This window comes from Photobacterium sp. SKA34 (genome assembly GCF_000153325.1).
In the GTDB taxonomy this organism is placed as follows: domain Bacteria; phylum Pseudomonadota; class Gammaproteobacteria; order Enterobacterales; family Vibrionaceae; genus Photobacterium.
The window spans coordinates 377,138-434,808 of the sequence record NZ_CH724144.1 but is presented as its reverse complement, the minus strand read 5'-3'; the positions used below and the strand labels follow the sequence as shown (position 1 = coordinate 434,808).

Here is a 57,671-nt window from a genome sequence, read left to right as displayed (position 1 = left end):
GATATTCGCTGGGCACAAGCAAAGTATTTATTAGAGCAGCATAAGAACTTCGATAAAAAAATATTAAATGATTATAGAGAGTTTTCAAACATAGATAGAGAGTTTCATAAACTTATTTTATCTGCTAGTGATAATGTTTTTATGGATGAGTATTTTGAGACTATATCTATGATATTTCATTTGCAGTATCAATGGGATGACCACGACTTAAGAAATAGAAATCAAATAGCCATTTCGGAACATATATCGATATTGTGTAAAATGTTATCTGGTAATTACTTAGAAGCAAAAGATGAATTAGATCTTCATTTAAAGACAGCTAAAAAATCTTTTGAAAATAGTCTAATTGAAAAATAAAAAAGCAGCACCGTTCGGTGCTGCTCGTTATTTAAAGTGTTACACCTGATTTAAATATAGCAATTTCACGCATATTGTTTTTTTCATTACACGTCAACTCACCATTAGCAACAGCGACAATACTATCAACAAATTCTTCTAATAAATCTTCCATAGAAGTACCTGTCAAAAGCTTGCCAGCATTAAAATCAATCCAATTTTTTTTCTTTTCGGCTAATGTATTATTCGATGACACTTTTATTGTAGGTACAACCCCACCATAAGGGGTCCCTCTACCTGTTGTGAATAACACAATATGACATCCACTCGCACATAAAGCTGTTGTTGCTATAGGATCATTGCCTGGCGCATTTAATAACAATAAGCCGTTTTGCTTTATTTTTTCTCCATACTTTAAAACATCAATAACACTAGACGAACCTGATTTTTGAGTACAGCCCAGTGATTTATCTTCTAATGTTGAGATCCCACCCTTTTTATTACCAGGAGATGGATTTTCATAGATTGGCTGATTATGATCAATAAAGTACTGTTTAAAATCATTCACCATATTCACCGCTTTATCAAACGTCTTTTTATCATTACATCGTTCAAATAAAAGATGCTCAGCGCCAAACATTTCAGGTACTTCAGTTAACACAGATGTACCACCATAATTAATGATGTAATCAGAAAACTTACCGAGTAATGGATTCGCCGTCAAACCAGAAAAACCATCCGAACCACCACACTCTAAACCAATTTTTAACTTACCGATTGGCATTTTCTGTCTTTTATCAGTTCGAACTGATTGATAAATAACTTCTAATTTTTTAACGCCGTTTTCTATCTCATCTTCAACATCTTGAGAGTTTAAAAACATCACTCTGCTTTCATCATAATCATTCAAACTTTCTTTGAATGCAGAAATTTGATTATTTTCACAGCCTAACCCAACAACTAAACACCCACCAGCATTTGGATGTTTAACGAGATCGCCTAAAATCAATTTAGTATTTTCATGATCACCACCAAGTTGAGAGCAACCAAATTGATGCTTGAAAACAAAAACACCATCAATATCATCTAGTGTATTTCTTTTTTTAAATTCATTAACAATCTGCTCTGAAATACCATTTACACAACCAACCGTTGGTATTACCCATATTTCATTTCTTATTGCGACATCACCATTAATTCTTTGATAAACATTAATTTCTCTTTCAGAAAGAGAAACATGTTCTTTCATAATTTTAGGTGTATAAGTATAATCAATCGTATCAGATAGATTCGTTTTTATATTATGGGTGTGAACTAAAAAACCTTGCTTTATATCTTCAGTAGCATGACCAATTGAAAAGCCATATTTTGTAATTAATTCACTATTTTTAATATCAGTTAAGGCAATTTTATTACCTTTATCAATAGGCTCTTTTATTTCAATACTATCATTTCCAATAGTAAATAATTCACCACATTTAAAGTTCTTTAATGCAATAACAACATTGTCTTTATCACTAATTTTGTAAACTGTATTCACTGTAATGGCCTCTTATTAAAGCCCCCACCTGACAATCACATCTTATTAATGCTTATTATATAGATCAATACTTATTGTAATTATCCTCGATATTACTTCAATACTCTCATTAAATACCGATAAAAATCCGAAAAAAATGAATACTAACACATTAAATAACCATACAGATAAAAAGGTGTTTTTTCATAGGTATATTCATCACATAGTTTACCTCGCCTGACAGCTAATAATAATTTTAAATATAAGAGTAAATTTATGATATTAAATAATGCATCATACCCACGAAAGAACTACCCAACAAAAGCAATACAATTTGGTGAAGGTAATTTTTTAAGAGCATTTATTGACTGGCAATTTGATTTACTTAATGAGCATACCGACTTTAATACCGGCATTACAATAATAAGACCAATTAATAGCTTGCATCCAAAACTAGACAATCAAGATGGATTATATACAACTCTAATTAGAGGACTTAATGAAAAAGGAGAAAAGGAGTCAACAACAAGAGTAATACAATCTGTTAATAAAGAAGTATTCGCTTATCAAGAGTTTGACGAGTATCTACTAGAAGCAGAAAACCCAGATTTAGAATGGGTTATTTCAAATACAACCGAAGCTGGTATCAAATTTAATGATACTGATAAACTTCATGACCAACCAGCTTCAACTTTTCCAGGTAAACTTACACAATTTCTTTTGCATCGTTTTACTACATTTAGTGGTGATATCAATAAAGGGCTTATATTTCTTCCTTGCGAACTCATTGACTATAACGGAGAAGAGTTAAAAAAATGCATTGAACAATATATCTACCTTTGGGATCTAGGGCATCAATTCCAAAAATGGATCAATGAAGCAAATACATTTTGCTCTACCCTTGTTGATAGAATTGTAACAGGCTACCCTAAAGATGAAATACAACAAATAGAATCATCTTTAGGATATCAAGATAATTTTCTCGTTACAGCAGAGCATTTTTATTTATTTGTTATTCAAGGGCCTGATTGGCTTAAAGATAAATTAAAGCTAGATCAATATCCACTGAACATTAAAGTTGTTGACGATATAAAAAGCTACAAAGAGCGAAAAGTTGCTATTTTAAATGGCGCACATACCTCAATGGTTCCTGTCGCGTACTTATCAGGATTTGATACTGTTAGAGAATCTATTGAAGATGAATGTATTCAATCATTTGTTGATAATCTTATTCGCCATGAAGTCATACCAATGATTAAAATGCCGCAAGAAGAATTACTTGATTTCTATAACTCAGTGATTAGCCGCTTCAAAAATCCATACATTCAACATAACTTATTGAGTATTTCTTTGAACTCATTTGCCAAATTTAAGGCTCGAGTTCTACCACAGTTGATCTCATATAGTAAAACTTATCATCAAGCCCCTGCATGCATTTCCTTTTCATTAGCTGCACTTATTTGTTTCTATCAAGGAACTCGTGAAAATGAAACCTATGAACTAAATGATGATTTAAAAATACTTAATAATTTCAAAGAGTGGCAACCTCTATATGAATCTAATATTCAACAATTAACAATGAATGTTCTTGGTATGACTGAACATTGGGGAAAAGATTTAAATAGCATACCAAAGCTAACTGAAACCGTTTCATCCCATATAAGCAATATTAAGCAATATGGTATTAAAAAAGCTATGAACCAATTAATCGCATAATTTAAGGATATATGATGGAAACAAAAAAATTGGGCAAAACAAATTTAGATTTAACTAAAATTGGTTTTGGAGCTAGTGGTTTTGGTAATTTATATCGTGAAATATCAACTCGCCAATCGTGTGCTGCATTAGATAAAATTTGGGATGTCGGCTGTCGTTATTTCGATGTTGCTCCTCACTACGGAGCAGGCCTTGCAGAGCGTCGTCTCGGGTTAAGCCTTCACAAATATAATCGTGACGATTATATTCTATCAACAAAAGTTGGCCGTATTTTACACCCTCGCCATGAGCAAGGTGTGCAGATGCCAAATGATTTTCCTAATGAAGCTCCATTTAACCGTCATTATGATTACTCCTACAGTGGTGTGATGCGCTCATTTGAAGATAGTTGCCAACGATTAGGTACTAACCGAATTGATATTTTATTAATGCACGATATCGGTAGTTATACGCATGGTGATCAGCATAATAAACAATTCAAGATTGCTATGGATGGCGGTTATAAGGCTATGGATGAGTTACGTAGCCAAGGATTAGTAACAGCAATTGGTATTGGCTGTAATGAACATGACGTTCTAAAAGAAGCAATGCCACATACTGATTTTGATTGTTTCATGCTCGCAGGTCGCTACACATTATTGAACCAAACCGCAGATGATGGTTTTCTCGATGAATGTGTAAAAAAGAATATTTCAATTATTCTTGCCGGCGTATTTAACTCAGGCATTTTAGCTTCAGGTCCTAAGCCTGGAGCTAACTATGATTACGCACCTGCATCTGACGAAATCATTGCAAAAGTACAACGGATCTATCAAGTATGTGAAAAACATAATGTCGACCCAATTGCCGCTGCTATTCAATTTCCGTTTAGACATAAAGCAATTACAAGTGTGATGCTTAACGCCATGAAAGAGCATCATTTAGAGTCAAACTTAAAAGGTATTACTGCCTCTATTCCTCAGGAATTTTGGAACGAAATTGATACCTTAACTCACTTGTAATAAGGAAATTATCCATGAAAATAATTGATGCTCACCAACATTATTGGCACTACAACCAAAGTGAGTTTGATTGGATTGATGATTCCATGAAAGTATTGCAACAAGATTTTCTTCCTAGTCAGTATAAAGAAGAAATGAAAGACAATAATATTCATGGCAGTGTTGTTGTTCAAGCTCGACAATCGGATCAGGAAACAAAATGGTTATTAGATTTAGCAGATCATAATGAACATATTTTAGGTATTGTTGGCTGGATTGACTTAAAATCCAAGAGTCTTGAGCATCAATTAAAAGAATATAAAACATCGACTAAATTAAAAGGGTTTCGTCATGTTATACATGATGAACCAGACATAAACTTTATGCTCGATCCACAATTTATTAATGGCTTACGTTTATTAGATAAATATAATTAAACTTATGACTTATTAATAAAAAGTGAACACTTAGAAAACACTATAAAATTAATAGAACAATTACCTAAAATGAAATTGGTTATTGATCACATTGCCAAACCAAATATAAAGAAAAAAGAATGGGATGCATGGGCTTTTCATTTAAAAAAAATTGCAAATAATTACCCGCATGTCTACTGTAAAATTTCAGGCATTGTAACTGAAGCCGATTGGTATAACTGGAAAGAAGAAGAACTCATAGAATATATAAAGTATGTAATTGAAATATTTGGCCCAAGTCGCGTTATGTTCGGCACAGACTGGCCCGTATGCCAAGCTGCAGCCAATACGAATAAAATCATAGACTTATGCAAAGACTCTGTTAACAGCGATAATCATAACATCCAATACAAATTATTTAATGAAAGTGCTTCATTATTCTATAGTTTATAATTAACAAAAATAAAGGTTATTTAATTAACCTTTATTTTTACACTTTTAAAATAAAAAACCGAATAAATACAGAATATAAAGACCATGATAACAATAAAAAAACCACAAATTAATTAAGCGGTTTTTTTAGGTAATATTTCATCAACCCTACTTAATGATGATTTTTTACAATAATGGAATGAGGCATAATTAAATGCATGTAAATATAAAAGAGTCGAATGTTAATAACATTTCAACCACTAAGAAATATACTCTCGCGTTTGCCACCCTTTGTGTTATGTTTTTTGCTTGGGGTATCCCTAATGCACTTCAGAATGTAATTCTTCCTCAGTTTCAGATTGGTTTCCAATTAAGCAACCTCCAAACAGGATTTATTGATAGTGCTTTCTATTTTGGCTATTTTTTCGTTCCAATTATTGCGGGTATAGTCAGTAATAAATTTGGTTTTAAAGTGTCAATTCTTATTGGTGTTGTATGCATGGCTGCAGGCACTTTTCTATGCTCGACATCTGCATCAATCTTTAGTTTTGGTTACTTCTTAGTTGGTCTGTTTATCATCGCTGGCGGTTGTGGTTTTTTAGAATCATCCGCAAACCCACTTGCAACAATGTTAGGCTCCAAAGATGAAGCTGCTTTTAGAATCAATTTCGCACAAATCTTTAATGTGGCAGCAAGCTTTTTAACGGCAATTATTGGCTCCCACTATATATTAAAAGGCGTTACGTATAAAAGTGATACTCAGTTAGCTACAATGTCCCAAGAACAAGTAGAAGCTTATCATCACAGTTTAGTACACACAGCGACAGCACCTTATTTCGTGATTGCAATAGGGTTATGTCTTATCGTTGCTTTAGTCATTTTCACACCATTTCCTAAAGCAAGTGATGTAGGCAGTGCCGGTGAATCTTCTGACGGCTATTTCAAAACATTTAAGCGTGTAATGAAAAAGCCTCATTTTAAATGGGCGCTCATTGCGATGTTTTTAATGAACGGCTGTCAAAACGGTATTTATGCCTTCGCAATTCGATACAGTGCAATGAAACTAGAGCTAACACCAGATCAAGCGTCAAGCTATTTAATCTATGTACTTGTTGGTGCTCTTGTTGGACGTATTCTTGGTACACAGCTAATTAAACGCTTTTCTCCTCATTTAGTATTAGGATATTTAGCCATCTTATCTTGCATTGCCGCATTATCAGCATCATTTGCACCTGGATATATTGGAGTGTACTCGTTAGTAGCAGCAGCAATGTTCATGGCTATTATGTACCCTACTATTTTCTCTCTAGGTATTTCAGATTTAGGAAGAGACACAAAAATCGCTTCTTCTTTTATGGTAATGATGATTGTAGGCTCTGTCGCTATGGTGCCACTTATGGGTTTCATTGCTGACAATGTTTCTGACTTCTCGATGGCTGAATTAGCCCCAGCCTTTGGCTACTGTGTGATCAGCTTCTTTGCCTTTAAAAAAGCGATGGTGCGATAAATGAAAATTTTTACCAAAGTACTTAAGATTAATGAACACTTTAATGCCAGCGAATATATAAAAGCACACCAGCCCGAAAATATGTGGCCAGAAACGGTGACAGCCTTAGCTGAGATTGAAGTATTAGATATGGAATTATATTTACATGACGACACTATCATTATGACAATGATAACCAACGACGACTTTAATCATGATATCGCAATGGCGAAGTTAGCAACTCTCCCTCGCCAAGCCGAATGGGAAGCTTACGTAGCACAATTTCAAGGTGCCGATAAAAATCAATCAGCTAAAGATAAATGGCAGCCATTAGACAAAATTTATCACTTTAAAACATGCCAAGAGTTTCTAAACTAACATCAAAGCCCTAGTTTTCTAGGGCTTTTCTTTTTTACAAAAAATGACGTCATTAATCACATTCGTCAAATATAAAAAAATACGCCTAGTTAGTGCATTTGTTATTAGTTACTATTGCTCAATAAAATAACGAAGATAGATAGCCACACCTTACTGCTATCATTTCTGTACTTTATTAGGGAGAACAATAATGTGGTACGTCATTTTTTCTCAAGACGTTGAAAATAGCTTAGAGCGACGTATGAGCGTTCGTGAAAAACACCTTGCACGTTTGAAGGATTTACAAGAACAAGGTCGCCTATTAGTTGCAGGACCTATGCCCGCCATTGATAGTGAGAACCCAGGTGATGCAGGATTTACAGGCTCGACTGTTATTGCAGAATTTGCTTCTTTAGAACAAGCACAACAATGGGCTGACGCTGACCCTTATATTGATGCAGGCGTATACGCTAATGTGATTGTGAAGCCATTTAAAAAAGTACTTCCATAATTTATTTAAGGTCGAAATTGTGAAATTAACTATAAGCAAAGCGCTAATCACTGCATCATTAGGTTTATTACTGCTTAGTGGCTGTGCTTCTCATGAAAAACAACAAATTGCAGAAGCATTAGCAAAAAGCCGCGCGGCTGCAATTGATAGTAAAGCACCTTATCCAAAAATCGATGCTTATCAAATAACACAAGCTTACGCGTCAGGAAATACCGTTAAAATAAATGTTATTTATGGTGGGAAAAGTCGTATTTCACCATCAAATGCTGCAAAAGTGGCTGCGAGAAACTACTGTAATGACAAAGAAATAAAACCATTGTTTGATAGTGGTGTAAATTACCTAATTACGATCAAAGATATCAGTGGTCGTACAATGGCCGAGCAAGCGGTATCTAAAAAATCTTGTGAAGCATTGAATTAATATTTATTTTCATAATAATAAAAAGCCCGTACCAATGATCATTTGGTACGGGCTTTTTCAATATTGATCGGTATGGTTAAATTTGCTCGTCTATCGTTATTTCTGAAGCCGCAATGGCCTCGTTAATTTGTATTTCAAATGCTTTCAAACGTTTATAAATCGACATCAATTCAACAATAGTCTTCCAAGAATGTACCAAATATTGGAATGATTCTTCTACCTTGCCGAATGAATTATTAATTTGTTGAAAGAGCCCGAAAGTGATTGCGCCTGAAACAATGGCTGGCGCCATCGCGATAAAAGGTAAAATCACTGTATATTGAATATAGGAAAACCTAGCAACATCAAAATATAAATAATGCTTGAACAGTGTGAAGTAATTTTTCCTAACGTTTGAATAGAGCTCTTTAAGTGTTTCTGGCTGCGCTCGCTCCTGATGGTCCTCACCATGTACAAGCTCTTTACGATACGCCGCTTCAACTTTTTGATTATTAAATTCAAGTCCCGGAAGTTTAAATCCTACAGCAGCAAGAAGCACTGTTCCAAAAATAGAAATAATGATGGCTAAATAAACCAGTGAATGATCAACGGGTCCTATCCAAGGTAATTCTTTGATATTCTCACTTAACGTCCACAAAAGAGGTAAAAAAGCAATAAGAATCATTACTGAGCGCAAAAAACTAACCCCAAGTGATTCAAGTATCGCTGCTAACCTCATTGTGTCTTCTTGTACACGCTGTGATGCCCCTTCTATATGACGGATCTTATCCCAATGAGAGGTATAATAGTCATTCATTGCCGTTCGCCATCTAAATACATAGTGCTTAGTAAAAAACTCTAAGAAAACAACAACAAAGACATATACAGACACTATATTTAAAAATTCAAAGCAGCCTGCAAGTATTTCTTCAAGCGACACTGAATTTGGTGTTGTCATTGCCTTTTGAAGTAAATCGAAGAAAGAACCATACCACCCATTGACTTCAACAGTTACTTGTACAAGATACCAAGTACCATAAAGTATTAATGCGCTTCCCAAAATCGACCATAAAAACCAGCGTCGATCGAGAAAAAAAGACTTAAACATAATGACTCATCCTTAATCGATGTTTTGTTATGTAACTACACGAAATGAAATAACAATCCTGCGTTTTTATTTTTATATGCTGTCTTCTCAGTATTTGTCAGCAGCTAAAAAATTGCAACATTACCTTAATTATGAACAAGTTAGTAAGGTTAAATATATGGTTATGTGACACTTTACCCATTTTTATCACTAGTAACACAGTAATTAGATATAAAAAATCCCTTATATTTAAAACATAAGGGATAAGATAGTGGTTGTCGCTATTTTCTATTTTTCAATTAGTTGCGTTTGAATACTAAGGCCTTTAAACCACCTTCTGGTTCAATATCTTTAAACTCTGATGGATTATCAAGACGTTTTTCAAACACTAGCTCTGGTGCTTCTGCTGCCATACCTTCAATCAAGAAAGCTGAAGTAATGCTAGGATCATTCACACACGCTAACACTGTGCCGTTTGGGGTTAACAATTCAGGTAAACGGCGTAAGATCTTTTGATAATCTTTCGTTAGTGCAAAGCTACCTTTCTGAAATGATGGTGGGTCAATAATAATGAGATCGTATGGACCATATTTTCGGACCTTACCCCATGATTTAAATAGTTCATGGCCTAAGAAACTGACTTTCTTTAAATCATGTTTATTTAAATGGTGATTATCACGACCACGGCTTAATGCCGCTTTTGCCATATCAAGGTTCACAACATGCTCAGCACCACCAGCAATCGCAGCAACCGAGAAACCACAGGTGTAAGCGAATAAATTCAGTACGCGTTTACCTGCTGCTTGCTCGCGAACCCAGTCACGGCCTAAACGCATATCAAGGAATAAGCCATTATTCTGCTTACGACCCAGATCTAGCTTGTAAACTAAACCACTTTCAATCACATCTTGATATTCTGACGTTTCTCCCCACATCACGTCCATCGGAGATCCTTCGCGATCACGATGCTGAAGCAATAGCGATATCGCCCCACTCGCTTGCCATTGTGGTGTTGTCGTAAGGCTATTTAATAGCGTTATTAATGCGCTAAGAAATTCTGGTGATGGCTCTTTAAACAAGGAAACAAGTACTTGACCTTGTAGCCAATCAACCGTTATTTGCTCTAACCCTTGCCAGCAACGTCCACGGCCATGAAAAAGTCGACGAACTTCATTAGGCGGTGAAGACAAGGCTGTTAGTAGATGAGCTTCTAAAGTGGGTAATGCACTTATTTCCATAATTTCAAACTATATAGTGAATTAAGGGCGCTATTTTATACACTGACCACAAGAATACCAGTATCCTCGTCTTATATTACTCAAGCCGCTAATAATAGGGTCGTTGGCGACACTGAAGCAGTGATTTCTCTAGGCAAACAAAGCGGTATAAATGCTGGATAATTACGGTAAATTAATTGCGACGATAATTGAAAAATACCATCGTTAGTCTGCTTCAATACAGGAAGGTAAGGGGAATAAAACATAGAATACTTAAATTGAAAGAACTGCTGGGCCCGATGACGACAATGACGAAGTTGACGTTGATTACGTTGATTACGAATTTGATTTCTATGAGCTCGTGAGCGGGCAATACGCATGATTTTTCTCTTGCTAGGTGATCCTAGACAGCCATTATACGTTAAGCTTATTGATAGTTATAGCACCAAGAATATGTGCTGATGCTAATTGCTGAGGATTTCTACAGTTCTAAATAAACTGCAGAAAAACACAGCAATGACTTCAAGACTTTATAAACTCGCCTTTTTATAAGCCAGTGTTGGCCACTCTAATTGCCATGGCTGACTCCAATCGCTTAACGCCTGTTGCGTCTCAGCTACTTGCCACAATTTACCGTCTGTTGGTGGACAAATAAAACGCTGTGTTTTGCCCTTATAAGGAAAAGACAGAGCATAAGCATGTAAGTAACCACGATCTGACGCTTCAGTGCCATAAATATCATCGCCTGTGATACCAGAACCGACACTACGTAATGCAACACGGATCTGATGCGTTTTCCCTGTATGCGGCTTACAGAGAAATAAACGTCGTCCCTCCCCTGCTGCTGTTGAGAAAAACTGGGTGATGGCAGGGTTTTCCTTCGTACTTTCTAATTTCCAGCTACTACGACGTGAACGAGTCATATCACCAATCACCACAACTTGTTTTTTCTTTGGCTTTTTGGTGCCTATCGCAACATAAAACTTTTCGACCACACGCTCGGCAAAATTAGAAGACAGGATCGATGCTGCTTCTTTATTTCGTCCAAGCAGAAGTAAACCTGATGTCATTTTGTCGAGACGATGGATCAAATACAGTTTTTCGTCACCGGTTTGTTCAGCAACAGCAGCGAGTAACGGCTGATCATTGTCATCTTTATGAACACTGATACCTGGATGCTTATTAATGACTAAAAAATCAGGGTGTTGGTATACAAGAGTAAACATAGGGCAGCCTTACATCAAAAGAGCGAGCGAGTATAACAGCACAATATCAAAGGAAAAGTCACGGGCGAAATTAACACAGAAAAAAGGGGTATATCCCAATCCAATAGATACTTCTTCTTAATAAATTTCAGTCATTAATATTAGGTGCAATTTATGCATTTAATTAAACAGTTAAAAACTGATTTCTCACCCAATTTTTGTTAATAAACACCCTAAATATTAGGTTTTTTTCATTTTTCAATGCACTATATATCTATAACGTATTATTGAATCAATGAAGTCATTTGATGGAACAATTTTATCAAGTCTTAACGTGGATTGGCGTTTTCGCCTACTGGTTACTCATCGCATCGGTTACAGTTCGCGTCGTATTTAAACGTCGCGTTGTTGGAGTATCGCTAGCGTGGATGATGATCATTTACATCGTACCCATCGGTGGGGTAATTGCATATCTATTATTTGGTGAATTAAATCTTGGTAAAAAGCGAGCTGAGCGTGCACGAGAAATGTTTTTGCCTTTTGGTAATTGGTTTAAACAACTCAATGATTGTCCGGGGCATCAACCTCAGCAAATGAGCCTTGTTGCTAAGCCGATCAGTGAGTTATGTGAAAATCGATTAGGCATCCCCGGACTCATTGGTAATGACCTATCCTTGCAATCATCACCACAAGAAATTTTACGTTCACTGGTTAACGACATAAACCATGCACAATATTCAATCCACCTTGAATTTTATATCTGGAACCCTGGTGGACTTGCAGATGAAGTAGGCGTTGCTTTAATTCAAGCCGCTAAACGTGATGTTAAAGTCCGCTTATTACTTGATTCTGCAGGTAGTATGCGTTTTTTCCAATCGCATTGGCCTAAGTTAATGCGCGGTGCTGGCATCGAATTAGTTGAAGCCTTAGCGGTATCACCGTTTAGGATGTTCTTCCGTCGCCTTGATTTACGTCTACACCGTAAAATTGTTGTCGTTGATGATCATATCGCTTACACAGGCTCTATGAATTTAGTCGATCCATCATTTTTTAAAGTCGATGCGGGCGTGGGTCAATGGGTCGATGTCATGGTGCGAATTTCAGGCCCTACCGTTTCGGTTTTAAATTGTATTCAAGCATGGGACTGGGAAGTAGAAACAGGGAAACGCTTTTTACCCCCACTGCCTTCCTGTACCTTTGATACGGCACACAAAGACACGGTACAAGTCATACCATCAGGGCCAGGTATGCCAGATGATATTATTCATCAAGCGTTGTTACTCAGTATTTACCAAGCACAAAAATCAGTCGTTATCACAACCCCTTACTTCGTACCGAGTGAACATTTACTTCATGCCATGAAAGGAGCAGCTGATCGTGGTATTGCAGTACACATTGTTATTCCGCGTAAAAATGATTCAGTTATGGTGGAATGGGCAAGCCGATCATTCTTCAGTGATTTACTGGAATCAGGAGTACATATCCATCGTTTCCACGGCGGGTTGTTACACACAAAATCGGTGGTGATTGATGATAGCCATTGCCTAATTGGTACTGTAAATCTTGATATGCGAAGCTTATGGCTTAATTTTGAAGTGACGATGGCTGTCGATAATATTGATTTCACACAAGAGCTAAGTCAATTACAACAAACCTATATTGCTGATTCTGACGAAATCGATCGTGAGCAATGGAGTAAACGATCAATGAAGAACAAATTTATCGAGCGTTTTTTCTATATGTTTAGCCCACTGCTTTAACGCCATTAAGCGAATACAAAAGTTAACCATTAAAAAAGGCAATCTATAAGATTGCCTTTTTATTATCTCATTACTTTAAATTACATTGCTGCCATAAAGATCTGTGAAATTTCTTCATGAGTTGCTTGTTTAGGGTTAGTGAAACCACAAGCATCGTTCAATGCATTGTCAGCCAATAATGGGATATCTTCTTCTTTCACACCAAGTACTTTTAAACCTAATGGAATGCCAACATCTTTAGATAGCGCCACAATCGCTTCCAGTGCTGCATTAGCACCCTGCTCTGCAGTCATACCTTCGACATCAACACCCATTGCTTTAGCAACATCACGTAAACGCTCAGCTGATACTTGTGCGTTATAACGCTGAACATGCGGTAGTAATACTGCATTACATACACCATGAGGAAGATTGTAATAACCCCCTAACTGATGCGCCATCGCATGTACATAACCGAGTGACGCGTTGTTAAATGCCATACCAGCCATAAACTGCGCATATGCCATTTGCTCACGAGCATTCAAGTTTTGTCCATCTTTTACTGCGGTACGTAGGTTTTGTTGAATTAACTCAATCGCTTTAATCGCCACTGCATCAGTAATTGGTGTTGCGGCTATTGAAACATACGCTTCGATAGCGTGAGTTAATGCATCCATCCCTGTTGCAGCAGTTAATGATGCAGGTTTTGCCAACATTAACTGAGGATCATTTACAGATATTAATGGAGTCGTATTTTTATCGACAATCGCCATCTTAATATGACGTTCTTCATCAGTGATAATACAGAAACGGGTCATCTCCGATGCAGTACCCGCTGTAGTGTTAATAGCAACCACAGGCAGCTGTGCTTTTGCAGATCGGTCAACACCTTCGTAATCACCAATGTGACCACCGTTGGCAGCCAATAGCGCAATACCTTTCGCACAGTCATGTGGAGAACCACCACCAAGAGAAATCACAAAATCACATTGGTTTTCTTTTAGTAACGCTAAACCTTCATCAACGTTTTTAATGGTTGGGTTTGGCTGAGTACCATCATAAACCACAGAGTCAATATCACGCTCAGTGAGCAATAAAGCCACTTGAGTAACCACACCAATTTGGTTCAATACTTTATCGGTAACAATAAGTGCTTTTTTAAAACCGTGAGATTTAATCGCATCAGCAGCTTGAGTCAAACAGCCTGCGCCCATGAAGTTAACAGTAGGAATATAGAATGCACTGCTCATAATATTTACCTTAATTTAAATAATATTAATTACCAAAACACTCTGTTAAAAATGCTTTCGTAAATAACACAAGAACAATCAAATATCTTTTTATTATTGTTTTACCTACTTAATAATTTATTTATTTGATCTTAAACAAAAAAATCAACGTCATAATAAAGATAATTTTTTAAATTGATAAAGATCTCATTATTTGCTTATCATTATCTATTCTATGAAATTTAGATTTGATATAAAGAAACAATATAAAAAATAAATTGTAATACATTATAATTAATGTGACATATCTCTGTGAAAAGTCGAATTAATCATGATAGTTCCATAAGGTATTTTATTTTTAAAAAATAGAATAATTAAGCCATTAACGCACAACAAGAAATACTCTAAAAGCAATAAATGTGTTTTTTCATTATACACGTCGCATTTTTATACTCTTAAGTTTGCCTGCCATTCATCTTAATTGCACTATTTTGCCTATTCATGATTTTAATTAACTGACAAAAGGAATTATTTAATGAACGTTTCTTCGTTACGTCACCCTAAAGAAAATCTTTATAAAATGTTATGCATTATTATTGGTGGATTAATTTGGGTTGGATTATTACTGGGCACACTTTTTAGTATTCTTATTTTTCTTATCCCAGTAGCATTTTTTATTTGGCTATCAAGTAAATTCTTTCAAGCTAGTATTTTTGGTAATGCCGTTCACGTTAATAAAAACCAATATACAAACTTAAATAATATGGCTGACGAAATAGCAACTACGCTTGATATGAAAGAAAAGCCTGAAATGTTTATTGTAAACTCTCAAGGTTTAACCAATGCATTAGCGGTGAAATTTCTATCTCGTAAATACACTCTACTGTTTAGCGATTTAGTTGATTTATTATGGGAAGATAAAAAACAAGATCAACTGCGCTTTGTCATTGCTCATGAGCTTGCTCACCATGCCGCAGGTCACGTAAATTTCTGGATTAACCTATTAATGAAACCTGCAATGTTTATCCCTTTCTTAGGTTCAGCTTATAGCCGTGCTTGTGAATTGACCTGTGATCGCATTGCGGCTGAAATTATTAATAATAAATCCGCCAGCATTAATGCCCTCATCACTCTAGCATCAGGAAGCCGAGAACTGGTGACTGCAACCAATAATGACAGTTTTGTACAACAAGAGCTGAGTGTGCCTGCTGTGTTTGGCTTTTTACAAGAAATAACATCAAGCCATCCACGCATGACAAAACGTGTTATCGCGATTAATAACTATCAGCTTAGTGATCAAGAATCGACTCTGATCGCTCGCGAAGCCTAACAAAATCATTGCCATACTAAAAAGCCGCTTTAAATTAGCGGCTTTCATTCATTTTTAGCACTTCGGTATAGCCTGCGATAAATTATCTATTAACCAATCAGCAAACTGTTTTTCTTCATCGACTAAATTTGCTTTATCACTCATCAGAATATAATCACACCCCGAAGGCACAAAACCAAATGGCGCTACCAACACACCTCGTTTGATGTCATCCATAACAAAAGGATATGACCCCATTGCTGCCCCTAATCCTTCAATAGCCGCTTGAATACAAAAATAAAAATGACCAAACTTCTGCTGGGAGTGGCGAGTAAAATCAGTTGCTGTATCGCTCCTCTGCTGCCAGCTTTTCCATGCTTTAGCTCGAGTTGCACTATGAATCGTCGTGATACTGCCAAGATCGTGCTTCACTTTTTCCCAATAATCGGGCGAGAAAACGGGACCCACCCATTCTTCAACTAATGACGTTTTATAGTAATCACGAGAACACTCAAAATCATCACGACGTATAGCAAGCGATAAGCCATTTGTCCCTAATTGAACAGCACCACCAGCCGTCGATAAACGCACATCAATACCTGAAGATTCATAAAAGCCACTTAATCGAGGCATCAACCAACGCATGGTTAATGTTGGCTCACATGACACTTCCAACGTATGAAGCGCAGGCTGTCGCAACTCATTCACCGTGTTTTCCAATACGGTGAACACTTGACGGGTCGACACTTTTAACTTTTCACCTTCCTGCGTTAAAAAGACGTTTCGACCTTTCTTATAAAAAAGCTCAACGCCTAAATACGCTTCTAGCGTCTTGATCTGTTTGCTCACTGCGCCATGCGTAATGTTCAATTGCTGTGCCGCTTCACTAAAACTTGAACATGACGCTGACACATCGAATACATGAAAAGCTTTAAGATGTCTCATCTGTGAATTTTTCTCACATGTTATCCCACTTATTTTCAATTAAAACATAGCCATCGTACGCATACAATAACGCCATAAAAAGACTTATTGGAGAGACAAATGGAACTGATCAGCTTAGCGATTTTAGGATTATTAATTGTAATAAGCCCAGGCGCTGACTTCGTATTAGTATTAAAAAACAGCCTCAATCACGGGCGTTCAGCGGGGATCTGGACAGCTATCGGCATTAGCCTTGCGATCACCATCCACATTACTTACTCATTATTGGGGATCAGTTACCTTATCTCACAAAATGAAATGCTCTTTAATGCCATTCGCTATGCAGGTGCTGCCTATCTAATTTATTTAGGCATTAAAGGGATCTTTTTTTCTGACAACAAAACCGATCTACAAGGCGAAACTGCGCTAAGCAAAAGTAGCCAACACTTTCTGGCACAAGGCTTTCTTTGTAACGTGTTAAACCCTAAAACAATGCTGTTTTTCTTAAGTGTGTTTAGCCAAGTCGTTTCTAATGATACAAGTAATAACCCTATAGCTCTGATATATGGTGGTTACATGATTGTCATGCATTTTTTATGGTTTAGCCTTGTTGCAATGCTATTCACCTCAAAAGCACTACAAACACGCTTATTAAATATGAAAAAAGGCTTAAACCAACTCTGTGGCGTAGGGCTGGTTACCTTCGGTACTGTGCTGGCATTAAAATCTTAGCGCTTTAAACTCAACGTCGCCGATCATCATTCGGCGACTTTCTTTTTCACCTCCAATATTTCTACAAAATCCAACTAACTTAGTGAAAAGTTCTCACTAAACATTAGTAATTTCATGACGAAGTTTATGGGATAACCCTAATACTGGGATCAACCCAATAAAGGTCTAGTGATGGTGCTAGACCTTTATGCTTTTTATACTGTGGAGAAATGTGAATATATTGCTCACTGTTTATTAAATGAAGACACCATTTACACCAAACGCAAAAAAGCCACTAACTTTCGCTAGCGGCTTTTTTAAATATGGCGGAGCTGCTCTGGGTATTAAAGGATTTAAACCCTTCTAATTTTAGTATCAGATTAGAAAAATATATTCATTCTTCAGATGCAAAAAAACCGCTAACTTTCGTTAGCGGCTTTTTAAAATATGGCGGAGAGATAGGGATTTGAACCCTAGATACGCTATAAACGTATGCCGGTTTTCAAGACCGGTGCTTTCAACCACTCAGCCATCTCTCCTAAATTGTAATCTCTTAAAAAATAAGAGATGGCGGTGAGGGAGGGATTCGAACCCTCGATACGTTGCCGTATACACACTTTCCAGGCGTGCTCCTTCAGCCACTCGGACACCTCACCATATTGTTGCTGAACCGCTATGTGTTTCAACGGCGGCTAATGTAATCACTTATGCGATATCGGTCAAGGTATTTTCCTATTCTCTTATTCATTCGCCGACTTATAGATCAATTAGGTCTATTCTCATACCAATCTATTGTTTTTCATCAATTTCAATTACTGTAACATAACGCTGATATACCTTGCTGTTTATGCATCCGTAGTACTCAATTACAGGTTTTTTATGCGATTTTTCTCATTTTTTTATCTCTTCTTATTCTTTTTCATTTCCGCCCCACTATCTGCTGAAGAGAACGCATCACACGAACACATTATTGCCAACAAGATCAGTCAGCTTGAAGCGCAACAAAAAACACCTGAAATAATCAAACAACTTTCGGCTTATCAAACAGCGGAAAACCAGCTTGAGAAAACTAAAAACTTTAATCAAGCAACACGTAGTTATGAAAAGTTAATGAACTCCTATCCAGAAGATAAGGCAAGAGTTCAAGAGCAAATAGCGAATTTTAGCGCGACAGAATTTCCAGAATCTAACGATTGGGATCACGACCAGCTAACATTAGAAATTGCAGAGCAAGATACCAAGCTAGTCCAACTAGAAATAGCACGCCAATCATACCGCAATATTTTAATTGAAATTGAGCATGGTATTGACGATTTCTCATACCAAACCAATAAGTTAAGAATACAAAAACAAAATATCACTAAAGAGCTATCTCAAGCGCAACGGGGCAATAACACAGAAGCTATTATGCTGCTTCAAATCGCCGAGCAATATACGACTAGCCATTTATTTATGCTGGAAGCTGAACAGCTAAGTGCAGGTAATCGCCGTGCGTTAGCAAAATTAAACCTGCAATATGAAAACTTACAAATTGAAGCACATCAGGCATACCGCAATAACTTACAAAATACACTTAATCGTGTTTTACGCTCTAACGTTTCTGAAAATGATGAACAAAATCAAGAGCTACAAGCCGATATTCAAAACCAGCCAGAAGTGATTAAACAGCAGTTAACATTAAATAAGCATTTGTCTTCTGAGTTAGCAGCACTTACGTCTAATATTGAGCAAACACAGCAGTCTATTAGTACAACCAATGAGCAGATCGCTGAAACCACACAAACAGCAGATGCATTAAGAGTAATGGCAGATTGGCTTAAAATAAGCCCAATTATTAGTGAGAATCTTCGTAACCGATTACAAAGTTTACCGTCAAATCCACCGATTGATAAACTAAATCGTGATGTCGCCCGTAATCAAATTCGACTTTATGATTATCAACAACAATCTGATTTACTCAAAAATAACAAAGAAAAAATCAGTACCAGTAACCTATCACAGCAACAAATTGATCGTTTACATGCGCTGATACAAGATAATCTCAAACTATATAGTGATATTAATAAAGCGTCTGAAACGTTAATTTACCAACAAGCCAAGCTTAAAGTTATTTTCGATCGCTTAAATAGCATGCTGATCAAGATTAAAAATGAATCAGCTAAATTACTTTTTTGGGCACCGAATACCAACCCACTCAGCTTTGATGTACTCAAGCAAATGGGTGAAAAAATCAAATGGTTCTTCTCTCCCACACAATGGATAGGTCTTGTTAAAGTCCCGCATTTTATTAGCCCTTATTCATTGTTTGCTAGTGTATTTGTCATTGCCTCACTACTTGCATTTCTATATTTTGCCAAAAAGCACTGGGTACTTTATTTAGAAAAAACCAGCAAACGAATTAACCGTGTCACAGAAGATAAATTCCGTTATAGCTACACCAATGTTGCCATTGCATTTCTCCTTGCATGGCCTATCCCAATCATCATATTTATTGCTGGTTATACTTTAAGCCTTGCTTGGCAATTACCCTTTATTTTCCATTTAGGCCAAGCCCTATCGTTACCTTATGCATTGGTTGTATTCTTTTTCATTCGAGAGCTAGGCCGCAAAGATGGACTTTTCATCAGTCACTTTGGTTGGTCTGAAGAAATCACCAATAAAGCATTAGATAATTACCGACGCTTAATGATGGTATTTATTCCTGCACTTATCTTGCAGCAATTCACTATGCTAACTAGCGAACTCGATACAACGGCCACCCTTGGACGATTGGCTTTTATTATTTCTAATATCGCTATTAGCTTTTTCCATTGGCAATTGTGGAAACTTAAAATGCCTATGACCTATGGTGATCTGCCTGAAGGAAAAGCCCATATTGGTCATCATATCTTTTGGTGGATACTTATCATCACACCACAGGTACTCAACTATGCAGCACTCAATGGATACTTAGCCACATCACAAACCATCATGCTACGTATTCAGCAAGGTGCTGTGATTGGTGTTGTGGTCTTACTGGTATACTTCTTAATAAAAAGATTGATGTTAATACAAAAACGTCGATTGGCATTTGAACGTGCAAAAGCAAAACGCCAAGAAATCATTGCTCAACGTCAAGCTGAAATGTTGGAAGATAAAGACGAGCATCACGTTAGTAATGATCTCAGCATTGAAATTGAAGAGCCGAAAGTAGACTTAGATAAAATCAGTGCTCAATCATTACGTTTATTACGATCACTATTATCACTGATTTATCTGTTTATTCTAAGTTGGTTGTTTTCCGATTTTTATCAAGCCACATCACTATTAGAAGGCGTAACGCTATGGGATGTAACCAATACCATCAACGGCATTGAAGAGCTACATACCATTACTTTACAAAGTGTTTTATTGGCGGTATTTGCTTTTGGTTTAACTGTTATTTTGGCACGCGATTTACCCGGAGCCATGGAACTACTTATTCTTCAACATCTTGATTTAAGCCCAGGTACGGGTTACGCGATTACTTCTGTTACCCGCTATTTAGCCATTTTCATCGGGATTATTGTCGGTTCGGCATTAATTGGTTTTGACTGGAGCAAAATGCAGTGGCTAGTTGCAGCCCTTGGTGTCGGTATTGGTTTTGGTATGCAGGAAATTTTTGCCAACTTCATTTCTGGCTTAATCATCTTGTTTGAAAAACCAATTCGTATTGGTGATACAGTAACGATTCGCGAGCTCACTGGTGTAGTCGCGAAAATAAAAACTCGCGCAACTACGATTGTCGACTGGGATAGAAAAGAAGTAATCGTTCCTAATAAAGCCTTTGTTACTGAGCAATTTATTAACTGGTCGTTATCCGATGCGATAACTCGAGTAAATCTTTCAATCAATGTGAAATTTAAAGCCGATCCTGAGCTAGTAACACAATTATTATTTGAAGCGGCAGAGGAATGTGAATTGGTACTCGATAATCCAGCACCTGAGGTGTTCTTCTTAGGTTTAACCGCTAATTGCCAACAATTTGAGTTACGTGCTTATGCAGCAGAAACGGGGCACCGTTTAAGTTTAACCCATGATCTCCACTGCCGTATTAAGAATAAATTCATTAAAAATCATATTGATATTGCATCACCGCAGTTAGAAGTAACAATGAAAGGTCAGCAATATCATCCAGCCAGTGGCAAATAACATTTAGTCATAACTTCAAGTACTCTACTCCCAATCCCCTTTCTAAACTCTCATCTTATTAAATATCCCCTCTGTTATCACAGAACAATATAGCAACAATCACGCAACCTTAGACGAAGAATCATGAATCAAGATCACATAAAATGACTACTGATAAAACTATTATGTTAATTTAATGTTTTTAAAATATTTTTAACTCTAATATAGATATTTGTATCAATAGTTCCTGATACAAATATTAATAGAAATAGCAATTTTACAAGAAGAATAAAAAGACAGGGGCCAAGGATGAAGCCAATGATGTATGTTGTAATTGAAGGCATTATCTGGAAAATTACAGATTCAGGCGAATGGGTTCAAATTCCACCTTCAGAAGTTATTGATCAGTCGATTCCTTTCATTAAAGAAAGAGCCTACATCAATGACATTCTAAAAACACAAACCAACCAAGATGCTCCCCCTGTTATCGAGAGCTCAACACATCGTACCCAGTTTTTTCTTGATACCAATGTTGACCAAGAGCCACTATCAAGCAACAGTGCTTCTTTTATTTCTCAGATAAAAGCCACATTAGCTGAAACCTTACCCAAAGCTGGATTTAGTACACGTTCAATTACATCCGTTCAAAAAACAGAAAATGAATCTATTGCAGATGCTATCCCTTCTCTTAAAGCCTCTGCGACGTTAACAGCCTCCATTGTTGATGGTAACGATGGTTATAAAAGCCGATTTGAAACACCATCGGCGATACTACTGGGCGATGCTATTGATATTGAAGATGGCAGAATTGTTATCGTTAATGTGACGGATATTAACGGTAAAGTATTCACCACTAGTGCTGTAGTTCAAAATCAAAAATGGATTATTAGCAATCAAGACTTGAGTGCACTTGCTGAAGGTGAGCTTTCTATTTATGCCTCTGTCACTGACTTTTACGACAATGTTGTCGATGCCAAAGACACAACAATCAAAGATACGTTTGCTGAAATAAACGCAAAAATTGACGGCAAAGGTGATAATTACTTAAACCTATCTGAAATTACAAATAGTGATTTATTAGGTGAGATAAATTTTGTTGAAAGTGATCAACCAATATTAATCACCATCACCGATAACCAAGGTAAAACACTGCGTTTTGAAACCGTCAATGATGATGCCGCTTGGCAAATTAATGATGCTGATCTTTCTTCTCTTGCTGAAGGTGAACTCACTGTTCTGGCAGAAACTGTAGATCTTGCGGGCAATCCTGCATCTGCCACCAGTACTATTATCAAAGATACCTTAGCCACTATTGCGGCGGATTTTGAAGGCAACGGTGATCGCTTCCTCAATCAAGCCGAAATCTCCACGACTGAGCTGTTTGGCATTATCGCTAATATTGAAGATGGACAAACCGTTACTATTACTGTCACTGACAGCCAAAGCTTAGAGAAAACCTTTAAAAGTACTGTTAGCGCTGGGAAATGGACAGTTAGTAATGCCGACTTAACCGATTTAGCAGACGGTGAACTAACCGTTCTCGCTGAAACTACCGATATTGCTGGCAACCCAGCCTCTGCTACCAATATTATCATCAAAGATACTGCGGCAAATATTACGACCAGCGTTGATGGTAAAGGTGATGAGTACCTCAGCGCCGTTGAAACCCCCATAACCGATTTATTTGGCGCTGTTGAAAATATAGAAGACAGACAAACCGTGACTATTGCTATCGCAGATAGCAGCGGTGCCGAGAAAATTTACACCACCACGATAAATAATGGAAAGTGGACAGTGAATGGCGCGGATCTAACAACGCTCGCTGAAGGTCAACTCACCGTTACGACCACAGCCACCGATATTGCAGGCAATACAACATCGGACAATGACACCACTATCAAAGATACCCTTGCTGAGATCACGGCGAACTTTGATGCTAGTGGCGATAACTTTTTAAATAAAGCCGAAATCGATGCTAAAACAACCCTCTTTGGTGACGTTGATTTTGTTGAAGATAATCAACCAGTCACAGTAAAAGTAACAGATAGCAATAGTAAAACCATCACCCTAACCACTACAGTAATAAGCGGTGCATGGCAAATTGATGATGTTGATTTATCTGCACTTACAGAGGGCGAGTTAACCGTTACAGCTGAAGTTATTGATGTTGCAGGCAACCCAGCGTCTACTACCAACACCATTATCAAAGATACCCTTTCTACCATTTCGGCGAACTTTGATGGTAAGGGGGATGAATACCTTAATCGTGATGAAATCTCTGTGACCGATCTTTTTGGCTCGGTATCCAATGTTGAAGATAGTCAAACCGTTTCAATTAAAGTCACCGACAGTAACGGCCTAGAAAAGTCGTTTGAAACCGCTGTGATTGACGGCAAATGGACAATAGAAAATGCCGACTTAACCGATTTCGTTGAAGGTGAACTAACAGTCCTCGCTGAAACAGTTGATGTTGCCGGTAACACAACTTCTGCTTCCAACACCATTATTAAAGACACATTCACAGGTATTAGCGCAGATTTTGATGGTAAAGGCGATGAGTATCTCAACCGCGTTGAAATCCCAGTCACCGATTTATTGGGTAAGATCGAAAATGTCGAAGATGGGCAGTTTGTTACCATTACCATCACCGATAGCAACGGATCAGAAAAAACTTATACCACTACCGTCATTAATGGTAACTGGACAGTTGATAATGCTGACTTAACAGGACTTAGCGAAGGTGAACTCACTGTCATCGCTGATACTATTGATATTGCGGGTAACCAAGTATCAGCCACAGACACCATCATCAAAGATACATTAGCCACCATTACGGCGGATTTTGAAGGTAACGGTGATCGCTTCCTCAATCAAGCCGAAGCCTCCACGACTCAACTGTTTGGCACTATCGCAAATATTGAAGATGGACAAACCGTTACTATTACTGTCACTGACAGCCAAGGCTTAGAGAAAACCTTTGAAAGTACTGTTAGCACTGGGAAATGGACAGTTAGTAATGCCGACTTAACCGACTTGGCAGAAGGTGAGCTTACCGTTCTCGCTGAAACTACCGATATTGCGGGCAACCCAGCCTCTGCTACCAACACTATCATCAAAGATACTTCAGCAAATATTACGACCAACTTTGATGGTAAAGGCGATGCGTACCTCAACCTCGTTGAAACACCTGTAAGCGATTTATTTGGCACTGTTGAAAATATAGAAAACGGACAAACCGTGACTATCACCATCGCAGATAGCAGCGGTGCTGAGAAAATTTACACTACCACGGTAAATAACGGTAAGTGGACAGTGAATGACGTAGATCTCACGACACTCGCTGAAGGTCTACTCACCGTTACGACCACAGCTACCGATATTGCAGGTAATACAACCTCGGCCACTGACACCATTACCAAAGATACCCTTGCTGGAATTGCGGCGAACTTTGAAGCTAATGGCGATAGCTTTTTAAATAAATCAGAAATCGATGTTAAAACCACCCTGTTTGGTGACGTTGATTTTGTTGAAGATAATCAACCAGTCACAGTAAAAGTAACAGATAATAATGGTAACACTATCACCCAGACCACTTCGGTTATCAATGGCGCATGGCAAATTGATGATGTTGATTTATCAGCACTGGCTGATGGCGAGTTAACTGTTACCGCAGAAGTTATTGATATTGCGGGCAACACCAAAGAAACAAGCAATACCATCATCAAAGATACATCAGTACTTACTATTGATATCGATACAAGCAGTTACCAGCAAGGTGGCTTAAATGTCTCGGCATTAAAAAATGGTCAAGTACCTTACCTACAAGGTTCAACAACGGGTACCCAAGCTGGCGATAAGATAACAGTTACCTTTAGTGACGGAGTAGACACTGTATCTTTAACAACAACAGGAGATAGCTCAGGACATTGGCGTATAGATAACATTGAATTGTCTCAATTAGATCCACAGCAAACCTGGGAGATGATCGCCACAGTTACAGACGCTGCAGGTAATACTGCTAGTGACGATATGCCCACATTCGCTAGCTCAAGCGATATGACTTTCGCTGAAAAAGCGCTAGAAACGGAATCTTCAATTGAATCAAGCTCAACGATCAATATTGAGTTTGCTGAATTTACTTTTAACGCAGCGCAGAGCGCTTTAGAGCAGTTAACTTCTAATGGTAAAGACGTTACCGTTACTATTTCAGCTGATGGTTTAACGCTAACTGTACAAACAGCCACCACAACCGTACTCACTGCGGTTATTGACCCTAGCACTCAAACAGTAAAAACAACATTAAGTGCTGCAATTGATCACTCCCCCGGCAACCCTAATACTGAAACATTTATCTTCATTAACGGTATTCAAACGGATAATGATGGTACAAGTGAAATTGTCATCGTGCCAATCAAGATCAATATTCAAGATGCCGCACCTGAGATTGTCGATGATACAAGTGAAGTTATTGAAGGCAATGTTGTTACAGGTAATGTACTAACCAATGATGTGGATGTGGATGCTTCTCTTTTCGTTAAAAGTATCACCATTAATGGAGAGACAAAGGCACTGAATAACACATCGGTTACCTTTGAGCTTCCTGAAGGAAAGTTCACCATAAATAGTGATGGCGAATGGACATTTACCGCCAATCGCAATCTTAATCATAGCCAAGGTGATATCAACCTTGTTATTGATTACATTGCTTCAGATAAAGATCAATACGAGAACAATGCAAGCCTTACAGTTTCAGTTAAAGATGGTCTTGCCAATGTCATACTCGATGATAATGCAAAGACGATTGAAAGTATGATCACAGCAGGAAGCTCTACCTACAAGGGTGAGTTTACTGTACAAGCTGGAGCAGATAATCCTGAACCAAGTAGCCTAACATTCAATCCCCAGACAATAACGGCACTTGAAGCACTAAATTTATATTCTGGTATCTCAACATCATCGCTTAGTTATACCGTCAGCTCCGATGGTAAAACTATCACCGCCAAAGCGGGTGGCGACACTATTTTTACCTTGAGTTTATCGGCAACCGCCTCAGGCGATAACGCGACGGGCACTGTCAGCCTTGTACAACACTCCCCTCTCAATCAACAAGGTTTAGCTGATGCTATCACCCTACCTCTGTTTATTGATGCAGTTGATAGTGATGGTACTGCTACCCCGACAGGGAAATTTGATTGGGTTATCGAAGATGGCGCGAATCCAGTATTAGCCGCGTCTGGGCAATTAGAGTTTAAAGAAACAGATCTATCTAATCAGTCAAATCAACCATTGCAACAAACAGGCACGATCACCGTCACCATTGGCAGTGATGGTTTAAATGGCACCACAGAGCAAAGTCCGCTGTATTTTGATTTAAGCCAACTACCAACCGGTTTAACCAGCGGTGGAAAAGCTATCTCTTATGTGATCTCTGATGATAATCAAACCATTGAAGCAAGGACAAGCTCAGGTAAAGTCTTTGAAATAAGCTTATCTTCTCGCCCAGATGCAGAAGCAAACTCAACCGTTGACTATGTTTTTACCCTGCATCAGGCACTGGATCAAACCAACTCGAATGATAAATTAACTATTTCTATTCCGGTCTTTATTAAAGACAACGACGGAGATATTAACAAAACTGCTATCGATGTTGTCATTGTTGATGGTAGTGCCCCTGTTATTAATACAACGTCAATAGAAATATCAGAAACGCCGATTAGTGCTTCTTCACCAGCAGGTAGTTCAAACCAAGCAGACGCCACAATCACAGTAACCGCAGGACAAGATCCTATCGTCGATTTAAATCTTGTTTTATCGGGTACGGTGAAAAGTAGTGATGGCAATAACATCACCTACCAAGGACAAGCATTAACTTGGCAATTTGATGGCAGTAACACCTATAACGCATCATTACCTGATGGCACAGTGATCTTTTCTGTCCATTTATCAGATATTGGTGCAGTTCCATCGGGTAGTGCAGCAAATGCAACAATCACAGTGACGCTTAATGAGTCTATCGACCATACCAATAGTAACGATACCGAACTTAATTTATTACTACCCGTTGAAGCGAAAGACAGTGATGGCAGCTCGAGCACATCAAATGTAGCGGTGAGTATTTTAGATGGCTTAGTGCCTAGTATTACCGCCAACAGCAACCTTAACGTTCACGAAAATGACTTACTGGATGATAATTTAGCCGCTGATGCGTCAACCACTTCAGCACCAACACTCAGCTTTAACCAAAGCAGTGATGAGCTTGCTTCAGTGCATCTAGATACTGCGCAGTTCAATAGTCAAAACTATACCAGTGTGGTGAAAACATCACACTTAGCGCAGCAGATGCGAACGGCTGGTATAACGCAACGGCAAACGGTAATGATATTTTCCGTATTAAAGTCAATCTAGATGGTACCGTGCAATTTGAGCTTTTCGAAGCGATCGACCGCCCGTCATCATCAAGTCAAGGTGTGCTTAATTTAGAGTTTGGCGCCATTGCCACAGACGTAGATGGTGATGTGTCAGCCACTACACCATTTGAAGTAACGGTTACTGACGATATCCCTGTTGCTGGTCCTGATGAAGAGCTTGCTGTTGTTGAAGGTGTTGATAAGACGCTACGTCTACTTTCAAGAGATGTTACTGGTGCTGATGGTGGTGAAGTTGTCAGTATCAAATATCGTGGCAAAGAGTATCCAGCAGACGGCAATCCAATTGATTTAATAAATACTCAAACGGACCCACACACTAAATATGGCACTATCGCTGTTAATGCAGATGGCACTGTCATTATTAAGACGATTGCCAGTGAGGAAAGTAGTGGCGAGATTAGTGATGATTTCAGCTACACCGTCAAAGATAGCGACGGTGACACTGCGGTAAGAACCAAGAAACTATCATTTGCAGATGATCCTGGTCGTATTGAAGTTAATGCAGAGCAGATCCTTGAAGACAGCATGAGTAACCCACTCACTATTCAAGTATTCCTTGGTGATATTGACCAGAATGAATCGCTTAGCACTATCACAATCAGTGAAAGCTCATTAGCGGGTGGACAGCTGTATTTAGATGGCAATTTGCTAACAGCAACAAATGGCGTAATTACCCTTAGCGATTTTATTAGTGAAGGTGATTTCTACAAGCCAAACGGTGAGCTGACGTATAAACCTGCATCTGATACTTCGGTTAATCAACAAGATACGGTTGTGATTGAAATAATAGCTACGGTATCAACGAATAACCAAGATAAAACACTGACCAAAGATCTCACTATCAAGGTGCTACCTGATGCTGACGCCGCGACTTGGGATGAAACTAAAGATTACGAATACACAGCTGTCGAAGATGATAGTAATGGCATTCAACTAAATGTTGCAGCAGATCTACAAGACACCGATGGTTCAGAAACCCTTAAATACCGTATTTCAGGGATCCCAGACGGCATTACACTCAAACTGGGTAACACCATAATTAGCGACGGTAAAATCATTAACGCTGATCAAATTAATGATGTGAAGATATTTTCTGATAAACACTCAGCAGGCACATTTACCTTTACCATTACTGCAATCACTACCGAAAAAGGTAATGAATTTATTGATAAAACGAACGATCAAACAGAAGAATCGCAACGTCTTATCACAGTAAATATTATTCCTGAAGCTGATGCGCCAAAACTCTCGGTTAAAAACCTTAAAGGTCATGAAGATCAGCCTGTTGATCTAAGTAAGGCCATTATTAGTAAATTAGCTGATAACGATGGTTCAGAAAGCCTAAGTTACCGAATTAAAGTACAAGATGGTTGGTCAATTCAAGGTGGCGATACGGTAGAAGAGCCTGCCGGTTCTGGCATCTATATTGTGAGTGCAGAGTATATTGAAAATAGTCAAGCACAGCTTCATCCAAAAGCTGATATCAGTTCACACACTGAAAAACTCACTATTGAAGTAACGGCTATATCTACTGAAGCCGCTATTAACGGACTCACCTCTGCTACCAGTACAGAGGGTGCGACCAAGACTATTTCCATTAACTTAAAAGGCACCATTGACCGCCCAGACATTACAGACGGCGGCAATGAGCATTGGCAATACATTGTTAGTAGCAAAGATCACACCACTGGCTTTAAGGGCACAATCAAAGGCATTAATGGTTTTTATGAAGATCAGCCATTACCGCTCGATTTTTTAATTACCACCAGTGATAACGATAAATCAGAAGAGATAACCATCTTAATCACTAACTTGCCTGATGGTGTGAAATTTATCGATATTGATGGCAATCCTTTAAACCTTGAAATTGTCGGTAAGGATGCTTCAACGGGGTTGATCTATAGGATCACATCCGATCAATTAACATCGACGTATTTATCCACACCTAAAGACATGAGTGGCAACTTAACATTTGATGTTATTGTAATTTCTACCGAGCCCGACGGTGCGAGTGGTGAATTTAACTACAAGGTGGATATTGAAGTATTACCGATTGTTGATGAGAAAAATGAAGACAATGAGACAGATAGTTCTATATTACAAAGCACAGGTTTTGAAGATCAACCTATCTCATTCTTAGTTGAGCCGACCATCAGAAAAGATAGCGACAACAGTGAAACGCTGACAGGTTATAAAATCACCAATGTACCTGATGAGTTAACCCTGTTTATTGATGGTTTAGAAGTTGTTATTCCTGCTAATGGGCTCGATCTTGCTAACTATAAAGGCAACCAATCATGGGCTGAATTTATTAACAGTGGTCGCGTGACCATTCTTGCTGATGAAGATCTCAGTGGTATTTTTGATATCAAGATTAGTTATGAAGTAACGGATACGTCAACTTCCGGACAAACAGCGAGTGAAAACATCAATGCCATTATCCAAGTTGATGTTGCAGGGGTCGTTGAAACCGATACGCGCTTAGAATCTACAACAGATCTACTAAGTAGTACCAATGGTAGCCCGATAGATTTAACCAATGCGGTTCACTTTATCGATGAAGATCTTGATGGCTCAGAATATCTAGATTACATCGTGATCGAAGTACCTGATGGCATTAACCTCATCGTTAATCACCCTAACGGTGCCCATATTGACGGTAGTGGTAACTGGATTATTCCTGCAAAAGATATCACCATAGATGGTATTAAAGAAGCGATGCAAGATCTCTTAGCTGGAGCTACCGTGAGTGCTAGTTTTAATACAGAGGTGATTTATCTTGTGGTTAAAGCCCGTGTGGTTGACGGCAACGATTCTCGCTTTTTAGAAGCACCCGTTCAGATCCAGATCACAGGTAAAAACGGTGGTGGTGGTTCATGCCCTCCAACAGAAACGCCAGATGATATTCAAGGCGATATTATTATCGCCAAAGAAGGCGAAGATATTAATTTATCTGGCCTACTTAATGGCGATATTGATAATAATCCTGAAGTCCTTCTCTCCTTTTTTATTGACGTTAATGACTTACCTGAAAATGTTGAAATTACAGGCAACGGTATCATTACCGAATATAACGATGTGGGTGAAGTTATTGGTTATACCATTACAGAAAGTGGTCTCTCCAATATGACTTTCATTGGGTTAGATGAAGCTTGGGCTGGATCTTTAGATATTCCAGTCACTATTACTCAAACCTCTACCTGTAATGGTACAAAATCAACCACCACACAACACATCAAAATTGACGTTGTTCCGGTTGTTGATGACATCATTACAACAACAAATATAACCAGTGTTTTGGAAGATACCGCAACCGCAATCAATTTAACGGTGCTGTTAGGTGATAGCGTTAGTAACGGACAAACCATCACGGGTGAAGGTACTTCTGCGACAGGTAAAGAAACCATCAACTGGATGAAAATCACCTTAGAACCTGGTGGTGAATTGATTGGCGATTCTACAATCGTGACCCAGAGTCCCGATGGTAGTTGGCAAGTACTGGATCCTAGCCGCTTAGACGAATTGCTTTTAAAGCCGCCTCATAACTACAGCGGCGATTTAACCATTAAAGTTAAAACCAACGTCACCGATCAATCTGATTCAATATCGCAAACCGATACTCAGACCAAAACCTCTTCTGTGATTATTAACGTTCAGCCTGTGACTGATATCGCCACCATGCCAGATACCATCACAGAACAAGGTGATGAAGATGGCTACATTCATATCGTTGGACTAGGCGCTATCTTATTCGATGATGATGGCTCTGAAACTATTTCATTGAACCTATCCGGCGTTCCTGATGGTGCCGTGATGTTCTATTCACCAGACGGTGGCACGACCTTTATCCAATTACCAAATACCGGAAAATCATGGAGCTTTGAAAGCGGTCAAGCTGATAGCATTTATATCCGTCCACCAACAGATTTCAGTGGTGATATCACATTGAAGTTGGATGCGATCACGAACGAAATTGGTACAACAGAAATAATAACATCGACCTCAGAGGTTATTATTGGCGTCAATCCTATTGGTGATGATATTCAATTTATTGGTGTACCAGAGAGTCTCTCAGGCAATGAAGGCGAAAGCTTCACGATTCCAGTCGATATTGAAAGTACCGAAACCAATAGTAATGAAACATTATTTTTAGAAATGATCTTTAATGCAGCTGACCAAACTCAGTTAGTAGGCTTAGATAAAATTCAAATAGGTGATCAAGAGATAAGTATCATTAAAAATGGTGATATATGGCTTGCGACTGCAATAGTAAATAGCAGTACCTTAGACCAATTAACCCTATTTAGCGGTGATGCTTTTGGTGACATTAATATCACACTCAAAGCCAGCAGTATTGATACCGATACTATCTTAGGCTCAGAAATTACGCATTATGGTCAAGCTGTTGAGAAAAATATCAGTTTGGCTCTTGAACCTATGCCTGATGCGCCAGAGCTTAATCTTCAGTACAACAGCGTCATAGCTAAAACCGAAACGACGATTGCGCTAAATCTTGAGCTATCAATGTTTAATCCTGCGCCTAATGAGCAAGGCAGTATTATTATCACAGGTTACCCTAGTGATTACGTATTCTCAGCAGGCCAAGCGAAAGGAAATGGTTGGGAAGTCGCATTTGACGATATTGCTGATCTAACGATGACAGCCAATAGTGAGCAAGATTTCTCTCTTTCTATTGAGCCAATCTCAACTCTCGATGGGCAAACGGCTGCGGGTGTCACGCAAACCATCGACGTTAGTATCACCGATAAAAATGATAATTCGCTTATCGGTACTGCAAATGATGATGTGATCATTGGTACTGCCAATAACGATTACATGACGGGCGGTAACGGTAGTGATCGCTTTGTATTCAAAGCTGAAGATCAAGGAATAAGCTCTAGTCCGGCACAAGATACGATTGTAGATTTCGATGTCACAGCTAATAGTGACAATATCGATTTACGCTCGATTTTAAACAATGTTACAGATGGAATATCTGCTGATAACTATATTGATATCACTGAAAATTATGGTTCTTTGACATTACATATTAAAGATAACGGCGGGGATATTAGCCAAGAGATCACGTTAGAAAACGTGGACAAAGATGCGCTCTATGGCAATGATTCAAGCACAACGACGGATGCCGAACTTTTACAAAAAATGATAGATGATAATAATTTATTAGCGGGCTAATCCTTTTATTAGGATTTTCCCCCTTTTAAGCTTAGGTGCTCTGGCGTATTGCTATCTATTTGATAATTGTACGCCCACTTGACAGCTTAAAGCCTTCCGCTGCTGTGACTAATTAATAGACTTACTACAGTTTTATACCAATACTATAAATATAACTATCAAATAGTTAGTGATTAAATAATTGATATTAAACGCACTATTATTAATGTTTATGCTACAACGCTCACAAAAAAGCAATATCAGTAACACTGTTTTGTAAATTTAATGTTCATTCTAACTATTGATATCTAAAATTGGCTACGTTGCGAGATTGTGCATTGGATTTATAACATGCTCGCAATACTTTTTCATAATTATAGATATAGGGGCCAAGGATGAAGCCAATCATGTATGTAGTTGTTGAAGGCGTTATCTGGAAAATAACAGCAGAAGGTGAATGGATACAAGTTCCTCCATCAGAAATCATCGATGATTCTGTTCCTTTCATTGCAGAGCAAGCACAAGTTAACGACATCATAAAAACTCAAAATAATGAAGACGATGTTGTTAACTTGACGCAATCTGATACTGCACCTCGTCACTCACAAAACGCCTCAGAATCTAATATCAGTTCAAGTGATGGTATTTCTTTTATTACCCGCATTAAGCCTACGCTTACTGAAACCTTACCCGAAGCGGGATTTAATACCCGTCCGACAACTTCCGAAGAGAGAAACGAACGAGATGAAATTGGCGATACCATTTTGTCACTTCGTAACTCTGCCGCTTTAACGGTCACGATTGTTGACGGTGGTGACGGTTATGAGAACCGCTTTGAAGTGCCTACTGTTGATCTCTTTGGTGACGCTATTGATGTTGAAAATGGGCGTATTGTGGTTGTAACTATCACGGATATTAATGGCAAAGTGTTCACAACAAGTGCGGTTGTGAAAGATCAAAAATGGTTTATTAACGATCAAGACTTAAGTGAACTCGCTGAAGGTCCACTTGATGTTTATGCTTCTGTCACTGACTACTATGGCAATTTTGTTGATGCCACAGATAACACCATCAAAGACACCTTAGCTGAAATTACCGCTGAATTTGATGGCAAGGGTGATAACTATCTCAACCAATTTGAAATCGTTGTTAGTGATTTATTAGGCGAGATCACCTATGTAGAAAATAACCAACCCGTTACGATTACCGTCACCGATAGCCAAGGTAAAACCATCACCTTTGAAACGACTAACACTGATGGTACTTGGAACATTAGCGACACAGATCTATCCTCCCTCGCCGAAGGCGAACTCACCGTGGTTGCTAATACGATTGATGTTGCAGGTAACCCTGCCTCTGCCACCAGCACTATTATCAAAGATACCCTTGCAGATATCACCGCAGCCTTTGATAGCGATAACGATGGCGTTGCTAATGATTATCTCAATAGCGTAACAGTAAAAAATACCAACCTTTTTGGTAGTGTTAATCACGTAGAAAATGGTCAAACCGTTACCATTACCATTTCAGGACAAGGCAGTAATAATTTAACGTTTACCACCACTGTAACCAATGGCAGCTGGAATATTGCTAATGTCGATCTAAGTGATTTTAATGATGGCGAAATTACTATCACCGCAGAAACCATTGATATCGCTGGTAACCCAGCGATATCGAGCAATATAATCATTAAAGATACCACACCGCCAACTATCGATATTGATACAAGCAATTACGATTTGGGCGGATTGAATATCACCGCGCTCAAGCTTGGTTATGTCGAGTTTTTAGAAGGGACAACAACGGGCACTCAGGCGGGTGATAAGATCGAGATCACTTTTAGTGATGGCACTGAAACCGTTACCTTAACAACCACCGTAGATAGTGCGGGAAATTGGCGTATTGAAGATTTCGATCTTAGCCAACTCAATGTACAAAAAACATGGGAGATGTCAGCGACGGTTACCGATGTAGCAGGTAATACTGCGACTGATGATATGCCGACATTAAGACATCCTGATTCTTCAGTTTTTTATGAGACGACATTAGATTATCAAGGATCAGCAACAGCAACTGCTTCTATCAATATCGAGTTTGCTGAGTTTACTTTTAATGCCAATCAAACATTACTAGAAAAGCTAACCTCTAACGGTAACCCTATTACGGTTACCATCTCACCGGACGGGCTCACACTAACTGCGGTAAGCAATGGCGCCACAGTTTTATCGGCAACGATTCAAACCGCCTCTCAAGACATTAAAATTACTTTATTTGAACCTATTGATACTAAGTTTGGTTTCAATAGCACTCAATCAGCTATCTTGATTGATGGTGTTCAAACCGATAGCGATGGCACAACAGAAACTGTTGTTGCGCCCGCTTTAATTTATATCCGAGATTCAGAACCTCAGATTCTTGATGACAATAGCAGTGTGATTGAAGGCAATATTACTTCCGGTAATGTGCTCAATAATGACAGTGATCTTGATGCCCCACTCTCCGTGGTTCGCGTTACTGTACACGGTGAAAGCAAAATTCTCACCAATGGTTCAGCAACATTTGATCTGCCTGAAGGTACTTTAACCATTCAGCAAAATGGTCATTGGATTTTCACCGCCAATCGTAATCTCGACCATAGTGCGGGTGATATTGACCTCGTGGTTAGCTATATTGCAGGCGATAAAGATTATGACTATGGCAGTGCAGATCTCACCATCACAATTAAAGATGGCGAAGCAAATACCATCATCAATAACAGTGATAGTAACGTTGAAGGACTGATTTCTAATCCTACAGATATCTTTACGGGTGACTTTACCATTAAAGCCGGATCTGATAATCCCGATCCTAATAGCATCGTCTTTAACTCACAAACCATTGCCACTTTAAGTGCTTTAAATCTAACTTCAGGTACTTCCGTTAAATACCTTGAATACACATTAAGTAGTGATGGAAAAACCATTACAGCAACATCTGTTGGAGAAACCATCTTCACTGTAACCCTAACAGGTATCGCCAATGGTGATGATGTAACAGGTACTGTCACTTTTGTTCAGTATCGTCCTTTAAATCACACCAATGCCAGTGATGTAATTAAATTACCACTACTGATTGATGCCACCGATCTTGATGGTACGAAAACCCCAACAGGGCAATTTGATTGGTATATAGAAGATGGCGCAGATCCTGAATTAATCGTCAACCAAGCACTCGACTTTGATGAAGCTAACCTCACCTCAAGCCAACCGATATCCAAAACAGGCACTATCGATGTTGTTGTTGGCAGTGATGGCTTAAATGGCCTTTCACCTCTCAGCCCGTTATATTTTGATCAAACACAGCTACCATCAGGATTAACCAGCGGCGGCGATATCATTACTTACACCATTAACGGCACAGGTCAGATGATTGAAGCTAGGGCCAATGGTGTAAAAGTCTTTGATGTTGCCATTACACAAAAACCTGATGCAGAAGGTAACTCGACGGTTGAGTACACCTTCAACCTGTATCAATCTATTGACCAAACCGATCCGAGTGGCATTGAAACCATTACCATTCCAGTCTTTATTCGCGATAACGATGGCGACGTTAACCAAGCCAATATCACTGTCACGATTGCCGATGGTGACACGCCAGTCATTACTGATACCACATTAGAAATTACCGAAAAACCAATTGCTGTAGCACCCGATGCGCCACCAACAGGCACGACAGAAAAAGCAAGCTCAACAATTTCTGTTACTGCAGGGCAAGATCCGATTGTTGATTTACAACTGGCTCTAACAGGCGCAGTTCAAACCAGTGATGGTGATGCGATCACTCATAACGGTGAAGCAATAACGTGGCAGTTTGATGGTAACGATACCTATGGTGCGGTTTTAGCTAACGGTACGGTGATCTTTTCTATCAACCTTTCCGACATAGGTACTATCGCGGCTGGTGGCAGTGCAGATGCAACCATTACTATTGTACTGAATGACTTTATTGATCACCTCAATGGTAAAGATACCAAACTCGATATCACCCTTCCTGTTCAAGCCATTGATAGTGATGGCAGTGTCGGAACATCCAATGTAACAGTCACAATTTGGGATGGCTTGAAGCCAGAAATAATCGTTAATAGCGCTTTAGCTGTCCAAGAAAATGATTTACTTGATGATGGTGTAGACAGTGATACATCAAATACTAATGCACCAACACTGAACTTTAATACAGGCAGTGACGATGTGGTATCCGTGACCTTAGATACCGCCCTCTTTAATGGTAAAAACTACACCAGCGCAGGCGAAAACATCACGCTTGGCGCACCTAATACTGATGGTTGGTATATCGCAACCGCTGCCGGTAAAGAAATTTTCCAAATTAAAGTTAACCTTGATGGTACGGTGAAATTTGATCTGTTTGCCCCTATCGATCACCCAGACGTTACATTACAAGATACGCTTAACCTTGAATTTGGTGCCATTCTGACTGACAGCGATGGCGACACCTCGCCTGCCACTATCTTTGATGTGAATGTCTTGGATGATGTTCCTAAAGGCGGTACTGACGGCACATTATTTTTAGTTGAAGGGCAAAGCCAAACCTTACAACTATTAACCGATGAGATCACAGGCGCTGACGGCGGTGAAATTGACAGCTTTGTTTACAACGGTAATCCTTGCTCTATTGGTAATCCGATTGATTTAATCAATACCTCGGTTTCGCCTCAAAAAAAGTACGGCACCATGGTAGTCCATGCTGACGGTACGATAGATATAACGACGGTCTCAACGTCTGAATTTAGTGGTCAGATTCTCGATAGCCTGACATACACCGTTAAAGATGGCGATGGTGATACCGCAGAACGGACCGCAACAATGAGATTGGGTGATAACCCAGGTCATATCAACGTTGAACTAATGGAAGTATTGGAAGATACGCGCACAGCGCCGCTTTCAATTAAAGTCTTCCCTGGTGATGAAGATCAAAATGAAACCCTTACCAGTATCACTATTAGTGAAAGCTCATTAGCTGGCGGACAACTTTACTTAAACGGCGCTTCACTCACAGCAGTTGGCGGTGTCATCACGATTACCAATTTTATTCAAGACGGTAACTTCTACTCACCAAAGGGTGAACTCACCTATCAACCAGCACTTGATGCTGCGATCAATCTACAAGGTATGGTGAACCTTGAAATTACCGCTACTATTTCAACTAATACTGACGATAAAACCTTAAAGAAAAACTTGCCTATTAAAGTATATCCAAATGCTGATGCGCCTGTATGGGACGCCCCTGAAACTGAATACACAGGCGTTGAGGATGATAATGGCGGCATTAAACTCGACCTTGCTGCCAATCTTACCGATACCGATACCTCAGAAAACTTAACATATCGAATTTCAGGTATCCCAGATGGCATTACATTAAAACTTAATGGCAATATCGTGAAAGATGGTGATGTATTAAATCAAAATCAATTGAATAAAATCACGATAGTTTCGGATAAAAACCTTGCCGGTAAATTTGAATTTACCGTAACCGCTATTGCGACCGAAAAAGGTAATCAGTTCATTGATAAAAATGAGCATCAAACCGAAGAAACACCACACCAAGTTATCGTTAATATTAAGCCAGATGCGGATACGCCAACTCTATCGGTGAAGAATATTAAAGGTATTGAAGATCAACCGATTAACTTAAGCCAAGTATTAATCGGTAGGCTTACCGATACCGATGGTTCTGAAAGTTTAAGCTATCACATCAAAGTCCAAGAAGGCTGGTCGATTCAAGGGGGTAGTGCTATTGAGCAACCAGCAGGATCAGGCATTTATATTGTCAGCGCTGAAGATATTGAAAACGGTTCTGCTCTGCTTTATCCAAAAGAAGATATTAGCTCATGGACAGAAACGCTGACCATTGAAGTCACGGCGGTATCAACTGAAACCTCCGTTGATGGACTTGATCCTGTTAATGTCAACGCGGTGAGTGATACCAAAACTATTACCATTAATTTAAAAGGTGTGATTGATCGCCCTGATGTTGCAGATGGCGGCAATGGTCATTGGGAGTATGTTGCAGATAGCACAGATAATTCCACAGGCTTTAAAGGCACTATCAAAGGTACAGCAGGCTTTAACGAAGATAGCCCATTGCCTTTAGATTTTATGATCACCACCAGTGATGATGATAAATCTGAACAGATCACTATCATGATCACTAACCTTCCTGATGGGGTGATGTTTGTTGATAGTAACGGTAATCTAATCACATTAGAGATCGTTGGACAAAGCGCATCGACAGGTGTGATCTACCAGATCACTAACGATCAACTGAAAACTACCTTCTTACAAACAACTAAAGACTTCAGTGGGCAACTTAACTTTGATGTTAACGTGGTATCGACAGAGCCTGATGGTGACAGTGGCGAATTCAATTACCAAGTAGAAATTGATGTGCTTCCAGTCGTTGATGAAAAAGATGGCGCTGTCCTTGAGACAACAACGCTTGAGGATAAATCAGCAAGCTTTTTGATTGAGCCAGTCATAAATAAAGATATCGATAACAGTGAAAGCCTGACTGGCTATAAGATTTTAGCCTTACCCACAGGATTAACACTTTTCATTGATGGAATAGAAGTTAACGTTCCTGCAGGTGGATTAGACCTTGCCGGCTACAAAAACAATGGCGAATCATGGACTAACTTCATTAACAGCGGTCGTGTCACTGTGCTTGCCGATGAAGATTTAAGTGGTTTATTTAATATTTCAATTAGCTATGAAGTCACGGATACCTCACCTACAGGACAAACTGCTTCAAAAGACATTAATGCAACCATTCAGCTTGATGTGAATGGTATTGTTGAAGGTGATACCCGTTTAGAATCAACATCAGAAGTGCTCACCAGTACCGATGGTAGCCCTATCGATTTAACCAACGCAGTACACTTTTTTGATGAAGATCTCGATGGCTCAGAGTACCTTGATTACATCATCATCGTCGTCCCAAATGGTATTAACTTAATCGTTGAACACCCAAATGGCGCTTCCATTGATGGTAGTGGTAATTGGATTATTCCCGCAACGGGCTTAACCAGTGACACCGTAAAAGAAGCGATGAAAGATATCTTAGCAGGCGCAACCATTCGCTCTAGCTTTGATACTGACATTATAGATTTACGTGTTGTCGCCCATGTTATTGATGACGAACATTCACGCTATATTGATGCCCCTCTTCAAATCCAAATTACGGGTCACAGCGGCGGTGGTTCTTGTCTCCCTATTGACGATCCAGATAACATTCAAAGTGATGACGCCATTATTGCCAAAGAAGGTGAAGATATTGATTTATCAGGGTTACTGGATGGCAACATTGATGACAACCCTGAAATAGAAATATCGTTTTTTATTGATATCAAAGATCTACCTCTCGGTGTGGAAATCGAAGGCGATGGCGTTATTCCAGAATTCAATGCCGTCGGTGAAATTCTTGGCTATACCATTACACCAAGCGGCTTAGAAAATATGGTCTTTGTTGGACTCGATGAAGATTGGGCTGGCTGTATTAATATTCCGATTGAGATCACTCAAACGTCCACCTGTAACGGCCAGTCGTCCAAAACAACGCAGACTATCAAGATTGAAGTTATCCCTGTTGTCGATGACATCATTGTTAATGCAGAACAAACCACGATTCAGGAAGACACCGAATCTGCTATCAACTTAGAATTGATACTAGGCGATAATATTTTCGCGGGGCAAACCATCAGCGGTGAAGGTGAATCAGCCACAGGTAAAGAAACCATTAACTGGCTGACAATTACCTTACCTGCAGGGGCGAAACTCAACGGCGACCCCGCTATTTTACAAGACAACGGCAATAGCACATGGACGATTAAAGACCCAACCCGTTTAGGTGAATTAACCTTAACACCACCACTCAACTTCAGCGGTGAGTTAACCATTAATGTTGCAGCCAACATCACTGATGAAGCTGATTGCCCAACCCAAACCGATACCCAAACCAAAACAGCGTCAGTGGTAATCAATGTTGCACCAGTAACTGACTTTGCTGAAATGCCCGATAGAATCGAAGTTCTAGGTGACGAAGATAGCTACATAAATATCACAGGCCTAAATGCAATTTTATTTGATGACGATGGTTCAGAAACACTATCGCTGAGTATTTCAGGATTACCTGAAGGCGCTGTGCTGTTCTATTCTCCTGATGGCGGAAATACATTCGTCCAGTTACCTAACAGTGGTCAATCATGGAGTATCAGTGCCAGCCAAATGGACGGGGTTTATATACGTCCACCGCTAGATTTTAGTGGTGATATGAAGCTCAAACTAGAAGCCATCACCAACGAAATTGGCACCAATGATATTAAAACCTCAACCACCGATTTAGTCGTAGGTGTTAAGCCTATTGGCGATGATGTTCAGTTCTTTGATGTACCAGAAAGCCTTTCTGGGACTGAAGGTGATAGTTTCACTATTCCGGTTAATCTAGAAAGCTATGAAACAAACAGTGATGAAGCATTACGACTCACGGTCACGATCAGTGCTAATGATCCTGCACAACTTCAAGGCTTGGATAAAATTGTTATTAGCGGACAAGAAGTTACTTTTGGGCAAAAAGGAAATAATTGGTTTGCTACAGTCATCATTAATGCCAATACACTAGATGAATTCACACTTTATCCTGGTGATGCTTATGGCGACATGACGATCACGTTAGCAGCCAATACTGTTGATACCAATATCGTATTAGGCACTGAGTACACACATGAAGGTGATATCGCTACAGAAGAGATCAACTTAACCATTGATGCGCTGCCTGATGAGCCTGAATTAACAGCGCAATACAAAAGTATTATTGCCGAAACAGATTCAGCGATCGCCTTAAATCTTGATCTCATGATGCAAAATCCAGCACCCAATGAAAAAGGCAGTATTATGATCACAGGCTTACCTAGTGATTACACCTTCTCTGCAGGTAAAGCAAAAGATAGTGGTTGGGAAGTCGATCTCGCTGATATTGCCAATCTCACCATGACAGTTAACAGTGCTCAAGACTTCACTTTATCTATTGAGCCAATTTCAAGTATCGGTAACCAAACTGCAACGGGTACAGCGCAAGACATCGATTTCAAAGTCGCAGAGGCTGGTGACAATACCCTAGTAGGCACTTCAAGTGATGATTTAATCATGGGCGGTAAAGGTAATGATGAAATGTCTGGTGATGCAGGCAATGACAGCTTCGTCTTTAAATCGGAAGATCTCGGTTCTAGCTCTGCACCAGCACAAGATACTATCTTAGATTTTGATACCACAAAAGATAGCGACAACATCGACTTAAGCACTATTTTATCAAATGTGACTAATGGTATTTCAGCCGATAACTATATTGATATTAGGGAAAATAACGGTTCCGTCACATTACATGTTAAAGACAATGGCACAGATGTTACACAAGAGATAACGTTAGACAATGTAAGTAAAGATGCGCTTTATGGCGCAGATACGAGCTCTGCAACGGAAGCAGAGGTTCTACAAAAAATGATAGATGATAATAATCTAATTACTGGCTAGGGATGGTATGAGTAGTAAAAATCCGCAGTTAGATAATGACCTCTGGCTAGCCTCTATATTATGGCTATGCCAGCATTCGCTGTCATCGTCTTAAAGTCACCTCAGGTTTACCCTTAGTAGAGGGTAAGCTTGACGATTCTCTGTTTGAACGAGCAGCCAACCAAGCTCAGTTGGACGTTGGCTTGCACCCGAAAAAAAAGCTAATCACAGCAAGTTTACCTGCCGTTGGTATTACCGAGTCCGGCACACCAATCATTATCAGTGAATACACTGATAGTTTGTTTAAAACAGTCCAGTTTCAAGTCAATGAAACACACTCCCCAACACCTGTTGTCTCGCAACAATCAGCCGATGAGTTAACGCATCTACTCTGTGGAGATGTTTGGCAAATTTCGCCAATCCAAGTTGCAGATCCTCGGGTAGATGACATCAAACCTAAACCGAAAAAGCATTGGTTGCGTGCGGCGATTTCAGAGGTAAGACCTTGGTATCGTGATCTTCTCATTGCCTCTATTTTTATCAACCTACTCGCTCTTGTCGTGCCGTTATTTACCATGAACGTCTATGATCGCGTAGTACCCAACCAAGCTTTTAATACCTTATGGGTGTTAGCTGCTGGTGTATCTATTGCGTTGATATTTGATTGGTTATTACGCGAGGCACGAAGCGCTATCACCGATATGGCTGGGCATCATATTGATACCAAACTATCGGCAATTTTAATGCAAAAAGTATTGGGGATGAAACTTGAACATCGTCCCCAATCAGCCGCTGCATTTGCGCGTCAAATTCAAGATTTTGACAGTGTGCGAGAGTTTTTCACATCAGTCACTCTAGTTACCTTGGTGGATTTACCTTTCACCTTGTTCTTCCTTGCATTAATTGGTTGGCTTGGCGGACCTATGATGTTTGTTCCTATCGTTGTTATGGTGGTGCTATTGCTCCTAAGTACCATCATGAAAGGAAAAATTGGTCAAACCTTAGATGAATCAGCTCGCTTATCGACTCAGAAACAAACCCAATTATTAGATAGCTTATATAATCTTTCTGATATTAAACAAAACAATGCTGAAGGCATTATCCAACGTCGTTGGGAGCAAACGATTTCTGCGCTGTCGGACTGGCACATTAAGTCCCGTAAATACACCAATGTTGTGTCTCATTCAGTGATGAGTAGTCAGCAAATCGTCACCATCGGTTTAATTATTATTGGTGTTTATCGTATTTCTGAAGGCTTACTCAGCATGGGTGGATTGATTGCTATCGTGATGCTGAGCGGTCGTGCTGCAAGTTCAATTAACCAGTTATCGATGTTAATGCTGCGCTATCAGCAAAGCCGATCTGCTATTACAGGGCTTGACCAAGTGATGGCACTACCGCAGGAAAGTAATGAGCATCAGGTCATGGATCGCGGCGAGTTTAACGGTAATGTTCAGTTAGATGATGCGAATTTCGCTTACCATGAACAACAGTTCAACGCTCTAAGCAATATCAAACTAGCCATTCGACAAGGTGAGCGTGTGGGTATTATTGGTGCAGCAGGCTCAAGTAAATCGACTCTTTTAGCCCTACTTTCCTATCAATATCGTCCAAGTTCAGGACAGTTGTATTTTGAAGGGATTGATGCCCAGTTATGGCCGCCTGCTGCCCTTCGTAACAATATCGGTTGGGTTGGACAGCAGCCGGCCCTTATCTACGGCACTATCTATGAAAACATCTTATTTGGCTGTGATGAAGTCGATGAAAAACGCCTAAGTCATGCCATAACTACTTCTGGTTTAAATAGCTTTATGGATCGCCTTGCCAACGGACTAGAAACCCAAGTCGGTGAAAACGGTCGTAATTTATCAGGCGGTCAACGTCAAGCTGTAGCACTGGCTCGCGCATTGTATCGCTCACCTAGCCTATTGTTGATGGATGAGCCAACTAGCGCTTTAGATCAACAAGCTGAAGAGCATTTTCGTCAAGCCCTTCATAAATTACCTCGTGATATCACCATGGTGATCAGCTCTCACCGTCAATCTATTTTGGCACAATGCGATCGTATTATCGTGTTAGAGCGTGGGCAAATTGTTGCTGATGGTGATGCGAAATCTATTCTCGCCAAACAGAAGCCACAACGTCCAGTTAGTCGTGTTCGCTCCGTCAGTATTGTTCAAGGAGGCGGTAATGAGCAGTAATTTAAAATGGGCAAATCAAAAGCACGCCTATCGTTCTCGTAAAATCGTTTGGCTTTGTTCGCTATTAGTTATCTCAATTATCACTTGGGCTGCTTATTCCAAATTGGAAGAAGTGGGCGATGGCAAAGTTGTGCCGACCCTCGCCATTCAAAAAATTCAGAGTTTAGAAGGCGGTATTATTGAACAAGTCTTAGTTAAAGCAGGCGAACAGGTAAAAAAAGGTCAGCCTTTAATTATTTTAGATGACACCCGTTTTCGTACCGCTTTCCAGGAGTCAGATGAGCATTACCGCACGCTACAAGCGCAAATCAAACGCCTGAAAGCCGAATTAGACACCGTAAAAGTCAATACCAAGGAAAAAGATTGGAAAAAACAAATCACTATTTCACATCAAGCCATCGCTTTTGATGATTTAAGTAAGCGTGCTCAGCTTAATGCTAAAGCCAACTATAACGAACGTATTGGACAAATTGAGTCACAACTTGAAGAAGCACAACTTACGATTGAACAGCAAACAGAAGCACTGCGTGATGCAAAAAGTAATACATCCACACTTTATAGCAGTCTTCGTTTAGTCAATAAAGAAGCCAAAATGCTCGAAGGTGCGGTAAAACGTGGTGCCGTTGCAGAAGTTGAATTGATCCAAACACGTCGCGATCAGGTGAAACTACGCGGTGAAATTGCCAGTTCAAAAGTCGCACAACAAAAAACATCAGCAGCCTTACGTGAAGCGATTGTGATGCGCCGTAATCTTGCGTTGGAATTTAGGACCTCAGTCCAAGCTCAACTTAATGAAGCAACCAACCAATTTGCCCAGTTAGAAGATAGCCAAGAAGGATTAGCCGATCAGCTAAAACGAACTGAAATTACGGCCCCAATGGACGGCACGATTAAAGATATCTTGGTGCGCTCATTAGGCGGTGTCGTCAAGCCCGGTGAACCGATCATGGAATTAGTCCCCAATGACAGCAAATTAATCGTTGAAGCGCGAATTTCACCACAAGATATTGCATTTGTGAGCAAGGGCTTAGAAGCAACAATTAAATTTACTGCTTACGATTTTGTTGTCTACGGTGGACGTAAAGGAACGGTGACATATGTCAGTGCTGATGCGCTGCAAACGGAAGATGGTACCGCCTATTACCGTGCTCATATCCAACTCCATGATGATCCTGACACTCGTCTTCAAGTTATTCCCGGCATGCAAGCCATGGTGGATATATTAACGGGAGAAAAAACCGTTTTGAGCTACTGGTTAAAGCCGTTATTACGCGCCAAAGCAAGTGCATTAAGAGAGCCATAACATTTAGCTAATTAGTCATGCCGTTTACATAAAACGGCATACAGGATAAGAGATAAAGGAAAAGGAATGCGTTTATCATCATTAATAGCAGCTGTGCTATTTTCATCAAGTGCTGCGCACGCGATCTCTTTAGAAGAGTCAGTTGCCTCAGCCATTGATTACAGCCCACAAATCGCTGGGCAATATGCCCGCTTTCAATCAGTGCTTCGTGAAGTCAATGGCGCACAGGCTGATTACTTACCACAGGTAAATCTATACGCTGCTGCGGGTTATGAAGAAACCCGTTACAACAGTGGCAATAAAATCCCCAAAGACGATCGTGGCATGAACCGAACTGAAATTGGTTTAAAAGCTTCACAGTTAATCTTTGATGGTTTTAAAACCTCAGCCAATACTGATCGCCTTACCTATGAAGCAGAATCTGAGCGGTTAACCTTGTTATCTGATGCAGAAGATATCTCATTAGATACCACACGCTTATACATGGAAGTACTGAAAGCCAAAACCATTCATGAATTAACCCAACGTAACGTTCGTGAACATGAAGCGATTTACCAAGATATTCTGGATAAAAACTCAAAAGGTTTAAGCAGTAATTCTGACTTGGCACAAATCGCAGCTCGTGTTGCGACGGCGCGCTCATCACTTATTGCCGCTGAAAATAACCTCTACGATCTCGACGCCCAATTCATGCGTTTAGTTGGAAAACCGGCAACAGGTTTAATCGATCCTGTGGTCGATACAGCCCTACTGCCTAGCAGCAAAGAAATTGCCATTAAACAAGGCATTAAGCAACATCCTGAAATTCAAGCAGCCATGGCTGATATTAAAGCGGCACGTGAAGAAATTCGCCGTGAAAAAGGCAATTACTTCCCTGAGTTTAAGCTAGAAGTGCACGCAAATGCCAACGACAACGTGGGTAATACTCTGGGTCCAGATCAAGATGCCCGTGTCATGCTAACCATGAATTACGACATCTATAACGGTGGAAAAACCAATGCAGATACGGAAGCCTCTGCATGGCGTCATGAAGAAGCACGTACTATCCGTTTGCGCGCAGAGCGTGAAGTAGTTGAAGGAACAACCCTAGCGTGGAATGCCTACAACATGTTAGAGCAACAGAAGAAATTGTTAAAACAGAACGTTGATGCAGCAAAAGCGGCTGAAATGGGTTATGAAGAACAATTTCGTTTAGGTCGTCGTAGCTTACTTGACGTACTTGATGCAAAAGTAGAAGTGTTCCTTGCCCGCAAGAGCTACATCAATACTGAATATGACCACACCCTAGCGGCGTATCGCATTCTTAATGCTATGGGTAAATTGACCTATGCGTTACGTGTTGAATATCCAGAACAATGGCAGGCGAAGGAGCAATAATCATGAAAAAATCACTACTTTCTCTCATTTTATTGCCTTTGCTTTTAACTGGCTGTGCAGACATGCCTGATACCCAAGTCACTCGCCATCAGATTGATGATCTTCGCGATCATGATAAAGATGGTGTGATCAACCAGCGGGATATGTGTGCAGATACACCTGCTGGTACGCAGGTTGATATTACAGGCTGTGCACCTTGGGAAGTGAAACCGAAATACGACATCCAGACAGTTTACTTTAACTTTGATGACGACCACATTCGCTTAGATCAAAATGAAACTTATACCCAACTTTATGATTTATTGAAACAAAAGCCTCAGGCAAAAGTGATCCTTGTCGGTGATACTAGTCCTGAAGGTACTAACGAATACAACAAAGCATTAGCCCAACGTCGAACAGGCGTGATTAAAGATGCATTGATTGAAAATGGTATTGCACCTGAGCGCATTTCAGAGCAAGAGTTTACGCAGGTAACCGAATTAACTAAACACCTGAATAAACGTGAGCGACGCACCATTGCTATTATAACCAGCAACCAAATGGAGCCTGTAAAAAAATGGACGATTTACAGCTCTGAGCAATCAGCACAACATGCATCAACAGCACAGTGAGGGAATACTCGTGAATAAATCAACTTTAACTTACATGTTACCACTGGCGCTGTTTGTTTCTTCTGCTTATGCCGATAGCAGTAAAACCATTGCGGTTGAAAATGAACTCAATACCGTCGTCAATGAACTAATTTCAACTGCGACGTTGAACAATTATTTACTGACAGAACAAAGCAGTGACGTTCAAAAAATCATGATTGAAGACGGCGTAAAAATTGGTATTAGCTCTCGTCGCTGGTTAGATAGTGAAGTCGCAGTTTTTAAAGATAAATACGGTTATAAACCAACCGAGCTGTACTTTACATCCGATGCCATTGCCATTTTGGTTAACGAAGATAATCCAATAAAGTCTATTTCAATCAATGCGCTGGCTAATATTTTTGGCTGTCAATCATCACTAAAATCAATTCAATGGCAAACAGTAAGCCCTGTACTTGCCAACAATACTGAACTGACACAAGTACACGCTTATTCAGTCAATGGTGATTTATCAGCACACCGTAACTTCACCAAGATGATCACCTGCTACGATGGTCAAAAAACGGCAACTACATCGTTAAACAACCGTGAAGACTTAATCAATACTATTGAATCAAAAGAAAATGCCATTGGTTACACCGTATATCAAAGCCAAGATAAAGATATTAAACGTATTGATATTGTTGATAATAATGGTGAGAGTTTTGGATTAGATCATGAAACAATTTTATCAGGTCGCTACCCGCTTGCTAACGTCTACTACATGTACCTTAATTTAGAGCCAGCAAATAGCTCTCTATCGCCGCAGCAAACGGCCTTTGTAAATTACGTAATGACACCAGAAGCGCAGCAGACACTCACTGACAATGGCTTTATCGATTTACCTGTAGCGGCAATTACGCGCAACAAGGTCGTATTAAAACAGCAGCAACCTCAGATTCAGGGCGGTTATAAATAACGGAAAAATCGCTTTAAAACAGCCATTAATTGATATTTATCGCTATCAAAGCAATAAGGGCGTAAAGTTAAACTTTACGCCCCTGCTTTATGCTATCGAGTATTGTTAATCATGCAGCATTCGGTACGCGGAACATGCGGCGACACATTTCTAAAAACTGCCCATAAACAATGCCCAACGCACCAGAAACCACGATATTACTGGTTACCGCAGTGACAATCTGATCAAAGTTCGCCCCTACAACAAATAATATGCAAGCATAGATCGGTGATTGAAATAACACATAGGCCACCATATCAGAGAAGCCTTTCATCCAACGTTTTGTTGAAAAACGCATACCTGTCCGGATCATGTAATCTCTAAACATGCCATAAGGCCAAGCAATCGCAATATTAACAGGGATAGATAATGTTCGCGATGCTAACGACTGCTCAAACGACATACCTGAAATAAAGATCTCAATCATCATGCCAGCGGCAAAGCTAAACACAACCATCGCAAAAGTATCTGCTGCGGCATTTCTATACTTTAAAGGAAACTTAATTACAGACATGGCTATCTCTTACCAAACAATACACCAGTTAAAACACTGCATAGAGTGACGTTAACTGCTTTTAAATTCATAAGCAGTTTATTCGCGTATTAAACCAGAGTTTATGTAAAATAAGACACCGTATTTTAATGTTATTTTCAGTTTGGTAACTAACTTTCAATATGAAAATAGTGTTTTAAACTGCCTTTATGCAAATTAGACAGTGTAATTATTTATATAGAGATTAATTATGCTGCGCCCTTTCCCCCTGCATACAGGTAACAAAAAATCCGAGCATACATTTTAAATAAGCGCTCGGATTTGTAGATATTGTTTAACAAATGATTCTGTTAGTGACTTACAACTAACAGTGACTCACTTTCACCGTTAGGTAATTGAATGGTTAATGCAATCACAAGAGACACTATCAATAATGCGAACATCAAGTAGAAAGTTGCAATAAAGCCACCAAAAACGGATGCGACAATAGAGCCAATCAAGCTGCCAACACCGAAACCTAGATAAATAACACCATAGTTTTTAGTCAGATTATTCAAACCAAAGAAGTCACTCACTAATGATGGGAACACGGTTAAGGTGCCACCAAAACTAAACGCGATACATGCTACTGCAGCATAAAATACCATCATATTTAAATGAGCAAATAACAGTGCGCATACACCCACTAAACAGATCGTCAACGCAATCGCTATTACCTTAGTACGCGCGATTTTATCTGACAGAATACCAAGTACTAAACGTCCACTGATATTAGCTACGGCAATAATAGTCACTGCTGATGCTGCAACACCAGCAGTTAAGTGTACATAAGATTGGCCAATATCTTTGGCAACACCGATAACATATAAACCGCTCATACATAAGGTTAAGAAGACCAAAGCAAGCATCCAATATTGTGGGTGTTTCATTGACTCAGCTAAGCTGTAATCACGAGCGCCCTCTGCTGCTTGTTCCGCTGAGATTTCTTGTTTAGGTGCATCAGTCATTAACATTCCACCAAGAATAACCATAATCATGGCTACAACACCCCAAATATCAAATGTCGTTTCAAGACCGCCATGCTGAAGGAAGTACATGTTAATGAATTTGAAGCCTAAACTACCAAGGCCGTAAGCACCAATTGCACACGCTGAAATTAAGCCTTTACGCTCTGGGAACCACTTCACACAGTTAGATAGGGTCATTAAATAGCCCGTACCATCGGCAAAGCCAATTAAGAAACCCGCAAACACATAAAGTAAAATAAGATTAGTCGCGTGAGCCGTTAGCAATAAACTTGCCCCCAATAGCACACCTGCGCCAATAGTGACTTTACGTACACCAAAACGCTCTTGCATTTTACCCGCCATAGAAGAAGCAACTGCCAACGCTAAACTCAATATACCGAATGAAAACGCAACACGACTAACAGGCTCTGATAACTTGTCAGCAAGTTGGGCATTGAACAAACTCCATGTGTAAACCGAACCCAATGCAAACTGGATAATAATAGTGCCAATTAAGGTTAGAACACGGGTTCTATTCGAGATATGAGTGCTCATCGTCGTACTCTCCAAGGGGACTTATAACGCTGGCAATAACCTGATCAGTTATCGCTTCCGGTTCCCAACATACGACTATTAATAAAGATAACAATAGAATTGAAAAACTATAAAATGAGCTGCCTGCTCAGTGGAATTAAATGCAATATATCAGCATGAAATGCATTTATCGTTTACCTATTAAAGCTTCATCCGTTCACGGAACTGCTTAATGTTACTGCGGCTTACAGGCACCTGCTGTTCATGATGCTGTAGTTTCAACATGTAAGTACTATTTATCCAAGGGATGATTTCCTGCACCCGTGAAAGATTAATACAGTACGAGCGATGACAACGGAAGAAGTCATATTCAGGTAATTTCGCCACCAGCTCACTAATTGCCATTGGCGCAATAAAGCAGCCATCAGCGGTATAAACTGTGGTAACTTTTTCGTTGGCTTCCGCATAATCAATCTCGCTAACAGGCGTGATAACAATACGGTTATCTTTCATTAAATTTATTGTATGACTACGCGATGGCTCAAACGCTTGTTGTTCTAGTTGGTTTGCCTCCTGATGTTGCAGTTCTAATTTTGCTAACAGCCCTTTCATCCTTGTTTCGCTAATGGGTTTCAACAAATAATCGAACGCTTCAAGTTCAAAGGCATCAACCGCATGATCTTTATAAGCAGTGGTAAATACAATATGGGGCTTATGTTTAAATTGAGCAATATTACGTGCGAGTAACATGCCATCAATCGACGGAATATTAATATCAAGAAACACGATATCGACTTGGTTAGTTTGAAGAAACTTAAAGGCTTCTAATCCATCTTCAAAAGCAGCCTCAATATGAATATGGCTATAGGTTTGAATTAAATATGTTAACTCTTCTCGTGCTAAATATTCATCTTCAACAATTAGCGCTTTCATCATGGAATAACCTTTATTTTACGTAAAACAACATTTCAGTGCCTTTTTCTAGGCGACGAATATGCAAGCCTTCTCCGTAAAGCAGTAATAAACGCTGATGGACATTATTTAAACCTATACGATGAGAATCAACACTGCCTGTATACAGTTGATCGATGATGTTTTGCGAGATCCCAATACCTGTATCTTGGATCATAATGGCAATTCTTTCACCAACTGTTTTCACTGAAATCGTCACCGTTCCCGGCTCTCGGGATGGTTGAATACCATGCAGAATGGCATTTTCAACGATCGGCTGAATGAGTAAACATGGAATAAGAGGATGAACATCTTCAATATCAAAAATAACGTCGAGTTTATTACCAAATCGGGCTTGTTCGATGGCAACATAATCGCGCACTTGTTGTAATTCTTCTTGGATATCGATCAATTCAACATCACGTTCTAGGTTATATCGCAGAAAATCCGCTAAATTAGCAATCAATTGTCTTGCATGATCAGGGCGAATACGGATCAACGTCGAAATCGCATTTAACGCATTAAATAAAAAGTGAGGATTAATTTTACTTTGTAAGGCAGAAAACTCGGCTTTGCTTGCCATCGCTGTTAATTGTTCAATTCGAGACACTTCCATTTGAGTCGAAATAATCTGCGATAAACCAATCGCCATTTCACGCAGTGATAAACGGATCTGATCAGGACGACAATAAAAGATCTTCAATGTGCCACTCACCTCACCATTTTCCCACAATGGAATGATCAACAAGGATCGAAACTCATGCACATTTAGGTTATTACTGATAATCTGCTTACCCGTTGTTACCGCTTGGCGCGTCATGCCACTGATCTGATGGTGAGCATCAAGAAAATTCTCTTCGCCACTCCCCGCATAAGCACGTACATCAACAGTATCGGTAATAGCCACCGCATCAGCATAAGTATATTCACGAATAATGTTACATACCTTCTGTAGCGACTCTCGGCTATTAATCCGAAAATACGGTAAGGTTTTATTTGCAATATCTAACGCCAGTTTGGCTTGCCGAGCAGCCACAATGTCTTTTTCTTCATCCAGCCCTTGGACTAATTTAATAATTAAACCGATACATAGTGTCCCTGTTATCATCGGAAAACTAATATGCGAGACGATGTTATAGGCAAGCGCTTTATTATTCGACAGAGCCACAATAAGCAGCATAGTTAATATTTCGCATACCATGCCTGCTAATATCCCCAGCTGGGCATAATGTTTTTTCTGACACGACACGTGGATCCATGTAGCTAGTACTCCTGCAAAAATACTGGTGATCAAACACGCCACAGATGTTGGACCATCAATATCAATCAAATAACGGTGAATACCAGCAATGATCCCCGCAGGAATCCCCACCCAAGGGCCAAATAATATTCCGCCTGATACCACTGCAATGATCCGTACATTAACTAATGAACCGTCAACTTTCACCCCCGTATACGTACTTAAAACTGCAAAAAGGATAAATAAAAGGGAAATCATGGCAGTTTCAGCAGGTTGACGATGCTGTTTTTTAACAATCGATTGAAAATGCTGGGTTTGTGTTAATAAAAACAGTGCCATTAATAGTAAAGCTGCACGTTCAAACACCGCTAGCAACATCATTAATTGGTCGTTATACACAAGTAACCTACTAATAAGAAAATAAACGCAATTATACGAAATATAATTTTAGTCACTGGTTATGAAAGAAAAGTTTGCAAAAACGGGTCATAGTTATCGTCACGGGTAATTTATTGATTAAATAATTAAAATCGCATTGCTTATTGCATAATTATAATTACTATCAGCATCGTCTTACGTCTCTTATACGTTAAGACGGCAACCTTTTTTAACCATGAGAACACGGTATGTTACCTGCGTTTTACTTTCTTTTACTTGCCGTGTGTATTTTACCGACATTGCCAGGGCTACTCGGTGTGGTGATTACTGCATTGGGATATATGCCACCACTGGGGTTAACTCAATTCTCATTCATCGGTTTTAACCAAGTATTACAATGGCAAGGTGTCGAACACGCTATTGCCTTAACGTTTTATACAACGGCGGCTAGCTGTTTTCTTGCTTGTTTGTTTACCTTTGCAATCATCCAAACCTGTTGGGGCACCCGACTATGGCAGCGTATTGAATCAGCACTAAGCCCTCTACTCGCTATTCCCCATGTTGCTTTTGCGATTGGCTTTGCCTTTTTATTTGCACCAACAGGTATGGGCGTTCGTTTATTGTATTCATTACTCCCAGCCAATCTCAGCACTCATGCTGTCAGTCAAACCGCATTACTGATCAATGATCCTTATGGCTTAGGGCTTATCTTCATGCTCGCCTTAAAAGAAACGCCTTTTTTAATGCTAATGAGTATTCCGGTTCTCCAACAATTAAACATAGAGCAAACCCACAAAGTATCCGCATCTCTGGGCTATAACCATGCTCAATCATGGCTAAAGTGTATTTTCCCTCAGTGGTTACCTAAGATGCGTTTTCCGCTATTTGCTATCGTGGCTTATGGTGTCTCTGTCGTCGATGTTGCACAAATTATAGGGCCAACCAATCCTCCTACCTTTGCCGTTTTAGTCTGGCAATGGTTTATTGATCCAAACCTACAACTGATGCCGCGAGCTGCCGCAGGGGCAATCATACTGTTTGTTATCGGCACAATATTATTAAGTATTACGGTGGCTATAGAATGGTTACTCACCCAATTTTTTAAACAATGGCAATGGTCAGGTAGATATGGCCTTGCGCTTCCAGGGAAATCACTTTTTAGTCTAATGCTGGTATTAGCAGCGATGATTATCCCAGTATTAAGTCTATGGTCGGTCGCACTACGTTGGCGCTTTCCTGATTTGCTTCCAAGTCGTTATAGCTTGCGCTTTTGGCAACTAGAATGGAGTCATATTCTTAGTACAATTAACATTAGTGTGGTGATCGCATTGATCAGTGCATCGATTGGGCTATGTTTTTCCATTGTCGCGCACGAATATCGTATAAAACATAAATGGCATATTCCTAACTATATTGTTGCCATTCCGATGTTGATCCCACAGCTATCGTTACTCTTCGGTTTGCAAGTACTAACTTTATTTTCCTCACTTAATACTTATCTATTATGGGTCTGCTGGGCTCATCTCTTTTTTGTTTTCCCTTATGTCTATCTCGCACTTGATGGTCCTTATCGCAGTTATGATCAACGTTTAACTCAAATTGGATTAAGTTTAGGGAAAACACCTTTGCAGGTATGGCTTAAAATAAAGCTGCCACAATTATCATCGGCATTTATTTTTGCATGGGTTATTGGCATTAGCGTCAGTTTGGCACAATACCTCCCAACATTAATGCTAGGTGCTGGCCGAATAAGTACCTTAACGACAGAAGCCGTAACCCTTGCCAGTGGATCAGACAGGCGAGTTACCGCTATTTACGCCTTATGCCAAGCGCTGATCCCATTATGCTTTTTTATTTTAGCTCGACGAATAAACCAACGAAAAACAATAAACACTTAAAGATAGAGTCCACTAATCATGAGCCTAAACATCAACAGCGTCACAATATCAATGCCTAATAGTGATGTTTTACTGTCTTCTTTTTGCTTACAAATCGCAAAAGGAGAAATCGTGACCTTAATGGGAGCGAGTGGCTGCGGAAAATCCACCTTATTAAATTACATTGCAGGTCATTTAAGTGATGCATTTCAGGCACAAGGTAGCCTTATATTAAATAATAACGATATCACCGAAGTACCGGCTCACTTACGCCAGATAGGCATGTTATTTCAAGATGATTTGCTCTTTCCTCATCTATTAGTCTGGGAAAACCTTGCGTTTGCACTTCCCAGTAACATTAAAGGTAAAGATCGCCAGAAGCTGGCTCTTAATGCCCTTGAAGAATTGCAGCTATCAGCGTTAGCAAATACTTACCCTCATCAAATTTCAGGCGGGCAACGTGCGCGAATTAGCCTTACTCGACTGCTATTAGCCCAACCTCAATTAATCTTATTGGATGAGCCATTCAGTAAATTAGACAGTGACCGCCGTGCGCAATTTAGAAGTTGGGTTTTTAACCAAATTCAGCAAGCACAAATACCCACTTTAATGGTGACGCATGATAAACAAGACATCCCAACCAATAGCCGTGTAATCAATTGGCAAACGGAGAGCCATTATGCTCGATAGTGTAAGTATTAAGATTATTAAAGCGCCGCTGAATATTATTGCAGCCCGTCTACATCCCTATGGTATTACTGCAAATCAAGTCACCTTCACAGGCTTTCTTATCGGTTGCTTGGCGCTTCCAGCATTAATTACAGAGCACTATTTGATTGCCCTGTTTTTTATCTTGCTCAATCGTATTTGTGATGGTGTTGACGGTGCGCTTGCTCGTATTCAAGGCATTACTGATGCGGGGGGCTTTCTTGATATTAGTTTAGATTTTTTATTCTATTCCTTAATACCTTTCGGCTTTGTACTCGCCAATTCAGAGCAAAATGCCATAGCTGGTGCATTTTTAATCTATGCATTCATTGGAACGGGCAGCAGTTTTCTTGCTTTTGCCGTTATGGCCAGTAAGCGAGGTATTGAAAACCCCGTATATCGTAATAAATCATTGTATTACATGAGTGGATTAACTGAAGGCACAGAAACAATCGCTTGTTTCATCCTCTTTTGCTTGTTCCCTCAACACTTCGCTGTCATTGCCTATATTTTTGCGTCAGCATGTTGGTTTACCACTTTTACGCGTATTTATGGTGGTTTTAACACCTTGAAATGAAACAACATAAGATGCTAAAAATGTAGCGTTAGCATCTTATTACTTCCCTCTTAAAGGCATTAAAAAAGAGAAATCCCCCCGTAACGATCTGCATATCTCCCGTGATATTGCTTGTGATCGTTACGCCTCACATAACAAAATGTGTAACGGTAAAAAACAACTTCCTGACTTTATTTAAAAGAATAAATCGATAGAAAACAGAGATTTTGTGGTGTGGTACAACTTAACACTACACCACATTCAACGAGGTGAAGAGTCCTCTGAAATAGATATACAACGCAATAGCTTTAAGCTCGTACTTAGAAATTTATATTGAGGATAAATTTTATCTAAACGCAAAAAAGCCGCTAAGGGTTAACTTAGCGGCTTTCTTTAATATGGCGGAGAGATAGGGATTTGAACCCTAGATACGCTATAAACGTATGCCGGTTTTCAAGACCGGTGCTTTCAACCACTCAGCCATCTCTCCTAAATTGTTATCTCTTAAAAATAAGAGATGGCGGTGAGGGAGGGATTCGAACCCTCGATACGTTGCCGTATACACACTTTCCAGGC

At 39.4% G+C, this 57,671-nt stretch carries 34 protein-coding genes, 3 tRNA genes and 1 pseudogene (1 of these 38 cut by a window edge); 24 read left to right on the top strand and 14 right to left on the bottom strand.

Annotation, left to right across the window (positions count from 1 at the left end; all coding sequences use genetic code 11):
• Positions 1–357, top strand: the 3' portion of a protein-coding gene (locus SKA34_RS18235; RefSeq protein WP_006646997.1) for a GntR family transcriptional regulator. The gene continues 546 nt to the left of window position 1, outside the view; only the last 357 of its 903 coding nucleotides appear in the window; its start codon lies off the left edge, out of view; it ends in the stop codon at positions 355–357.
• Between the two features lie 31 nt (positions 358–388).
• Here the strand turns inward: SKA34_RS18235 and SKA34_RS18230 are convergent, their stop codons facing one another.
• The gene (locus SKA34_RS18230; protein ID WP_006646996.1) at positions 389–1,876 is read right to left on the bottom strand and encodes a UxaA family hydrolase; all 1,488 of its coding nucleotides are present in this window, start codon (positions 1,874–1,876) and stop codon (positions 389–391) included.
• A gap of 255 nt (positions 1,877–2,131) precedes the next feature.
• Here SKA34_RS18230 and SKA34_RS18225 point away from each other — a divergent pair, with 255 nt between their 5' ends.
• From SKA34_RS18225 to gspS2, 8 genes are all read left to right on the top strand, one after another.
• Positions 2,132–3,571, top strand: coding sequence for a tagaturonate reductase (locus SKA34_RS18225; protein WP_006646995.1), 1,440 nt, complete (start codon positions 2,132–2,134; stop codon positions 3,569–3,571).
• A 14-nt stretch (positions 3,572–3,585) separates the two neighbouring features.
• Positions 3,586–4,572, top strand: a complete 987-nt coding sequence (locus tag SKA34_RS18220; RefSeq protein WP_006646994.1) for an aldo/keto reductase — start codon at positions 3,586–3,588, stop codon at positions 4,570–4,572.
• A 14-nt stretch (positions 4,573–4,586) separates the two neighbouring features.
• Positions 4,587–4,988: an amidohydrolase gene (locus tag SKA34_RS23010; RefSeq protein WP_006646993.1), complete on the top strand. Its 402-nt coding sequence runs from the start codon at positions 4,587–4,589 to the stop codon at positions 4,986–4,988.
• Between the two features lie 15 nt (positions 4,989–5,003).
• Positions 5,004–5,420: an amidohydrolase gene (locus SKA34_RS23005; protein WP_369750686.1), complete on the top strand. Its 417-nt coding sequence runs from the start codon at positions 5,004–5,006 to the stop codon at positions 5,418–5,420.
• 193 nt (positions 5,421–5,613) lie between these two features.
• The gene (gene fucP / locus SKA34_RS18210) at positions 5,614–6,906 is read left to right on the top strand and encodes an L-fucose:H+ symporter permease (protein WP_006646991.1); all 1,293 of its coding nucleotides are present in this window, start codon (positions 5,614–5,616) and stop codon (positions 6,904–6,906) included.
• Complete coding sequence (locus tag SKA34_RS18205; RefSeq protein WP_006646990.1) at positions 6,907–7,263, top strand: L-rhamnose mutarotase; 357 nt, start codon at positions 6,907–6,909, stop codon at positions 7,261–7,263.
• A gap of 190 nt (positions 7,264–7,453) precedes the next feature.
• Positions 7,454–7,753, top strand: coding sequence for a YciI family protein (locus tag SKA34_RS18200; RefSeq protein ID WP_006646989.1), 300 nt, complete (start codon positions 7,454–7,456; stop codon positions 7,751–7,753).
• Between the two features lie 19 nt (positions 7,754–7,772).
• Positions 7,773–8,174, top strand: coding sequence for a type II secretion system pilot lipoprotein GspS-beta (gspS2, locus tag SKA34_RS18195; protein WP_006646988.1), 402 nt, complete (start codon positions 7,773–7,775; stop codon positions 8,172–8,174).
• 76 nt (positions 8,175–8,250) lie between these two features.
• Here the strand turns inward: gspS2 and sbmA are convergent, their stop codons facing one another.
• The 4 genes from sbmA to SKA34_RS18175 form a co-directional block, all read right to left on the bottom strand.
• Positions 8,251–9,261, bottom strand: a complete 1,011-nt coding sequence (sbmA, locus tag SKA34_RS18190) for a peptide antibiotic transporter SbmA (protein WP_005370758.1) — start codon at positions 9,259–9,261, stop codon at positions 8,251–8,253.
• A gap of 278 nt (positions 9,262–9,539) precedes the next feature.
• Complete coding sequence (locus SKA34_RS18185; protein WP_006646987.1) at positions 9,540–10,478, bottom strand: class I SAM-dependent methyltransferase; 939 nt, start codon at positions 10,476–10,478, stop codon at positions 9,540–9,542.
• Positions 10,479–10,558: 80 nt separating this feature from the next.
• Positions 10,559–10,837, bottom strand: a complete 279-nt coding sequence (locus tag SKA34_RS18180) for a hypothetical protein (protein WP_006646986.1) — start codon at positions 10,835–10,837, stop codon at positions 10,559–10,561.
• A gap of 150 nt (positions 10,838–10,987) precedes the next feature.
• Positions 10,988–11,683, bottom strand: coding sequence for a TIGR01621 family pseudouridine synthase (locus SKA34_RS18175; protein WP_006646985.1), 696 nt, complete (start codon positions 11,681–11,683; stop codon positions 10,988–10,990).
• Positions 11,684–11,970: 287 nt separating this feature from the next.
• On the opposite strand from SKA34_RS18175, the gene cls reads away from it, so the two are divergent.
• Positions 11,971–13,422: a cardiolipin synthase gene (gene cls, locus SKA34_RS18170; RefSeq protein ID WP_006646984.1), complete on the top strand. Its 1,452-nt coding sequence runs from the start codon at positions 11,971–11,973 to the stop codon at positions 13,420–13,422.
• 80 nt (positions 13,423–13,502) lie between these two features.
• Here cls and yiaY read toward each other — a convergent pair whose 3' ends face one another.
• Positions 13,503–14,651: an L-threonine dehydrogenase gene (gene yiaY / locus SKA34_RS18165; protein WP_006646983.1), complete on the bottom strand. Its 1,149-nt coding sequence runs from the start codon at positions 14,649–14,651 to the stop codon at positions 13,503–13,505.
• A gap of 514 nt (positions 14,652–15,165) precedes the next feature.
• Here yiaY and SKA34_RS18160 point away from each other — a divergent pair.
• Positions 15,166–15,960 (top strand): M48 family metallopeptidase, encoded by a 795-nt coding sequence (locus SKA34_RS18160; RefSeq protein ID WP_006646982.1) that lies wholly within the window; start codon positions 15,166–15,168, stop codon positions 15,958–15,960.
• A 54-nt stretch (positions 15,961–16,014) separates the two neighbouring features.
• Here the strand turns inward: SKA34_RS18160 and SKA34_RS18155 are convergent, their stop codons facing one another.
• Positions 16,015–16,884: a LysR family transcriptional regulator gene (locus SKA34_RS18155; protein ID WP_006646981.1), complete on the bottom strand. Its 870-nt coding sequence runs from the start codon at positions 16,882–16,884 to the stop codon at positions 16,015–16,017.
• A gap of 99 nt (positions 16,885–16,983) precedes the next feature.
• Here SKA34_RS18155 and SKA34_RS18150 point away from each other — a divergent pair, with 99 nt between their 5' ends.
• Positions 16,984–17,595 carry a LysE family translocator gene (locus SKA34_RS18150; protein WP_006646980.1) on the top strand — a complete coding sequence of 204 codons (612 nt, stop codon included), beginning with the start codon at positions 16,984–16,986 and terminating at the stop codon, positions 17,593–17,595.
• A gap of 427 nt (positions 17,596–18,022) precedes the next feature.
• On the opposite strand, the gene SKA34_RS18145 is transcribed toward SKA34_RS18150, so the two are convergent.
• Together SKA34_RS18145 and SKA34_RS18140 are read right to left on the bottom strand one after the other, a co-directional pair.
• Positions 18,023–18,113: transfer RNA gene (locus tag SKA34_RS18145), tRNA-Ser, on the bottom strand.
• A gap of 29 nt (positions 18,114–18,142) precedes the next feature.
• Positions 18,143–18,230 (bottom strand) — tRNA-Ser (locus tag SKA34_RS18140).
• 223 nt (positions 18,231–18,453) lie between these two features.
• Here SKA34_RS18140 and mscM point away from each other — a divergent pair.
• From mscM to SKA34_RS18100, 9 genes and pseudogenes are all read left to right on the top strand, one after another.
• Positions 18,454–21,744 (top strand): miniconductance mechanosensitive channel MscM, encoded by a 3,291-nt coding sequence (gene mscM / locus SKA34_RS18135; RefSeq protein WP_006646979.1) that lies wholly within the window; start codon positions 18,454–18,456, stop codon positions 21,742–21,744.
• Positions 21,745–22,041: 297 nt separating this feature from the next.
• Positions 22,042–28,128 carry an Ig-like domain-containing protein gene (locus SKA34_RS23725; protein WP_006646978.1) on the top strand — a complete coding sequence of 2,029 codons (6,087 nt, stop codon included), beginning with the start codon at positions 22,042–22,044 and terminating at the stop codon, positions 28,126–28,128.
• A gap of 8 nt (positions 28,129–28,136) precedes the next feature.
• A complete protein-coding gene (locus tag SKA34_RS23720; RefSeq protein WP_006646977.1) occupies positions 28,137–33,347 on the top strand; it encodes a hypothetical protein in 5,211 nt (1,736 codons plus the stop codon).
• A gap of 374 nt (positions 33,348–33,721) precedes the next feature.
• Positions 33,722–42,904 carry a type I secretion C-terminal target domain-containing protein gene (locus SKA34_RS18125; RefSeq protein ID WP_039860836.1) on the top strand — a complete coding sequence of 3,061 codons (9,183 nt, stop codon included), beginning with the start codon at positions 33,722–33,724 and terminating at the stop codon, positions 42,902–42,904.
• Between the two features lie 7 nt (positions 42,905–42,911).
• Positions 42,912–45,084: pseudogene (locus SKA34_RS18120) on the top strand (type I secretion system permease/ATPase).
• Positions 45,074–46,387: an HlyD family type I secretion periplasmic adaptor subunit gene (locus SKA34_RS18115; RefSeq protein ID WP_006646974.1), complete on the top strand. Its 1,314-nt coding sequence runs from the start codon at positions 45,074–45,076 to the stop codon at positions 46,385–46,387. Before SKA34_RS18120 ends, SKA34_RS18115 begins: the two are co-directional and overlap by 11 nt.
• Positions 46,388–46,453: 66 nt before the next feature.
• On the top strand, positions 46,454–47,764 hold the full coding sequence (locus SKA34_RS18110; RefSeq protein ID WP_006646973.1) for a TolC family outer membrane protein: 1,311 nt from the start codon (positions 46,454–46,456) through the stop codon (positions 47,762–47,764).
• A 2-nt stretch (positions 47,765–47,766) separates the two neighbouring features.
• Complete coding sequence (locus tag SKA34_RS18105; protein ID WP_006646972.1) at positions 47,767–48,375, top strand: OmpA family protein; 609 nt, start codon at positions 47,767–47,769, stop codon at positions 48,373–48,375.
• A 10-nt stretch (positions 48,376–48,385) separates the two neighbouring features.
• On the top strand, positions 48,386–49,312 hold the full coding sequence (locus SKA34_RS18100) for a PstS family phosphate ABC transporter substrate-binding protein (RefSeq protein ID WP_006646971.1): 927 nt from the start codon (positions 48,386–48,388) through the stop codon (positions 49,310–49,312).
• A gap of 109 nt (positions 49,313–49,421) precedes the next feature.
• Here the strand turns inward: SKA34_RS18100 and SKA34_RS18095 are convergent, their stop codons facing one another.
• From SKA34_RS18095 to SKA34_RS18080, 4 genes are all read right to left on the bottom strand, one after another.
• Entirely contained in the window at positions 49,422–49,865 is a 444-nt protein-coding gene (locus SKA34_RS18095; protein ID WP_006646970.1) for an L-alanine exporter AlaE, read from the bottom strand.
• 329 nt (positions 49,866–50,194) lie between these two features.
• A complete protein-coding gene (locus SKA34_RS18090) occupies positions 50,195–51,406 on the bottom strand; it encodes an OFA family MFS transporter (RefSeq protein WP_006646969.1) in 1,212 nt (403 codons plus the stop codon).
• 180 nt (positions 51,407–51,586) lie between these two features.
• Complete coding sequence (locus SKA34_RS18085) at positions 51,587–52,321, bottom strand: LytTR family DNA-binding domain-containing protein (protein WP_039860832.1); 735 nt, start codon at positions 52,319–52,321, stop codon at positions 51,587–51,589.
• Positions 52,322–52,331: 10 nt separating this feature from the next.
• A complete protein-coding gene (locus SKA34_RS18080) occupies positions 52,332–53,957 on the bottom strand; it encodes a LytS/YhcK type 5TM receptor domain-containing protein (RefSeq protein WP_006646967.1) in 1,626 nt (541 codons plus the stop codon).
• 245 nt (positions 53,958–54,202) lie between these two features.
• On the opposite strand from SKA34_RS18080, the gene SKA34_RS18075 reads away from it, so the two are divergent.
• Genes SKA34_RS18075 through SKA34_RS18065 form a run of 3 tightly spaced genes read left to right on the top strand, consistent with a single transcriptional unit; the run spans position 54,203 to position 57,116 of the window.
• Positions 54,203–55,852 (top strand): ABC transporter permease, encoded by a 1,650-nt coding sequence (locus tag SKA34_RS18075; RefSeq protein WP_006646966.1) that lies wholly within the window; start codon positions 54,203–54,205, stop codon positions 55,850–55,852.
• 18 nt (positions 55,853–55,870) lie between these two features.
• Positions 55,871–56,521 carry an ATP-binding cassette domain-containing protein gene (locus tag SKA34_RS18070; protein WP_039860830.1) on the top strand — a complete coding sequence of 217 codons (651 nt, stop codon included), beginning with the start codon at positions 55,871–55,873 and terminating at the stop codon, positions 56,519–56,521.
• Entirely contained in the window at positions 56,511–57,116 is a 606-nt protein-coding gene (locus SKA34_RS18065; RefSeq protein WP_006646964.1) for a CDP-alcohol phosphatidyltransferase family protein, read from the top strand. The genes SKA34_RS18070 and SKA34_RS18065 overlap by 11 nt, the downstream gene beginning before the upstream one ends.
• A gap of 378 nt (positions 57,117–57,494) precedes the next feature.
• Here SKA34_RS18065 and SKA34_RS18060 read toward each other — a convergent pair.
• Positions 57,495–57,585, bottom strand: a tRNA-Ser gene (locus SKA34_RS18060).
• Positions 57,586–57,671: the final 86 nt, after the last annotated feature.

Bases quoted from the DNA above. Each gene is read 5' to 3' on its own strand.
- SKA34_RS18225 (WP_006646995.1), top strand. From the start codon at position 2,132: ATGATATTAAATAATGCATCATACCCACGAAAGAACTACCCAACAAAA.
- SKA34_RS18220 (WP_006646994.1), top strand. From the start codon at position 3,586: ATGGAAACAAAAAAATTGGGCAAAACAAATTTAGATTTAACTAAAATT.
- SKA34_RS23010 (WP_006646993.1), top strand. From the start codon at position 4,587: ATGAAAATAATTGATGCTCACCAACATTATTGGCACTACAACCAAAGT.
- fucP (WP_006646991.1), top strand. From the start codon at position 5,614: ATGCATGTAAATATAAAAGAGTCGAATGTTAATAACATTTCAACCACT.
- SKA34_RS18205 (WP_006646990.1), top strand. From the start codon at position 6,907: ATGAAAATTTTTACCAAAGTACTTAAGATTAATGAACACTTTAATGCC.
- SKA34_RS18200 (WP_006646989.1), top strand. From the start codon at position 7,454: ATGTGGTACGTCATTTTTTCTCAAGACGTTGAAAATAGCTTAGAGCGA.
- sbmA (WP_005370758.1), bottom strand. From the start codon at position 9,261: ATGTTTAAGTCTTTTTTTCTCGATCGACGCTGGTTTTTATGGTCGATT.
- SKA34_RS18185 (WP_006646987.1), bottom strand. From the start codon at position 10,478: ATGGAAATAAGTGCATTACCCACTTTAGAAGCTCATCTACTAACAGCC.
- SKA34_RS18180 (WP_006646986.1), bottom strand. From the start codon at position 10,837: ATGCGTATTGCCCGCTCACGAGCTCATAGAAATCAAATTCGTAATCAA.
- SKA34_RS18175 (WP_006646985.1), bottom strand. From the start codon at position 11,683: ATGTTTACTCTTGTATACCAACACCCTGATTTTTTAGTCATTAATAAG.
- cls (WP_006646984.1), top strand. From the start codon at position 11,971: ATGGAACAATTTTATCAAGTCTTAACGTGGATTGGCGTTTTCGCCTAC.
- yiaY (WP_006646983.1), bottom strand. From the start codon at position 14,651: ATGAGCAGTGCATTCTATATTCCTACTGTTAACTTCATGGGCGCAGGC.
- SKA34_RS18160 (WP_006646982.1), top strand. From the start codon at position 15,166: ATGAACGTTTCTTCGTTACGTCACCCTAAAGAAAATCTTTATAAAATG.
- SKA34_RS18155 (WP_006646981.1), bottom strand. From the start codon at position 16,884: ATGAGACATCTTAAAGCTTTTCATGTATTCGATGTGTCAGCGTCATGT.
- SKA34_RS18150 (WP_006646980.1), top strand. From the start codon at position 16,984: ATGGAACTGATCAGCTTAGCGATTTTAGGATTATTAATTGTAATAAGC.
- mscM (WP_006646979.1), top strand. From the start codon at position 18,454: ATGCGATTTTTCTCATTTTTTTATCTCTTCTTATTCTTTTTCATTTCC.
- SKA34_RS23725 (WP_006646978.1), top strand. From the start codon at position 22,042: ATGATGTATGTTGTAATTGAAGGCATTATCTGGAAAATTACAGATTCA.
- SKA34_RS18125 (WP_039860836.1), top strand. From the start codon at position 33,722: ATGAAGCCAATCATGTATGTAGTTGTTGAAGGCGTTATCTGGAAAATA.
- SKA34_RS18115 (WP_006646974.1), top strand. From the start codon at position 45,074: ATGAGCAGTAATTTAAAATGGGCAAATCAAAAGCACGCCTATCGTTCT.
- SKA34_RS18110 (WP_006646973.1), top strand. From the start codon at position 46,454: ATGCGTTTATCATCATTAATAGCAGCTGTGCTATTTTCATCAAGTGCT.
- SKA34_RS18105 (WP_006646972.1), top strand. From the start codon at position 47,767: ATGAAAAAATCACTACTTTCTCTCATTTTATTGCCTTTGCTTTTAACT.
- SKA34_RS18095 (WP_006646970.1), bottom strand. From the start codon at position 49,865: ATGTCTGTAATTAAGTTTCCTTTAAAGTATAGAAATGCCGCAGCAGAT.
- SKA34_RS18090 (WP_006646969.1), bottom strand. From the start codon at position 51,406: ATGAGCACTCATATCTCGAATAGAACCCGTGTTCTAACCTTAATTGGC.
- SKA34_RS18085 (WP_039860832.1), bottom strand. From the start codon at position 52,321: ATGATGAAAGCGCTAATTGTTGAAGATGAATATTTAGCACGAGAAGAG.
- SKA34_RS18080 (WP_006646967.1), bottom strand. From the start codon at position 53,957: ATGATGTTGCTAGCGGTGTTTGAACGTGCAGCTTTACTATTAATGGCA.
- SKA34_RS18075 (WP_006646966.1), top strand. From the start codon at position 54,203: ATGTTACCTGCGTTTTACTTTCTTTTACTTGCCGTGTGTATTTTACCG.
- SKA34_RS18070 (WP_039860830.1), top strand. From the start codon at position 55,871: ATGAGCCTAAACATCAACAGCGTCACAATATCAATGCCTAATAGTGAT.
- SKA34_RS18065 (WP_006646964.1), top strand. From the start codon at position 56,511: ATGCTCGATAGTGTAAGTATTAAGATTATTAAAGCGCCGCTGAATATT.